Annotated in this window: 56 protein-coding genes and 10 tRNA genes (1 of these 66 running past the window's edge); 36 read left to right on the top strand and 30 right to left on the bottom strand. The window is 39.9% G+C overall.

Features of this window, described 5'->3' with window-relative positions; all coding sequences use genetic code 11:
* The 14 genes from H5088_RS14905 to H5088_RS14840 form a co-directional block, all read left to right on the top strand.
* Window positions 1-576: the 3' portion of a ribose-phosphate pyrophosphokinase gene (locus tag H5088_RS14905; RefSeq protein ID WP_002958550.1), read on the top strand. It extends 372 nt beyond the left edge of the window; 576 of the gene's 948 nt are visible here — the last part of the coding sequence; its start codon lies beyond the left edge, outside the window; its stop codon occupies window positions 574-576.
* A 149-nt stretch (window positions 577-725) separates the two neighbouring features.
* The gene (locus tag H5088_RS14900) at window positions 726-1,337 is read left to right on the top strand and encodes a 50S ribosomal protein L25/general stress protein Ctc (RefSeq protein ID WP_002958549.1); all 612 of its coding nucleotides are present in this window, start codon (window positions 726-728) and stop codon (window positions 1,335-1,337) included.
* 19 nt (window positions 1,338-1,356) lie between these two features.
* Window positions 1,357-1,941 (top strand): aminoacyl-tRNA hydrolase, encoded by a 585-nt coding sequence (gene pth / locus H5088_RS14895; RefSeq protein ID WP_002958548.1) that lies wholly within the window; start codon window positions 1,357-1,359, stop codon window positions 1,939-1,941.
* Window positions 1,942-1,994: 53 nt separating this feature from the next.
* Window positions 1,995-3,086, top strand: a complete 1,092-nt coding sequence (ychF, locus tag H5088_RS14890) for a redox-regulated ATPase YchF (protein ID WP_182753487.1) — start codon at window positions 1,995-1,997, stop codon at window positions 3,084-3,086.
* A 455-nt stretch (window positions 3,087-3,541) separates the two neighbouring features.
* Window positions 3,542-3,618, top strand: a tRNA-Met gene (locus H5088_RS14885).
* 46 nt (window positions 3,619-3,664) lie between these two features.
* Window positions 3,665-3,749 (top strand) — tRNA-Leu (locus H5088_RS14880).
* A 39-nt stretch (window positions 3,750-3,788) separates the two neighbouring features.
* Window positions 3,789-3,863: transfer RNA gene (locus tag H5088_RS14875), tRNA-Gln, on the top strand.
* Between the two features lie 5 nt (window positions 3,864-3,868).
* Window positions 3,869-3,945, top strand: a tRNA-Met gene (locus tag H5088_RS14870).
* A gap of 89 nt (window positions 3,946-4,034) precedes the next feature.
* Window positions 4,035-4,119 (top strand) — tRNA-Leu (locus tag H5088_RS14865).
* Between the two features lie 40 nt (window positions 4,120-4,159).
* Window positions 4,160-4,234 (top strand) — tRNA-Gln (locus H5088_RS14860).
* Between the two features lie 71 nt (window positions 4,235-4,305).
* Window positions 4,306-4,390: transfer RNA gene (locus tag H5088_RS14855), tRNA-Leu, on the top strand.
* Between the two features lie 39 nt (window positions 4,391-4,429).
* A tRNA-Gln gene (locus H5088_RS14850) sits at window positions 4,430-4,504 on the top strand.
* Between the two features lie 71 nt (window positions 4,505-4,575).
* Window positions 4,576-4,660: transfer RNA gene (locus H5088_RS14845), tRNA-Leu, on the top strand.
* Between the two features lie 40 nt (window positions 4,661-4,700).
* A tRNA-Gln gene (locus H5088_RS14840) sits at window positions 4,701-4,775 on the top strand.
* A gap of 41 nt (window positions 4,776-4,816) precedes the next feature.
* Here the strand turns inward: H5088_RS14840 and H5088_RS14835 are convergent.
* Both H5088_RS14835 and H5088_RS14830 read right to left on the bottom strand, forming a co-directional pair.
* Window positions 4,817-6,400, bottom strand: coding sequence for a bifunctional diguanylate cyclase/phosphodiesterase (locus tag H5088_RS14835; protein WP_182753485.1), 1,584 nt, complete (start codon window positions 6,398-6,400; stop codon window positions 4,817-4,819).
* 154 nt (window positions 6,401-6,554) lie between these two features.
* Window positions 6,555-7,724 carry an FAD-dependent monooxygenase gene (locus tag H5088_RS14830; RefSeq protein ID WP_259398122.1) on the bottom strand — a complete coding sequence of 390 codons (1,170 nt, stop codon included), beginning with the start codon at window positions 7,722-7,724 and terminating at the stop codon, window positions 6,555-6,557.
* A 256-nt stretch (window positions 7,725-7,980) separates the two neighbouring features.
* Here H5088_RS14830 and miaB point away from each other — a divergent pair, with 256 nt between their 5' ends.
* From miaB to lnt, 5 genes are read left to right on the top strand one after another with little or no spacing between them, the layout of a single operon-like run.
* A complete protein-coding gene (gene miaB / locus H5088_RS14825) occupies window positions 7,981-9,429 on the top strand; it encodes a tRNA (N6-isopentenyl adenosine(37)-C2)-methylthiotransferase MiaB (protein WP_002958544.1) in 1,449 nt (482 codons plus the stop codon).
* 50 nt (window positions 9,430-9,479) lie between these two features.
* Complete coding sequence (locus tag H5088_RS14820) at window positions 9,480-10,538, top strand: PhoH family protein (protein WP_002958543.1); 1,059 nt, start codon at window positions 9,480-9,482, stop codon at window positions 10,536-10,538.
* Window positions 10,539-10,542: 4 nt separating this feature from the next.
* Window positions 10,543-11,001: an rRNA maturation RNase YbeY gene (ybeY, locus tag H5088_RS14815; protein ID WP_182671337.1), complete on the top strand. Its 459-nt coding sequence runs from the start codon at window positions 10,543-10,545 to the stop codon at window positions 10,999-11,001.
* 22 nt (window positions 11,002-11,023) lie between these two features.
* The gene (gene corC, locus H5088_RS14810; RefSeq protein WP_002958541.1) at window positions 11,024-11,908 is read left to right on the top strand and encodes a CNNM family magnesium/cobalt transport protein CorC; all 885 of its coding nucleotides are present in this window, start codon (window positions 11,024-11,026) and stop codon (window positions 11,906-11,908) included.
* On the top strand, window positions 11,889-13,439 hold the full coding sequence (gene lnt, locus H5088_RS14805; protein WP_182753481.1) for an apolipoprotein N-acyltransferase: 1,551 nt from the start codon (window positions 11,889-11,891) through the stop codon (window positions 13,437-13,439). The genes corC and lnt overlap by 20 nt, the downstream gene beginning before the upstream one ends.
* A 480-nt stretch (window positions 13,440-13,919) precedes the next feature.
* Here the strand turns inward: lnt and H5088_RS14800 are convergent, their stop codons facing one another.
* The 5 genes from H5088_RS14800 to H5088_RS14785 all read right to left on the bottom strand — a co-directional run bounded on the left by H5088_RS14800 (window position 13,920) and on the right by H5088_RS14785 (window position 17,583).
* Window positions 13,920-14,369: an ATPase gene (locus H5088_RS14800; protein ID WP_182753479.1), complete on the bottom strand. Its 450-nt coding sequence runs from the start codon at window positions 14,367-14,369 to the stop codon at window positions 13,920-13,922.
* 89 nt (window positions 14,370-14,458) lie between these two features.
* Window positions 14,459-14,806 carry a hypothetical protein gene (locus H5088_RS20350; protein WP_259398121.1) on the bottom strand — a complete coding sequence of 116 codons (348 nt, stop codon included), beginning with the start codon at window positions 14,804-14,806 and terminating at the stop codon, window positions 14,459-14,461.
* On the bottom strand, window positions 14,752-15,306 hold the full coding sequence (locus H5088_RS14795; RefSeq protein WP_259398120.1) for an alpha/beta hydrolase: 555 nt from the start codon (window positions 15,304-15,306) through the stop codon (window positions 14,752-14,754). Before H5088_RS14795 ends, H5088_RS20350 begins: the two co-directional genes overlap by 55 nt.
* 29 nt (window positions 15,307-15,335) lie before the next feature.
* Window positions 15,336-16,346 carry an RDD family protein gene (locus tag H5088_RS14790; RefSeq protein WP_182753477.1) on the bottom strand — a complete coding sequence of 337 codons (1,011 nt, stop codon included), beginning with the start codon at window positions 16,344-16,346 and terminating at the stop codon, window positions 15,336-15,338.
* 151 nt (window positions 16,347-16,497) lie between these two features.
* The gene (locus H5088_RS14785; protein WP_182753475.1) at window positions 16,498-17,583 is read right to left on the bottom strand and encodes an alkene reductase; all 1,086 of its coding nucleotides are present in this window, start codon (window positions 17,581-17,583) and stop codon (window positions 16,498-16,500) included.
* A gap of 180 nt (window positions 17,584-17,763) precedes the next feature.
* Between H5088_RS14785 and H5088_RS14780 the strand changes: the two genes are divergently transcribed.
* Both H5088_RS14780 and H5088_RS14775 read left to right on the top strand, forming a co-directional pair.
* Entirely contained in the window at window positions 17,764-18,540 is a 777-nt protein-coding gene (locus tag H5088_RS14780) for a hypothetical protein (RefSeq protein ID WP_182753473.1), read from the top strand.
* Between the two features lie 67 nt (window positions 18,541-18,607).
* Window positions 18,608-19,132 carry a CIA30 family protein gene (locus H5088_RS14775; protein WP_182694060.1) on the top strand — a complete coding sequence of 175 codons (525 nt, stop codon included), beginning with the start codon at window positions 18,608-18,610 and terminating at the stop codon, window positions 19,130-19,132.
* A 144-nt stretch (window positions 19,133-19,276) separates the two neighbouring features.
* Here the strand turns inward: H5088_RS14775 and H5088_RS14770 are convergent, their stop codons facing one another.
* From H5088_RS14770 to H5088_RS14755, 4 genes are all read right to left on the bottom strand, one after another.
* A complete protein-coding gene (locus H5088_RS14770; protein ID WP_182753471.1) occupies window positions 19,277-19,531 on the bottom strand; it encodes a hypothetical protein in 255 nt (84 codons plus the stop codon).
* 25 nt (window positions 19,532-19,556) lie between these two features.
* Window positions 19,557-20,033 (bottom strand): FKBP-type peptidyl-prolyl cis-trans isomerase, encoded by a 477-nt coding sequence (locus tag H5088_RS14765; RefSeq protein ID WP_182753469.1) that lies wholly within the window; start codon window positions 20,031-20,033, stop codon window positions 19,557-19,559.
* 2 nt (window positions 20,034-20,035) lie between these two features.
* The gene (locus H5088_RS14760; RefSeq protein ID WP_024594702.1) at window positions 20,036-22,459 is read right to left on the bottom strand and encodes a Lon protease family protein; all 2,424 of its coding nucleotides are present in this window, start codon (window positions 22,457-22,459) and stop codon (window positions 20,036-20,038) included.
* Between the two features lie 77 nt (window positions 22,460-22,536).
* The gene (locus tag H5088_RS14755; RefSeq protein ID WP_002958528.1) at window positions 22,537-22,995 is read right to left on the bottom strand and encodes a zinc ribbon-containing protein; all 459 of its coding nucleotides are present in this window, start codon (window positions 22,993-22,995) and stop codon (window positions 22,537-22,539) included.
* 175 nt (window positions 22,996-23,170) lie between these two features.
* Between H5088_RS14755 and leuS the strand changes: the two genes are divergently transcribed.
* The 13 genes from leuS to lipA all read left to right on the top strand — a co-directional run bounded on the left by leuS (window position 23,171) and on the right by lipA (window position 35,873).
* Entirely contained in the window at window positions 23,171-25,759 is a 2,589-nt protein-coding gene (gene leuS / locus H5088_RS14750; RefSeq protein ID WP_182753467.1) for a leucine--tRNA ligase, read from the top strand.
* Window position 25,760: 1 nt separating this feature from the next.
* On the top strand, window positions 25,761-26,252 hold the full coding sequence (gene lptE, locus H5088_RS14745) for an LPS assembly lipoprotein LptE (protein ID WP_182753465.1): 492 nt from the start codon (window positions 25,761-25,763) through the stop codon (window positions 26,250-26,252).
* Complete coding sequence (holA, locus tag H5088_RS14740) at window positions 26,252-27,289, top strand: DNA polymerase III subunit delta (RefSeq protein WP_002958525.1); 1,038 nt, start codon at window positions 26,252-26,254, stop codon at window positions 27,287-27,289. The genes lptE and holA overlap by 1 nt, the downstream gene beginning before the upstream one ends.
* 17 nt (window positions 27,290-27,306) lie before the next feature.
* Window positions 27,307-27,942 (top strand): nicotinate-nucleotide adenylyltransferase, encoded by a 636-nt coding sequence (gene nadD / locus H5088_RS14735; protein ID WP_024594705.1) that lies wholly within the window; start codon window positions 27,307-27,309, stop codon window positions 27,940-27,942.
* Between the two features lie 55 nt (window positions 27,943-27,997).
* Entirely contained in the window at window positions 27,998-28,315 is a 318-nt protein-coding gene (gene rsfS / locus H5088_RS14730) for a ribosome silencing factor (protein WP_002958523.1), read from the top strand.
* 37 nt (window positions 28,316-28,352) lie between these two features.
* Window positions 28,353-28,823: a 23S rRNA (pseudouridine(1915)-N(3))-methyltransferase RlmH gene (gene rlmH / locus H5088_RS14725; RefSeq protein ID WP_002958522.1), complete on the top strand. Its 471-nt coding sequence runs from the start codon at window positions 28,353-28,355 to the stop codon at window positions 28,821-28,823.
* 9 nt (window positions 28,824-28,832) lie between these two features.
* Complete coding sequence (gene mrdA / locus H5088_RS14720; protein ID WP_182736027.1) at window positions 28,833-30,701, top strand: penicillin-binding protein 2; 1,869 nt, start codon at window positions 28,833-28,835, stop codon at window positions 30,699-30,701.
* On the top strand, window positions 30,698-31,804 hold the full coding sequence (gene rodA, locus H5088_RS14715) for a rod shape-determining protein RodA (RefSeq protein WP_002958520.1): 1,107 nt from the start codon (window positions 30,698-30,700) through the stop codon (window positions 31,802-31,804). Before mrdA ends, rodA begins: the two co-directional genes overlap by 4 nt.
* Window positions 31,804-32,568 (top strand): septal ring lytic transglycosylase RlpA family protein, encoded by a 765-nt coding sequence (locus tag H5088_RS14710; protein ID WP_165744028.1) that lies wholly within the window; start codon window positions 31,804-31,806, stop codon window positions 32,566-32,568. The genes rodA and H5088_RS14710 overlap by 1 nt, the downstream gene beginning before the upstream one ends.
* A gap of 53 nt (window positions 32,569-32,621) precedes the next feature.
* Window positions 32,622-33,785 (top strand): serine hydrolase, encoded by a 1,164-nt coding sequence (locus tag H5088_RS14705; RefSeq protein ID WP_002958518.1) that lies wholly within the window; start codon window positions 32,622-32,624, stop codon window positions 33,783-33,785.
* A gap of 174 nt (window positions 33,786-33,959) precedes the next feature.
* On the top strand, window positions 33,960-34,238 hold the full coding sequence (gene ybeD / locus H5088_RS14700; RefSeq protein WP_002958517.1) for a DUF493 family protein YbeD: 279 nt from the start codon (window positions 33,960-33,962) through the stop codon (window positions 34,236-34,238).
* 19 nt (window positions 34,239-34,257) lie between these two features.
* The gene (gene lipB / locus H5088_RS14695; RefSeq protein ID WP_010554695.1) at window positions 34,258-34,911 is read left to right on the top strand and encodes a lipoyl(octanoyl) transferase LipB; all 654 of its coding nucleotides are present in this window, start codon (window positions 34,258-34,260) and stop codon (window positions 34,909-34,911) included.
* The gene (gene lipA / locus H5088_RS14690; protein ID WP_002958515.1) at window positions 34,908-35,873 is read left to right on the top strand and encodes a lipoyl synthase; all 966 of its coding nucleotides are present in this window, start codon (window positions 34,908-34,910) and stop codon (window positions 35,871-35,873) included. Before lipB ends, lipA begins: the two co-directional genes overlap by 4 nt.
* Before the next feature lie 80 nt (window positions 35,874-35,953).
* Here lipA and H5088_RS14685 read toward each other — a convergent pair whose 3' ends face one another.
* On the bottom strand, window positions 35,954-37,240 hold the full coding sequence (locus H5088_RS14685; RefSeq protein WP_182753463.1) for a VCBS domain-containing protein: 1,287 nt from the start codon (window positions 37,238-37,240) through the stop codon (window positions 35,954-35,956).
* 255 nt (window positions 37,241-37,495) lie between these two features.
* Between H5088_RS14685 and H5088_RS14680 the strand changes: the two genes are divergently transcribed.
* Window positions 37,496-37,735, top strand: coding sequence for an RNA-binding protein (locus H5088_RS14680; RefSeq protein ID WP_182694114.1), 240 nt, complete (start codon window positions 37,496-37,498; stop codon window positions 37,733-37,735).
* 393 nt (window positions 37,736-38,128) lie between these two features.
* On the top strand, window positions 38,129-39,748 hold the full coding sequence (locus H5088_RS14675) for a M28 family metallopeptidase (protein ID WP_182753460.1): 1,620 nt from the start codon (window positions 38,129-38,131) through the stop codon (window positions 39,746-39,748).
* Between the two features lie 36 nt (window positions 39,749-39,784).
* Here H5088_RS14675 and H5088_RS14670 read toward each other — a convergent pair whose 3' ends face one another.
* The 18 genes from H5088_RS14670 to pnp form a co-directional block, all read right to left on the bottom strand.
* Window positions 39,785-40,732, bottom strand: a complete 948-nt coding sequence (locus H5088_RS14670) for a PDC sensor domain-containing protein (protein ID WP_182753458.1) — start codon at window positions 40,730-40,732, stop codon at window positions 39,785-39,787.
* A 220-nt stretch (window positions 40,733-40,952) separates the two neighbouring features.
* Complete coding sequence (locus H5088_RS14665) at window positions 40,953-41,168, bottom strand: EF-hand domain-containing protein (RefSeq protein WP_024597051.1); 216 nt, start codon at window positions 41,166-41,168, stop codon at window positions 40,953-40,955.
* Between the two features lie 80 nt (window positions 41,169-41,248).
* Window positions 41,249-41,455: a hypothetical protein gene (locus H5088_RS14660; RefSeq protein ID WP_024597050.1), complete on the bottom strand. Its 207-nt coding sequence runs from the start codon at window positions 41,453-41,455 to the stop codon at window positions 41,249-41,251.
* Window positions 41,456-41,624: 169 nt separating this feature from the next.
* Entirely contained in the window at window positions 41,625-41,837 is a 213-nt protein-coding gene (locus tag H5088_RS14655) for a calmodulin (RefSeq protein ID WP_182753456.1), read from the bottom strand.
* 597 nt (window positions 41,838-42,434) lie between these two features.
* Window positions 42,435-42,650 (bottom strand): TIGR02450 family Trp-rich protein, encoded by a 216-nt coding sequence (locus H5088_RS14650; protein WP_002958506.1) that lies wholly within the window; start codon window positions 42,648-42,650, stop codon window positions 42,435-42,437.
* 69 nt (window positions 42,651-42,719) lie between these two features.
* A complete protein-coding gene (locus tag H5088_RS14645; protein ID WP_008134637.1) occupies window positions 42,720-43,073 on the bottom strand; it encodes a cupredoxin domain-containing protein in 354 nt (117 codons plus the stop codon).
* A gap of 20 nt (window positions 43,074-43,093) precedes the next feature.
* A complete protein-coding gene (locus H5088_RS14640; protein WP_182753454.1) occupies window positions 43,094-45,340 on the bottom strand; it encodes a heavy metal translocating P-type ATPase in 2,247 nt (748 codons plus the stop codon).
* Complete coding sequence (locus H5088_RS14635) at window positions 45,330-45,773, bottom strand: MerR family transcriptional regulator (RefSeq protein ID WP_024595963.1); 444 nt, start codon at window positions 45,771-45,773, stop codon at window positions 45,330-45,332. The genes H5088_RS14640 and H5088_RS14635 overlap by 11 nt, the downstream gene beginning before the upstream one ends.
* 508 nt (window positions 45,774-46,281) lie before the next feature.
* Window positions 46,282-46,779 carry a DUF2059 domain-containing protein gene (locus tag H5088_RS14630; protein WP_024595964.1) on the bottom strand — a complete coding sequence of 166 codons (498 nt, stop codon included), beginning with the start codon at window positions 46,777-46,779 and terminating at the stop codon, window positions 46,282-46,284.
* A gap of 130 nt (window positions 46,780-46,909) precedes the next feature.
* Window positions 46,910-47,242 carry a Na+/H+ antiporter subunit G gene (locus H5088_RS14625; protein ID WP_002958501.1) on the bottom strand — a complete coding sequence of 111 codons (333 nt, stop codon included), beginning with the start codon at window positions 47,240-47,242 and terminating at the stop codon, window positions 46,910-46,912.
* Window positions 47,243-47,251: 9 nt separating this feature from the next.
* A complete protein-coding gene (locus tag H5088_RS14620) occupies window positions 47,252-47,521 on the bottom strand; it encodes a K+/H+ antiporter subunit F (RefSeq protein ID WP_007378493.1) in 270 nt (89 codons plus the stop codon).
* Entirely contained in the window at window positions 47,515-48,051 is a 537-nt protein-coding gene (locus H5088_RS14615; protein ID WP_002958499.1) for a Na+/H+ antiporter subunit E, read from the bottom strand. The genes H5088_RS14620 and H5088_RS14615 overlap by 7 nt, the downstream gene beginning before the upstream one ends.
* Window positions 48,051-49,568, bottom strand: coding sequence for a monovalent cation/H+ antiporter subunit D (locus tag H5088_RS14610; RefSeq protein ID WP_182673884.1), 1,518 nt, complete (start codon window positions 49,566-49,568; stop codon window positions 48,051-48,053). The genes H5088_RS14615 and H5088_RS14610 overlap by 1 nt, the downstream gene beginning before the upstream one ends.
* Window positions 49,565-49,918, bottom strand: a complete 354-nt coding sequence (locus H5088_RS14605; RefSeq protein WP_010554685.1) for a Na+/H+ antiporter subunit C — start codon at window positions 49,916-49,918, stop codon at window positions 49,565-49,567. The genes H5088_RS14610 and H5088_RS14605 overlap by 4 nt, the downstream gene beginning before the upstream one ends.
* Complete coding sequence (locus tag H5088_RS14600) at window positions 49,918-52,710, bottom strand: monovalent cation/H+ antiporter subunit A (protein ID WP_182753452.1); 2,793 nt, start codon at window positions 52,708-52,710, stop codon at window positions 49,918-49,920. The genes H5088_RS14605 and H5088_RS14600 overlap by 1 nt, the downstream gene beginning before the upstream one ends.
* Before the next feature lie 215 nt (window positions 52,711-52,925).
* Window positions 52,926-54,101: a hypothetical protein gene (locus tag H5088_RS14595; protein WP_182753511.1), complete on the bottom strand. Its 1,176-nt coding sequence runs from the start codon at window positions 54,099-54,101 to the stop codon at window positions 52,926-52,928.
* Window positions 54,088-54,966: a lipoprotein NlpI gene (gene nlpI, locus H5088_RS14590; protein ID WP_002958493.1), complete on the bottom strand. Its 879-nt coding sequence runs from the start codon at window positions 54,964-54,966 to the stop codon at window positions 54,088-54,090. Before nlpI ends, H5088_RS14595 begins: the two co-directional genes overlap by 14 nt.
* A 141-nt stretch (window positions 54,967-55,107) precedes the next feature.
* Complete coding sequence (gene pnp / locus H5088_RS14585; protein WP_002958491.1) at window positions 55,108-57,234, bottom strand: polyribonucleotide nucleotidyltransferase; 2,127 nt, start codon at window positions 57,232-57,234, stop codon at window positions 55,108-55,110.
* Window positions 57,235-57,671: the final 437 nt, after the last annotated feature.

Raw genomic sequence — 57,671 nt, 5'->3', positions numbered from 1 at the left:
GTTCTTACGGTTGATTTACACGCTGAACAAATCCAAGGCTTCTTTGATGTACCTGTAGATAACGTATTTGGCAGCCCTGTATTACTTGAAGATATGAAAGAACGCGACTTTGAAGACGTCGTTGTTGTATCTCCAGATATTGGTGGTGTTGTACGTGCTCGTGCAATTGCAAAACTACTAAACGATACCGATTTAGCAATCATTGATAAACGTCGCCCTCAAGCAAATGTTTCTCAAGTAATGCACATTATTGGTGACGTTGAAGGTCGTGATTGTATTATCGTAGATGATATGATTGATACCGGTGGTACATTGTGTAAAGCCGCAGAAGCACTTAAAGAACATGGCGCTAAGCGTGTATTTGCATACGCAACGCACCCTATCCTTTCAGGTAAAGCAGCCGAAAACTTACGTGACTCAATGATTGATGAAGTAATTGTAACTGACTCAATTCCGCTATCTGATGAGCTTAAAGCCCTTGATAAAGTTAAGGTACTTACGCTTGCTGACATGTTAGCAGAGACTATTCGTCGTATTAGTAACGAAGAATCTATCTCAGCGATGTTTGAACACTAAAATTAAACATTCCTGAATATAAAAGCGCCTTTTGGCGCTTTTTTTGTAAGCGATGTTTATTTTATCTGGGCGTGGTGGTATGATAGCGCGCCTTTTGGCTAGGGACCTTGGTCGCAAAGGCCCTACACATTTAAATAACTGGAGACATCATGTCTAACAAAACTTATACGTATAACGCTGAACTTCGCGTAGAAACTGGTACTGGTGCGAGCCGCCGCCTACGTCGCGAAGACAAAGTTCCTGCAATCCTTTACGGAGCTGATAAAGAAGCTTTATCTCTTACTTTTGCTCATAAAGATATGATCAAAGCTCAAGAAGACGAAGGTTTCTACACGCATATCCTTACGCTTAACGTTGATGGCGAAGCTGTTGAAGTAATCTTAAAAGATATCCAACGTCACCCATTCAAGCCTAAGCTTACTCACCTTGATTTCCAACGTGTAGATGCTACTCATAAATTTCAAACTAAAGTTCCTCTACACTTCATCGGTGAAGAGATTGTAACTAAAGCTGGCGCAACTGTTGTTCACCAGTTAACTGAAGTTGAAATTACGTGTCTTCCAAAAGCACTTCCAGAATTCATTGAAGTAGATGTTTCTAAGTTTGTTGTTGGCGATTCAGTTCATATCTCTGACCTAACTTTCCCTAAAGGCGTTAGCTCTGTAGATTTAGCTAAAGGCGAAGGCCATGATCAGTCTATCCTGACTATCAAAGCAAACAAAGCAGCTCCAGTTGAAGACGACGCTGCAGCAGCAGAATAATATTTAAGGTCTCGCAACCTTGAATTCTATTCAAATGCTTGTGGGCCTGGCTAATCCAGGCCCCGAATACGCAAACACACGCCACAATGCAGGTGCTTGGTTCATCGAGCAAATCGCTGCACGCTATAACTGCACTCTAAAACACGATCCTAAATATCACGGCCTTACAGGCAAAGTGATCATTCAAGGCCAAGAATTCAAATTATTGATCCCCACTACTTACATGAATTTAAGTGGTAAAGCGGTCAGTAGTTTAGCTAATTTTTTCAAAATCCCTGTCGAGGACATTTTAGTTGCCCATGACGAATTGGATTTAGACCCAGGCGTTGCCAAATTAAAAAAAGGTGGCGGGCATGGCGGTCATAATGGTTTAAAAGACATTATTGCAAAAATGGCAAATCAAAAAGACTTTATGCGCTTGCGCATTGGTGTAGGTCATCCGGGGCATCGTGAAATGGTAACTGGTTGGGTGCTTGGAAAAGCGGCCAAAGAAGACCAAGAAAAAATGGATGCTGCTGTTGATGAAGCAGTTCGTTGCATGGAAATACTTGCAAAAGATGGTGTGTTAAAAGCACAAAACAGACTACATTCGTTTAAACCCTAGTAACTTGGGTCCAAGTACACCGTTTAAACGAATTCTAAACAAGGTATCTTACTATGGGTTTTAAATGTGGCATCGTTGGCTTGCCTAACGTAGGTAAATCAACGCTTTTCAATGCACTAACTAAAGCGGGTATTGAAGCCGCTAACTTTCCTTTTTGTACCATTGAGCCTAATACAGGTGTGGTACCTGTGCCAGATCCTCGTCTAGACGAACTTGCTAAAATTGTTAATCCTCAACGAATTCTTACCACTAGTATGGAATTTGTAGACATTGCTGGCTTGGTAAAGGGCGCATCTAAAGGTGAAGGCCTTGGTAACCAGTTTTTAGCTAACATTCGTGAAACCGATGCAATTGGCCACGTAGTTCGCTGTTTTGAAGATGAAAACATCATTCACGTAGCAGGCACTATTGACCCTGCTGACGATATTGACGTAATCAACACTGAGTTAGTACTTGCTGATATGGATAGCGCTGAAAAAGCCCTTTTCCGTAACGCAAAAAAAGCAAAAGGTGGTGATAAAGACGCCAAAGAGCAAAATGCCGTACTTGAAAAAGTAAAAGTGCATCTTGATGAAGGCTTAACTTTACGCGCTTTAGCATTAACTAAAGAAGAAAAAGCAGCAATCAGCTCTATCAACTTCTTAACTATTAAACCAACTATGTATATTGCAAACGTTGCTGAAGATGGTTTTGAAAATAATCCATACCTTGACCGTGTACGCGCTATTGCTGCAGCAGAAGATGCGATTGTTGTTCCTGTATGTGCTGCTATCGAATCTGAGCTTTCAGAATTAGATGACGAAGACAAGCTTGAGTTTATGGCTGATCTTGGCTTAGAAGAGCCCGGCCTTAATCTTGTTATTCGTGGTGGTTATGAATTACTACAATTACAAACTTATTTCACTGCGGGTGTTAAAGAAGTGCGTGCATGGACAATCCCTGTAGGTGCAACAGCGCCACAAGCAGCGGGGAAAATCCATACCGACTTCGAGCGTGGCTTTATTCGTGCGCAAACGATTGCTTTTGACGACTTTGTTGCCTTTAAAGGTGAAAGCGGCGCAAAAGAAGCAGGTAAGATGCGTCAAGAAGGTAAAGAGTACATTGTTAAAGACGGCGATGTAATGAACTTCTTGTTCAACGTATAAGTTAAATGAAACCGAATTAGTATTGGTAATAATTTTAAAGGCTCGTTTTTACGAGCCTTTTTTGTACCTCCAACGTTATAAACTTATAAAATTGATATAGCCCCAACCTAAATGCCTACGTTTAATCTAAAAAAACACACTGCGCAGAAGATCAAACCTCAATAATAAGTACCTCTTAAACAAATTAATGTTAAGATTTAACCAGAGCGTAATAATTTGTTGAATAATCAAACAGCTTCAAACTATTGGTTTTTGCTTTTTTTATTTAGCGACAAATTTTGTATGTGAATTGCACTCAAAAAATCATCATTTTTATTAAAATTTAGCCGCTTAGCTTAATTTTCCTGCAAACAAACACAGTTAAGTGTTTTTTTGCAAAAAAGGTGTTGACGAATTTGGGTCATATCAGCATAATACGCCCCGCACTCAGCGATGAAGTGCTAACAAAAAAAGATGGCTAAGTAGCTCAGCTGGTTAGAGCACATCACTCATAATGATGGGGTCACAGGTTCAAATCCCGTCTTAGCCACCATATTTTTTTGTTGCTCAATGAAGAGTTTAAAATAACTACCTTGTGTGCGGGAGTGGCGGAATTGGTAGACGCGCTGGATTTAGGTTCCAGTATCTTAGGATGTGAGAGTTCAAGTCTCTCCTTCCGCACCATAATTCTTGATAAGAATTAAAACTATCAATTGTTATTGTTGGGATATCGCCAAGCGGTAAGGCACCAGGTTTTGATCCTGGCATTCCCAGGTTCAAATCCTGGTATCCCAGCCAACAATGGCTAAGTAGCTCAGCTGGTTAGAGCACATCACTCATAATGATGGGGTCACAGGTTCAAATCCCGTCTTAGCCACCACTTCTTTTTTTAGAAGTGGCTCTGCAAGAGTTAAATTGCACTCAATGAAGAGTCTAAAATAACTACCTGTGTTTTATAACACAAACGATGCGGGAGTGGCGGAATTGGTAGACGCGCTGGATTTAGGTTCCAGTAACTTCGGTTGTGAGAGTTCAAGTCTCTCTTTCCGCACCATGTTCTTGATACGAACTAAAAATATCAATTAATTCTTTGTTGGGATATCGCCAAGCGGTAAGGCACCAGGTTTTGATCCTGGCATTCCCAGGTTCAAATCCTGGTATCCCAGCCAACTTCTTCTACCAAGGAAAGTTGGATAAAAGAATGACTCTTGCTTAGAGTTTAAATGAGCAAATTAGTGATGCGGGAGTGGCGGAATTGGTAGACGCGCTGGATTTAGGTTCCAGTATCTTAGGATGTGAGAGTTCAAGTCTCTCCTTCCGCACCATGTTCTGATAAGAACTAAAATTATAAAAGAATTCTTTGTTGGGATATCGCCAAGCGGTAAGGCACCAGGTTTTGATCCTGGCATTCCCAGGTTCAAATCCTGGTATCCCAGCCAACTTCTTCTACCAAGGAAAGTTGAATAAAAGAATTACTCTAGCTTAGAGGTTAAATGAGCACATTAGTGATGCGGGAGTGGCGGAATTGGTAGACGCGCTGGATTTAGGTTCCAGTATCTTAGGATGTGAGAGTTCAAGTCTCTCCTTCCGCACCATGTTCTTATTAAGAACTAAAATTAATATCAAATTTATAGTTGGGATATCGCCAAGCGGTAAGGCACCAGGTTTTGATCCTGGCATTCCCAGGTTCAAATCCTGGTATCCCAGCCAATTTGACTTCCTTCTCTAAAACTTCTCAATATTCATTAAATTTAGCTTACTTTTTCTGTACTTAAATATACATTTATAAATTCGTCTATATCTATTGGTTTGCTATATAAATACCCTTGTAAATAATCACAGTTCATACTCAATAGCGCTTGCTCTACTTCTTTGGTTTCTATTCCTTCAGCTACTACATCGCAATTTAATCGGCTCGCCAAAAACAACGTAGATTCTACAATAGCGTAATCAGGCGGATTAATGAGCATATCTTTGATAAACGATTGATCTATTTTTATCTGGTTTATGGGCAACTCCCTTAATAACGATAGTGACGAAAACCCCGTACCAAAATCATCAACACTAAATTTAAATCCACGCATACTTAACTGCTGCATCATTTTTCTTGCTGCGGGTATGTTTGTCATCATTGCCCCTTCTGTAATTTCAAATATTAGTGAATCACTTAAAGTCGGGTCAGTAGTAAGTAAGCTAATTATAAATTCGTAAAACTCGCTGCTTTCAATATCTTTCGTTGATAAGTTGACATGAACAGTACCGGTAAACCCAAACAGTTTAAGTTTTCTAATATGGTTAACTGCTTCTTGTACAACCCATTTCGATAAAACAAAAATAAGCCCTGTACGCTCAGCTACACTTATAAACTTTTCAGGACTAATAAAGCTACCATCAGCTTGCGGCCATCGGATCAGCGCTTCTAGGCCATGCAATTGAATATCTTTGGAGTTCATTATTGGTTGTAAATAAAGCTCGAACTCACCTTTGTGTAACGCGGCTTTAATTTTGACTGATAAATCAAAAAAGTCCTCAGCTCGTTTACCTATTTCAGATGAGTAATTTACTAAAGGTTGAAATGTCTTTTTTGCTTCATGCAGTGCCAAGTTGGCTTTTTTTAGTAACTGGTCGGGTAATCGGCTATCATCTGGGAAACGGCTTACGCCTATACTTAATTGTATTTTAACCATTTGCTCATGTGTACAAAACGGAGCTTTAACGGCTGAGTTTATAATATTTACACAGTGAGCCATGCTTTCATCAGTATCGGTATTCAGTAAAAACGCAAACTCATCCCCCCCTATTCGATATAACTTAGCAATGCCACATAGTTCTTTGCTTAACTTATTAGCAAAAGCAGCCAGTAGTTGATCACCACATTGATGACCAAACGCATCATTAATTTGTTTAAAATTATTTAAATCAATATAAAATAATGCAAATGAAGAAGGGTAATCGACTTGTTTACTCAAGGATTTAAAAAAGTTATTGCGGTTGGGTAAGGTTGTTAAGTTATCGTGCTCAGTTTGATATTTTTGATACTGCGTTGCTTGCTCTATTTTAAGGATGCTTTTCAAACTCAGTTTGACAACTAAGAAAACAAACCCTGCACCACCAAATAATATTGTGGCAACTGCATTTCTTATTATTGGTGCCGTATCGTAATTTGAAAAGTAATAAAGTATCCACCAATACCCTAAAATAAAACAGACAATAGCACATAACAGTACACTCCACGCTCTTTGCGATGTTTTTTTACAAACTTTAAAGGTTGTTTTTAAGCTAGCAACTAGCAGTAGCGCACCTAAAATAATTATTACTGAAAAAAAATTATCCACACATAGGCTCTTTAAAATTATTAAATTGCGGTTTAGTGATATAACCCTAGTCAAATTAAAATTTTATTTAATATAACTGGGTCACTATTTGTCCACTTAAAAACAGACATAAAAAAAGGCTCATAAATGAGCCTTTTTAATCTCTACTTTAAATTTAGCCTAAATCACCGCTAATTGCGTATTTTAAAACCCAGTTTTTTATAGGGCCTGTATTATTAGCCATTTTTAAAAACTGGCTACGTGCCCATTTAAGTGGCGCAACTTGGTTAGAAAAGCCAAAGTAACAGGCATCCATCATGCTCATCATTAATAAATTAGCCTTACGGCGAGCTCGCTCATATTCTTTAAGCGTTAACGGGCGCCCTATATCCGCAGCATTATCTAAAACTTCAGCAAGTGCCACTACATCCTGAAAACCTAAATTTACACCCTGCCCTGCAAGCGGATTTATTGTATGTGCAGCGTCACCGACTAAAACTAAGCGCCCTTGTGAATAGTTGTTAGCATGTTGGCGAGTAAGCGGAAATATTGCATGAGTTTGTACTTCAAAGTCTCCAGCAAGTTCAGGAAATTTATTAAGTATGTGCATTTTTAGCTCAGCTGGGTTTAGCCCTTTAAATGCTTGCAGTGTATTTGCATCGTCGTACCAAATTAAATTAGCGTATGGTGCCTGCATTGGCAAAAATGCGAGTGGCCCACTTGGCGTAAACTGCTGCCATGTTTTAATTTGTTGCGGCGCATCGAGTTTAATTAATACCCCCATACAATGCTGCTGATACTGCCAGCCGGTAATTCCTATATTAGCTTTAGCACGCAGCTGCGATTGTCCGCCATCGGCTGCAATCACTAAATCAGCGGTATAGGTTTGAGCTCCATACACAAGCGTGATTAAATCATCCGTTTGCTCTATTTTAGTAATAGGCGTGGCTTGCTCAATAACCTCAATTTTATAATGATCAAATTGCTGCCATAAACTTGCTTGAATTAAACTATTTTCAATTAAGTGGCCTAAATGCGTGGTGTTTATATCGGCGCAGTCAAACAATAAATTATCACCACCGCGCTCAAATGCCTCTAATTGCTGATAAGGCGCTATGCGGTTTTGTCTTAAAAGCGGCATTGCTCCTAATTCATCAAGTAAATTTTCTGAAAAACGATTAATAGCCGACACTCTAATATCAACCTTATCACTACTAAGAATCTGTGATGGGTCTATTAGGTGTTTTTCGATTATGCGTACGCCAAAGCCCTGTTGAGCAAGCTTTATCGCCATAGCCGCGCCAACCATGCCACCACCAACTACTATCACATTATTTTTAGTCATGTTTTTCATCATTTTATTATTACTTGAGTCTGTTTTGATTGTATCAAAATTAATTTGTTTTATACCAGAGGATATCCCTAACCGCTGATTAAACTCGCCTCGTATTGATTTGAGATCACAAACATGAAAACTATACTTGGATCTGGACGGGTATCCAGCTAAAATACGCCTCCTTTAAGTGAGCATGCTTGCTCCTTAATCCTGTTTCAAGCACATTTTTGTGCCACTATCGAATTGAACACGAGGCTATATTTCAATGAGCAAAAAGCTGCATATTAAAACCTGGGGTTGTCAGATGAACGAATACGACTCTCAGAAAATGGCTGAACTTTTAGATGCCACCAACGGCTACCAGCTAACTGAAGATGCAACAGATGCCGACGTAATCTTACTTAACACCTGTTCAATTCGTGAAAAAGCACAAGAAAAAGTATTTCACCAATTAGGTCGCTGGAAGTTATTAAAAGACGACAAGCCAGATTTAATCATTGGTGTAGGTGGTTGTGTTGCCTCACAAGAAGGTGACTCTATTCGCCAACGTGCGCCATTTGTAGATGTTATTTTTGGTCCGCAAACGCTACACCGTTTACCAGAAATGATTAAACAAGTGCAAGGCGACAAAGGCTCATCGGTTGTTGATATTTCATTCCCAGAGATTGAAAAATTTGACCGTCTGCCAGAGCCAAAAGCAGATGGCCCATCTGCTTTCGTATCAATTATGGAAGGCTGTTCTAAGTACTGTACTTTTTGTGTTGTACCTTATACTCGCGGTGAAGAAGTTAGTCGCCCAGTAGATGACGTACTACTTGAAGTTGCACAACTTGCAGAGCAAGGCGTACGTGAAGTAAATCTTTTAGGTCAAAACGTAAATGCATACCGCGGCGATACGCACGATGGCGAAATTTGTTACTTCTCTGATTTAATTCGTCTTATTGCAGCTATTGATGGTATTGACCGTATTCGTTACACCACATCGCACCCGGTAGAATTTACCCCAGATATAATCGACGTTTACGCCGATGTACCAGAGCTTGTAGATCACTTACATTTACCAGTACAAAGTGGTTCAGACCGTATATTAAACCTAATGAAACGTGGCCATACGGCAATTGAATACAAATCGACAATTCGTAAGTTACGTAAAATTCGTCCTAACTTAAGTATGTCGTCAGATTTCATTATTGGTTTCCCAGGCGAAAGCAAAGAAGACTTTGAAGCAACCATGAAGCTTATTAGCGACATAGGTTTTGATATGAGCTTTAGCTTTATTTACAGCGCACGCCCAGGTACGCCAGCGGCAGATTTGCCGGATGACGTAACAGAGCAAGAGAAAAAAGAACGCTTATACTTACTACAAAACCGTATTACACAAATGGCGCAGCAAATTAGTCGTCAAATGTTCGATACAGAGCAACGTATACTTGTTGAAGGTCCTTCTAAGAAGAACCCTATGGAATTACGTGGCCGTACAGAAAACAACCGTGTAGTAAACTTTGTTGGCCCGCACACTGTGATCGGACAGTTTGTTGATGTACGTATTACCGAAGCACTACCTAACTCTTTACGTGGTGACTTAATTCGTACAGAATCAGAAATGAACTTACGACGTGAAGTCGCTCCTTCAGCTATTTTAACTAAAGCTGCAGCTGCAGAGCCAAAACCAGACACTGTTAACGAAATTGGCGTAGCTACTTTCGTTCCTTAGTCACACAATTAGCGCCAGTTAACGCTGGCGCAGTACTATAGGAAGCAATTTTGAGTAATCAGTTAAAAACATTAGAGATTTATTTAGAACCTGCCGATAACAAACGCCTATCTTCTTTATGTGGCCCGTTTGACGAAAACATCAAACAAATTGAACGCCACCTGGCTGTTGAAATAATTCACCGTGACAACTTTTTTAAAGTAACCGGTAAACTACACAACTGCGCCGGCGCTGTAGAAATCTTAAAAAACCTTTATGTTGATACTCAGCCAGTTCGTGGTGTTTTAGGCGAAATAGAACCCGACGCCGTTCATTTAGCTATTACCGAATCAAAAGCCTTAGAGCAAGATGCATCCAGCAGCGCTTATGGCAAAGAAATGGTTATTAAAACCCGCCGTGGTGTAATTAAACCACGTAACGACAACCAAGGTGTTTATGTGGCTAATATTTTAAACCACGACATTACCTTTGGTATTGGCCCTGCAGGTACTGGTAAAACTTACCTTGCAGTTGCAGCCGCCGTCGACGCTCTTGAGCGCCAAGAAATACGCCGTATATTACTAACGCGCCCTGCTGTAGAAGCTGGCGAAAAGCTTGGCTTTTTACCAGGTGATTTAAGTCAAAAAATAGACCCATACCTGCGCCCTCTTTACGATGCTCTTTTTGAAATGTTAGGTTTTGAAAAAGTAGAAAAACTCATCGAAAAAAATATCATCGAAGTCGCACCGCTTGCTTACATGCGCGGACGTACTTTAAACGATGCCTTTATTATTTTAGATGAAAGCCAAAATACCACCGCCGAGCAAATGAAAATGTTTTTAACCCGTATAGGGTTTAACTCAAAAGCGGTGATTACAGGCGATATTACACAGGTCGATTTACCTCGTGGCACACGCTCAGGCCTTCGCCATGCAATTGAAGTGCTTGATGGCGTAAACGAAATTAGCTTTAACTACTTCAAAGCCCACGACGTAGTACGTCACCCTGTTGTAGCACGCATAGTTGAAGCCTACGAGCGTAACGACGAAAGCGAGCGACTTAAGCGCATTGAAAAGCAAAATGCAAAAGACGCACTCGCTGCTCTTCAACAGCCTACTACTAAAGAGTAATACTTTGACAACCGAACTTGATTTACAAATAGCCTGTGAGTTTGACAACCTCCCAAGCGAGGAACAATTTGCACTATGGGCCGATAAAGCCCTTAGCCAATACCGTGACGAGTCCGAACTCAGTATCGTTATTAGCGACGAAGCGCAATCGCAACAACTTAATAACGACTATCGCGGTAAAAATAAACCGACCAACGTACTGTCGTTCGAATTTGAAGCACCACCAGGCATAGATATTCCTTTGGTTGGTGATTTAATTATTTGCCCAGCCATTGTATTAGCTGAAGCAATTGAGCAAGAGAAGTCATTTCATGACCACTTTGCTCACATGGTTATTCACGGATGCTTGCATTTGCTTGGATTTGACCATATAAAGAGTGAAGACGCTTTAGAGATGGAAAGCATCGAAAAGCAAATACTTGCAGAGCTAAACATAGCAGACCCATACCGGGACGATATTTAAATTAACGGAGCAATTAGACGCAATGAGCGACGGTAACTCGCAATCTAGCCAGGGTTCTTCTGGCAAAACGTGGTTGGGCAGAATAGCCCAAATGTTGCAAGGGGAACCCCAGAATAGAGAAGAGCTGGTCGAAGTTATTGCCGATGCGCAAGAACGAGACGTAATCGATCCAGAAACAAAAGAGATGATAGAAGGTGTGCTTGGCGTGTCTGAGCTTAAAGTGCGAGACATAATGGTTCCGCGCTCACAAATGATCACTCTTGAGATCGACAGCCCGCTTGAAGAACTAATTCCAATGATGGTTGACTCAACTCACTCACGTTTTCCAGTGGTGATTGAAGACAAAGATCATGTAGAAGGTTTTTTACTCGCTAAAGATTTATTGCCACTGATCTTAAATAAAGACGAGCATTTACCATCAATACGCGATTATTTACGCCCAGCAATGGTAGTACCTGAAAGCAAACGTGTTGATACATTGCTAAACGAATTCCGTCAGCAACGCTACCATATGGCTGTAGTTATTGACGAATACGGCGGCGTATCGGGCTTAGTAACGATTGAAGATATTCTTGAAATAATTGTTGGCGAAATCGAAGATGAGCACGACGAAGAAGAAGAACATCAAGATATTCGTCAACTTGCTAAACATGTCCACGTAGTGCAAGCACTCACTCCTGTAGATGACTTTAACGAGCATTTTAAAACAGGCTACAGCACAGACGAAGCCGATACTATTGGCGGAACTGTACTGCACGCATTTGGCCATATGCCAAGCCGTGGTGAAACGATTGACATAGAAGGTTACCAATTTAAAGTAACCAACGCCGACAATCGTCGTATTTTGCAACTGCAAGTCACCGTTCCTAAGGCTGATGATAACGACAGTGAAGAAACTGCTAACTAGACTTACCCTATTAGCAAAAGATAAAAAAGCATGGCTCGCACTCGTTGCGGGCCTTGTTTTAACTTTTGGCTATGCCCCCTTTGAAATTTGGCCCATCGTATTTGTTAGCCTTGGTGCCATAATTTTTTGCGTTAATCCCAATAATACCGGTAAAGCACACGCAAAAACCGCCGCTAAATATGGCTTTATATTTGGCCTAGGCTGGTTTGGTGCAGGTATAAGCTGGGTACATGTTTCTATTGCCACCTTTGGCGGTATGCCGCTTATAGCGTCGCTCTCGTTAATGGCTTTTTTGTGCGCCTACTTAGCATTATTTCCCGCACTTGCCTTTTGGGCAACTACACGCTTTGCCACTGGTCCTAAAAGCTTTGGCGCATTACTAATTGCCTGCTTTGCAATTAGTGAGTATTTACGTGGCACCGTACTTACCGGTTTCCCGTGGTTAAGCTTTGGCTACACACAAACCGACGGACCTTTAAGGCTGCTCGCCCCTTATATTGGCGAGTTTGGCTTAACACTAACATGTGTGGCTATTGGCTTTGCACTATATAGACTTACCCAAAAAGATTTTAAAACCCCGGCGGTTACTGCGACAGCTGTTGCGCTTATTTTTACAGGTGCAAATACCACAGGCAGCATTCATTACACAGATAAAAACATGTCAGTATTGCTCGTACAAGGGAACATACAGCAACACCTGCGCTTTGAGCCAAGTGAGTTTTGGACCACAATGAGCAAATACCAAGACATGACACGTCCACATTGGGATGCCGACTTAATAGTATGGCCAGAAGCCGCAGTGCCTGAAATAGAAATGCTTGCCGATTCCTACCTAGCCAATTTAGACAGTGCCGCCTCGTTTAATCAAACCGCCCTTGTAACCGGTATTGTTGACTACCAGCGAGACACCAAAAATATATTCAACACACTTATTGTGGTCGGTAATAAAGAACGTGGCGACGAGCATGGGCATTACCATTACCTTGATAAAAACCGCTATCAAAAACACCAGCTACTACCTATTGGCGAATTTGTACCGTTTCAAGACTTTTTGCGCCCTATTGCCCCATTATTCGATTTGCCTATGTCATCGTTTACCCGTGGCGAAAAAGTGCAAAACAACTTGCGCGCCAATGGCTATAACCTACTCCCTGCTATTTGCTACGAAATTGTTTTTGCAGATTTAGTACGCGGTAATTACAAAAGCGATTCCGACCTACTCTTTACAGTAAGTAACGATGCCTGGTTTGGTGACTCTATTGGGCCTTTGCAACACATGCAAATAGCCCGTATGCGCGCGCTCGAACTACAACGCCCTCTAGTGCGTGTTACTAACAATGGTGTAAGCGCCGTATACGACCCTATAAGCCACACACAACAAACCATGCCTCAGTTTGAAGCTACCATATTGAAAGCCAAAATAAAGCTTATAAAAGGCGACAGCGTGTACAGCCAATACGGCAATGTGTTTGTGTGGGGATTTGTGTTGTTGATGGGAGTTGTTGGGTTTGGGGTTAGGTTGAGAAAGTGAATTAAAATTAATAGCTGTCGGTGGACAGCTATTTAAAAAAGTGTTTATTGTTGGGTTTCGCTTCGCTCTACCCAACCTACGCAAATTTACTTTTTAATCTAGCCTATGCTAAAAATATAACGAGCTTTGTTCTATTTTTAATGCTTGGTGTTGCTCAATATCAGGTTTAAAAAGTTAAACTCGACTGTAATTTATAATTGGATTTTCACAGATAAACTCACCACCTTTAACGGCATACATCAATACAATATTGAGATTGAGCCTAAATGCCGACCGACTTTAACTTTATCGGTATGCGACTTTATTTCACTTACTTGCGGGAGTTTAATTAAGTATCAAATTTAAATGAGGTTAGCATACAGCATAGTAACATTTTATCGTAACCCGACTATTGGCGTCCACGCTCCCAACTAAATAACTTTTTAGTCATAACTACTCGTTATGCTTTTTGCTTTCTATGGGGGTAGTTTACAGCAACTATCAAAACCACTTAAACTTTAGCTTTGCTGTGTGTACTCTGCTCACCTGTGGCCTCAGTAGATTACAATGAATATCAATATAGCTACTTTTATTTGGTTCTATAAAAATATCATCGCTTTTACCTAAACAATTACCAACAAACTTTCCGTTTTTATCGAATGTAGATGCTATAACACCACCTGCATATATGCTTTCATTGGTGGTATTTTTTAACTCGGCAGTTATTCTTACTCGCCCATTTTCTTTAAAGATATCAGAAAGGGTAAGTTTATAATCACTATTTAAGTCGTCAGTGCCCTCCAATGCTTTATTTGATACCTGCTCTTTAAAGCCACTATCAACTTCTGCGGCTATTGTTAGCGCGTACACACTGATACCACCGAGTGTTGCTATTACAAACCCTATCCCCCAAAAAAAGCCCTTTATAGCCTCATTAAAATTATTACTCATTTAATTCCCTTTTAATTTTTCACTACTAAATTTCGTTAACAATATACCCAAAATTACTCCTTTCACTAACCTAGTATATAAATTAAGACTTATTTTTGTAATAAGCTTTTTAAACCATAGTACCAACTAAGCGCTGCCACCGTGCCATGAGTTTCTTCTTCAAAGTAACGTTGATTTATATATAAACTGTTACTCGGGTGCGCTTTTAGTTTTTTAGCAAGCTCTAAGCCCCATTTATAATTAGCCTCTCCAATTTCACCAAAAGCTGCATTATTAGCAAAAGTAAAATATACATTGCCTTTAAGCTGCTTATTTATAAGCTGTTGCTCGTCAAAATAACGATTGAGATAATTATTATCCCAAAGATAGGTTGCATCAATAATTAAGTAATCAGTAAATAAAGAGTGATTGGTAAGTAAAACATAACTTGCGAACAAGCCGCCGAAGATTCCCCAATTAATACCTGCTTATTTGATGTACGGTAATTTTTATTAATGAAGGGAATAAGTTCTTTTTCAAAAAAAGCGGTGTAGTTTGCGGCATTGCCAATGTTTTCAAATTTTTCGAGTAGCTTGCCGTTAAAAGTCCAATCGACATTGGTAGGGGTAAAGTCGCGCTCTCTTATCGCATTTTTACTATTAGGAACAGCGACAATAATTGCTTGTTGAATTTGTTTTTCTAGCCGCTCAGTACTGAGTGCTTCAACAAGCCCCGCTAAGGCTTTTAAATGGGTTGGGTCGCCATCAAGCAAGTAAATAACAGGATATACTAGTTCGAGGTTTTGCTTGTAGCTTGGCGGTAAATAAACACTATAACTGCGCTGCTCACCTAAAATAATAGACTTAAGCTGATGTTTTTTTGCTAACACAATATTTTCTGACGCATACGAAGCAGTAATAAAATACAGATAACTAAACGCCATTAATAAAGCTTTCATAACCATCCTTGTAATTAATAAGAGCAAACTTAACTTTTTACAGTCTCTTCTACCGTTTCAACATTTACAACTTGATTCAAGTTGCCTTTAATAACCACTGTTGCTGATATTTTATCTTGAATGGCTTGTCTGTTTGGGTCCCAATATATCTGTAAAAACCCTAACAAGCCTGTGGCAAAGCCTGCGCCGTAGCCGCCGTAGCGACCAAAACAATCTAATAAACCTAATGGCTCACCGCTTAAGGCAACCACACGAATATTACATACCTTTTTACCCGGTGTTTGGCCGCGCCAAAGTAACGAGAACAACGTAAAGTAAACAGCAGCCCAGCCAAAACCTAAGCCTAAGTCTTGAATAATGCCTTTGCTCCACTGCAAAATACTATTTGTGCTTGTTTGTGCAGGTTTTTCTTCTATTAACTGTGCAGGCTTTATTTCGTTATTTTCACTGAGCACTAATAATTGTAAAAGTACGGTAGCAAGTTGTGGGTTTTGTAGGTCATCCATTTCTGCTAATTTGGGAACTTGCCCAATTAAATTATCAAGCGCGTTTTGTTGGCAAGGTTGCTCACAGCTGTCATCGGCTGTTTGCGCTAAATAAGTATTTACCTGTTGTTTTTCTGTGGGAGTAAGCTGAATTTCATCTTGTATTTTTACGCCCTGAACAGCTAAACCTTGATCAGTGTTATCGTCTTCTAGGTAATCAATGCCAATTGAAAGCACAGTAAGTGCGCTTACAAATAAAATACTTGCTGCCGTTATTTTTAAGATTCTTCGCCACACATTCGACATTTTCGGAAGGTATTGCTGAGCTGTACCTTTATAAAAAGCCATTGCAGCAACAAATGCTATTAAAGCCGCGCTGAGTTTGGCTGCTAAAAATATCAGTGCAACATCAATAATAATCGCTAGTGCACGCTGAATAGGTGTAGCTAAAGGCAAGCCCAGTAAAGCACTGTCAATTTTAAAGGCGTAGGGTGTAATAACTTCTCGGGTTTCAGAATTTGATAATTCTAATTGTTCTATCTCTTTGGCTTTCATTTATTTTCTTGTTATTAAAATAGGTAACCCGGTTAACTTACGCGTTTTTTATTTTTTGCTCAAGATAAAGCTAATAGAATCAGTGCACAAAAAAGGGCTGCATAAAATGCAGCCCTTCATTTTTTACTCAATGTTTATTACTTACTAGCAATTATACCGTTGGATAATCGGTATAGCCTTGTTCTGCGCCACCAAATAAGGTGTCGGGGTTGTGGCTGTTAAGAGGCTTGCCTTGCTTTAAGCGTGCTGGTAAGTCTGGGTTTGATACAAACGGGCGACCAAAGCCAATCATGTCGGCCCAGCCTTCGCTAAGTGCTTTGTCTGCGCGCTCTTTGGTGTACTTACCTGCGTAAATTAATACACCACTGTAGGCTTTGCGAATCGATTTTTTAAATTCGACACTCATTAAAGGTGCGTCATCCCAATCGGCTTCGGCTATATGCATGTAACCTACACTGGCTTTATTTAATGCCTCAGAAACCGCTAAGTAAGTTTCTTCAGGGTTTTCGTCTACTGTGCCATTAAGAGTTGTTAACGGGGCAAATCTTACGCCTACTTTACTGCTACCAATTTCGTCGCTAACAGCATGTACCACTTCAATTAAAAAGCGTATGCGGTTTTGCACACTGCCGCCATATTCATCGGTGCGAGCATTTGACTCTGAGTCTAAAAATTGATTAATAAGGTAACCATTTGCAGCATGAAGCTCTATACCATCAAACCCTGCATTAACTGCATTTTTAGCTGCTTGGCGAAATTCACCTATGACATGCGTAATATCTTGTTTGCTCATTTCGCGTGGGAGTTGGGTGTCTACAAACCCCGGTGCGCCGTTTGTATCTACAAATACTTTTACGTTTTTTGCGGCAATGCCCGAGGCTGAAATAGGCTGCACGCCACCGGTGTTGTCACTGTGGGTAACACGGCCAACATGCCAAAGCTGAGCAAACATCACTCCACCAGCGCTATGTACTGCGCTTGTTACTTTACTCCAGCCTGCAACTTGCTCATTTGAATAAATACCCGGAGTCCAAGCGTAACCTTTACCAAGCTCACTAATTTGCGTGCCTTCGCTTACAATTAGCCCGGCACTTGCGCGCTGTGCGTAATATGTTGCCATTAAGTCGTTAGCTATATCGCCGGGCTGTGTTGAACGCGAGCGGGTCATTGGGGGCATAACAATACGGTTTTTTAATGTTTTACCTGCAAGTTCTATTGGTTCAAAAAGTAATGTCATAATGCCTCCTAAGTTTGATTGCGCTCATAATAACGTAACCAAGCACCTGCAAAAACAACAAAAACTGCAAAATAGTTTTGTGGTATCTGCAATAAAGCCACAAAGTAAAACACATTAACTTTAGGTGAACTAAATGTATTTTATTGACTCATAACAGCACTATTATGTTGAGGGTTTGATGTGAATAAAGGGAATGCATGGCCGTGGGTTATCTCGTTTTGTATACACGCTATTGTGTTGTACTTTTTGTTTTCGCAATCTATTAAAGTTGCGCCGCCAAAGGAGGAAAAAAACGCAATAATACAGGCCTATGTTACGGTTAATTTAGCAAGCCTACCTAAGCCAAGCTCAGTTGTTACAACAACCAATGCGCCTGATATAAAACCTGTAAACACTAAAACTGATGCACCAAATTCAGCAACCTCTAACACTACACCTATAAAAAAAGATTCTACAAAAGCCAAAGTAAGGGTAACTAAAAAAACGCAAGCCAAAACCATCACGTTACCAAAGGCACAAACAGAGCTTAAAAAAGACCCTGTAAAACCTGTTGAACCCCTGGTAGCGGCGCCTTCAGAGCCTACAACAAAAGCTTCTCAAACATTTAAAAAGCTAAATCCATACGCGCCGCTATTTGGCTCTCCTGTAAATAATATGACTCATAAAAAAATGGTCTCCTTTGGTGAAGATAAAAGCTCTGAAAATGAAGAGATAAACAATAAGCCCACAATTAAAACACCAGTAAAATCTGATAATTCAGAAGTTATTAACCAAAATACAACAGGCACACGACGATTAGAAAAATTTAACGGTAAATGCTATTTAATTGATACTTCCACCGTATTTGGTAGTAATGGCATGCCTCAAGGTAGCGGTAAACCCTGTCCTGAGGATAAAACTGATAAAGAAATTATGTTTGAAAAAATCATGAAAAAATGGAGCCGTAAAAATAATTAACTTTAAATAAGTGAACAAATAATATGTTTATCCGTATTGATAAGCTTAAAGTAATTAGGAGTAAGCCATGATCACCAAACAACTATCCTCACTTTTTGTATTTAATTTATTAGTTGTAAGTGCACAAGCTAATGCAAACCAGCGCTGGTACGTTGTTAACGACTCAGTAATGGGCGGTGTATCTAATAGCCAAGTAACACAAACTCAAGAAAGTTTGCTTTTTACAGGCAATGTTTCGCTTGATAATAACGGCGGTTTTGCATCAATACGTACAGAGCTAAGTACACAAAGCCAAAATACTAAAGCTATAGCGCTGCGTGTTAAAGGTGATGGACAAATCTATCAGCTTAGGCTCAGAACTACCAATTACCTTGATGGCGCAGCGTACACTCACTCATTTAAAACAGTAAAAAATGAATGGGTAGATATAAACTTTGCTCCGAGTGATTTTACTTTAACGTATCGCGGCCGCGTGCTTGAGCAACAACCGATTATTGATTTTGACGATATAAAACAGCTAGGCTTTATGATTGCAGGTAAGCAAGAAGGTAAGTTTAAACTTGAAGTGGGTAAAATTGAGTTTAAAAGCTAATCAAGCAGCAAGCTTTGGCATTGAGCGGTGTAATCATGAGCGCGAATGGTTGCGCTACTTTCGGTGTACTATTTAGCCCTACTAGCAAAAAGCCCCACTTTATTAAAGTAGGGCTTATACCAATTTATTAAACTAACTCATTGCTTACTTAGTGCTTTGGTTATCTTGTGAGAGCGCAATAAGTGCAAGCGCCGCATTTAGACGAGTATTTAAATTATTATAAATAGTCATTCCAAACACACCGATAATACAAACTATTAAACCCATTTGTAGGTTAACGCTCATCTCTAGTAAAAAAACAGCTGCAACTAGTAAGCATAGCGCTAATGCATAAATAATAGATTGAAAGGTAAAGTTATTATCACCTTTGGCTATTTTAAGTAATTCATCTTTATTCATAATTTACTTCCTTGTTATTTAATCACTAAGACTCAATTGCCAGTAGCTCTACTTCAAAAATAAGTACTGAGGCAGGAGGAATACTCCCTACACGTTTTTCGCCGTATGCTAATTGGTGCGGTACATAAAAAATGTATTTATCGCCTGGGCTCATCAGTTGTAAGCCCTCAGTCCAACCTTTAATCACTTGGTGTAAGCCAAAGCTAATCGGTGTTTTACGCTCTACTGAGCTGTCAAATACAGTGCCGTCGATTAGTATGCCGTGGTAATGCACGTTAACCATACTTGTTGGGCTTGGTGTGTTTTCACTCTCACCTTTGTGTACTATTTTGAACTGCAAGCCAGAAGCTGTTTCTACTACACCTTCTACTTTTGCGTTAGCGGCTAAGTAATCTGCCCCTATTTTTGCATTTATGCCTGCTTGCTGTTTTGCTTTTTTACTATTTTGAAATATTAAAAAACAAAAAATGGCGATAACCACCGCCAAAATTATATTGATCATTATTAACCTTTTTCGTTATCTAGTTCTTCGTCTTTTTCGTCATCGTTATCGCCATTTACTATGTCGGCAATTTCTTTAAGGCGAGCAAGCGCAATTCCGTTTACTGAGTTTTCTGGATACTGGTCATCAATAATATCGCCAGCTTCTATATCCATTAACAGGTTAAGCGCTTGGTCTACAGTTTCAACTGCGTAAATATTAAATTTACCTGCCTCAACTGCATTAAGTATTTCGTCATCAAGCACTAAGTTAACTTGGTTTGATTTAGGAATGATAACGCCTTGCGAACCTGTTAAGCCACGCATTTTACACAGTTTAAAAAAGCCTTCTATTTTTTCGTTTACGCCACCAATAGCCTGTACATCACCATGTTGGTTAATAGAGCCTGTCAGTGCAATTGATTGGCTAATAGGTAGGCTTGTAATAGACGAAATAAGCGCACACAACTCTGCCAAAGATGCACTATCGCCATCTATATAACCGTAGCTTTGCTCAATAGCGATATTAGCGCTAAGCGTTAAGCTAAAGTGCTGCGCGTATTTATTACCTAAATAACCGGTAAGTAGCATTACCCCTTTTGAGTGAATTGCTTTACCAAGCTCGGCTTCACGTTCAACATCTATTACGCCATCGGCGCCAGCATAAACCGTTGCCGTGATACGCGCAGGGGTACCAAATGAGGTATCGCCAATGTGTAATACGGTTAAACCATTTACTTTACCAATGGCTTGGCCGTCGGTTGCAATAAGTGTGTGACCTTCTTTTATATCGCTTAGCATGTTTTCACTAATTTGGCCGGTACGGTATTGCTTACCTTCAATGGCTTCATCAATATGATGCGCATCTACAACAGTTAATTTATCTTGTTTTGCGTAGTAACTTGCCTCTGCAACTAATTCAAGTACATCAGCAAAGCGCGCAGAAAGCTTATTGTGATGCTCTGCTTGGCGGTAGCTAAACTTAAGTAAACGCACCATAGCTGCTTGTGTGGTAGTGCACTTTAATGTTTGCTCGCAGTACTCGGTAACTTTAGTTATAAATTGGTACTGTAATTTATCGCTACTTGGTAAGTAGTAATCAAAGTCAGCTAATACTCTAAATAACTCTGCAAACTCTTCATCGTATTCACCTATGGTGTAATACAGTTCACGCGAGCCTAATAAAATAATTTTCACGTCAAGCGGTATAAGCTGCGGGCGAAGTGTAAAACTACTGCCTACTGAGCTATCTTGATACGGTAAGTCGTTTTTAATTTGATGCGTTTTAAGCGAAAGTTTTAAACCATCCCACACTTGAGGGTTAGCCATTACCTTTTCAGCATCCATAATTAAATAACCGCCATTAGCACGGTGCAATGCTCCCGGCTGAATAGAGCGATAACTGGTAATTAAAGACCCTTGCGATGTGGAATACTCAATTTTACCAAATATATTACCAAATGTTGGATTGGGCTCGTACACCACGGGTGCTGCATCGTCTTCTTTAAACTCAACTAAAATATTAGGTGCAAAAAAGTCGGTAAGCATGCCTTTACGATCAAAGTCTTCTTTGCTTTCTTCGCTTTCGTCTTCGTCATCGAGCCACTCAAGTACCGCGTCTATAATTTCAACGCGTATATCTTTTAAATAACGCAGTACACCAATATGAGTTGCATATTTATGTTCTAAGTCTTTTAAAAGCGGTTTTGTGGCCTGCTCTGCAGTCGACTTTTTAAGATTACGCTGTTTTTCTTTTGATTCGCGCTTCCAGCGTGGCAGCTCAATTAACGCTTCTATTAATGCATCTTCTAGCTTTTCAATTTTTTCAAAAAACTCTTCGCGTAACGTTTCTTCAAGTTCGCCAAATTCGCTATCGCTTAATTGTTTACCATCTACAAGCGGTGCAAACCCAACTGAATTTTTTTCTTCGACTAATGCAACACTTTGCTCAAATGCCGCAATTTCTACTGCGGTAATAGCACTGTCGTAGGCATCGTTAAATTCACGGTCGATTGATTTTTTTTTGCGTTGATATCCTGGGTTATCAAATGCAGCAGGAAATGTGTCGAGTACTTCATCTAAAAATGAATCTATGTCGTCACTAAGTTGCTTACTTTGCCCTGCATGCATAAACAGCGCGATAGGCTCTCTGTGGTCATCGTAATTATTTACGTATAGCCATTCGTTTGGGGTTGGGCGGTCTTTTGCGTGTTGCTTAAGTTTATCTTTAACAAGCGTAAAACGCCCATGGGCAGCCTCGCCCATTACATAAACGTTGTAACCAGGTAGTTCCATCCCTAAAGAGAAATCTAAGGCACTTTGGGCGCGTTGTTGGCCTATAAATGTTAGTTGCTCGGGGTATGGATTGCTCATACACGTATGTACGTGATTAGTAGAAATACTCGGTGCGAGCTTTGAAACAGATAGTGGCAGCAATTTTTTCGTCATTCTAACTTCTTTTTTTACCAACATATTCGCTGGCCTTTGGGCGTATTAAGTGGCCCGCAGCCACTTAATAATTATATTTAAGGGTGCAGCGCCTTACGACTAAAATAGATTCCATCACATTCAATACACGGTGTAATTTGTGTCGCGTGATAAACATCGTAACTATGGGTGCAATTCTTACATACTAATGTGCCCATGGCTATCCATTCGCCTGCGTGATACACACCATTGTGCTTAAAATCTTGACTAAGAGATTGCCACTCAAGCTGAGTTTTATCTTCTATGTGCGAAAGCTCAAACCATAAGGACTCTTTAAGCTCTTGCCATGCAAGCGAATTATAGTGCGATTCGTTTTCTTGGACATGTTCTATATCGCGCTGTAAATAACTTTTATATAAAGCGTATCTTTCTTGCCCTAAATCTTTAAGTGCCTGCTCAGATTCAACAAATCGAGTAACTGCGTCTTTTACTTCATGATCTTTTACATCTTTTAGCCATTTGGTTAAATCGCCAAGCCATGCTTTATAATCTGCCATTTTTTACTCCTTCAAAATTGCTGTTAAATCACCCTATAACTTAGATAAGTATAGGTTAACCTGAACTGAAGGTTAGAATTTATCAAAACCGCGTTTTTGACGCTGTGAATAGCACTTTATTTGGGGTATCCTAATGTCAATTTTTTATTAGTTTGCAAGAAGTCTGGAACCATAGATGCAAGAGCAATATAACCCGCAAGATATAGAGTCAAAAGTACAAAGCTACTGGGAAGAAAACCAGGTATTTAAAGTCACTGAAGATGAGAGCAAAGAAAAGTATTATTGCCTTTCTATGTTTCCTTATCCGAGTGGTCGACTGCATATGGGTCATGTACGTAACTACACCATTGGTGATGTTGTTTCTCGTTTCCAGCGCCTGCAAGGCAAAAACGTAATGCAACCTATGGGTTGGGATGCGTTTGGTTTACCTGCAGAAAACGCTGCTATTAAAAACAAAACAGCACCTGCTAAGTGGACATACGAAAATATTGACTACATGCGTACACAGCTTAAGCAATTAGGTTTTGGTTATGACTGGGATCGCGAAATTGCGACGTGTCATCCAGAATACTACAAGTGGGAGCAGTGGTTTTTCACTAAGCTTTACGAAAAAGGCTTAGTGTATAAAAAAATGTCGACGGTTAACTGGGATCCAGTGGATCAAACAGTATTAGCTAACGAGCAAGTTATTGACGGTCGCGGTTGGCGTTCAGGCGCTGTGGTTGAGCAAAAAGAGATTCCACAGTGGTTTATTAAAATTACCGACTACGCACAAGAACTACTTGACGATTTAGACAAGTTGGAAGATTGGCCAGAGCAAGTTAAAACAATGCAGCGTAACTGGATTGGCCGCTCTGAAGGGTGTGATATTGAATTTAAACGCACCGATAACGACGAAACTTTTAGTGTATACACAACTCGTCCAGACACCTTTATGGGTGTTACGTATGTTGCTGTTGCTGGTGGTCACCCTATTGCACAAGAAGCCGCTAAAAATAGCGATGCTGTTGCAATGTTTGTTGAAGAATGCAAAAACACCAAAATTGCCGAAGCAGACATGGCAACAATGGAGAAAAAAGGCATAGCAACAGGCTTTTACGCAACTCACCCATTAACGGGCGAGCAAGTACCAATTTGGGTCGCTAACTTTGTATTAATGCATTACGGCTCAGGCGCTGTTATGGCGGTACCTGCACACGACCAACGCGATTTTGAATTTGCAACGGCTTACGGCCTAGATATTAAACAAGTAATTGCACCGGTTGAAGGCTCAGGTCTTGAAGTAAACCTTGAGCAAGAAGCATTTACCGATAAAGGCGTACTTGTAAATTCAGGTGAATTTGATGGTCTTGATTTTGACGCCGCGTTTAAAGCCATTGCCGACAAGCTTGAAGCACTCGGTGTTGGGGAGCGTAAAGTAAACTTCCGTCTACGTGACTGGGGTGTGAGCCGTCAGCGTTATTGGGGCTCTCCAATCCCAATGCTTAGCGACGAAGAAGGCAAAGAACTTGCAGCAACAGAAGATATGCTACCAGTTCGCTTACCAGAAGATGTGGTAATGAATGGTGTAACGTCACCTCTTAAAGCAGACCCTGAATGGGCTAAAACAACAGTAAATGGCGCACCTGCGTTTCACGAAACTGACACGTTTGACACCTTTATGGAATCATCTTGGTACTACGCACGCTACTGTAGCCCACGCTACGACGAAGGCATGCTAGATCCAGCGGCTGCTAACTATTGGTTACCAGTAAACCAATACATTGGTGGTATTGAGCACGCTATTTTGCACTTATTATACTCGCGCTTTTTCCATAAATTATTACGTGACTTTGGTTTAGTAAATTCAGATGAGCCGTTTGACCGCTTACTTTGTCAAGGTATGGTGCTTGCTGAAACATTTTATCGAAAAGATGAAAAAGGCGGCGATGTATGGATTTCGCCAAGCGATGTAAATACCGAAACCGACGACAAGGGCCGCGTAACTAAAGCATGGCATAAAGAAGACGGTGAGGCGGTATTCTCATCAGGCATGAGTAAAATGTCGAAGTCTAAAAACAACGGTATAGACCCACAACAAGTAATTGCCCAATACGGTGCAGATACAGTGCGTTTATTTATGATGTTTACAGCACCACCAGAGCAAACGCTTGAATGGTCAGACTCAGGTGTTGAAGGCGCACATCGCTTCTTAAAACGTGTATGGAAATACGCAGTAGATGTTAAAACAGTAGGTTACCAAGCACTTGATAAATCAGCGCTCACTAACCCGCAAAAAGTACTACGTCGCGACTTACACAAAGCAATTGCTAAAGTGACTGATGATGTTGAACGTCGTCAAACCTTTAACACCGCTATTGCAGCCATTATGGAGCTTTCTAATAAGTTATTAAAAGCACCACTGAGCGACAAACAAGATGTAGCGATTGCTAACGAAGCACTTGAAGCGTTAGTTATTATGCTTGCACCTATTACTCCGCATTTATCACATGAGCTTTGGAAAGAGCTTGGTAAAGAGGGCGAGATTTTAGATGCGCAGTGGCCAAAAGTTGACGAGTCGGCTCTTGTTGAAGATGAAAAATTAATCATCGTTCAAGTAAACGGCAAGCTTCGCGCTAAGTTAACAGTGGCAGCTGATGCCACTCAAGAGCAAGTAGAAGCCCTTGCGTTTGCAGAATCTAACGTAACTAAATTTACGGATGGCGCAACTATTCGTAAAATCATTTACGTACCAGGTAAACTACTTAACGTGGTAGCTAACTAATATGGCTGCATTTAACGCCATTAAAAATGGACTAGCCTTAGTGCTAGTCTGTTTTTTGTTATCAAGCTGTGGCTTTCATTTAAAAAAAGCCTCTAGCTTGCCTGATAACTTAAAACAGCTAACACTTGTAGGCGATGATGAAAAATCGACTTTATTCGCAAATCTTAAAAGCGAATTAAAAGCGAGTAATGTTGAACTTAAGCCATCAGCTAAAAATATCGCACAATTGTACCTGCACAAAGAAACAATTGAACGCCAAACGCTTTCTTTATTTCAAAATGGTCAGGTTGCTGAATACGAGCTCGCTTATGGCGTGTCTTACGTAGTAAAGCGCCCTGGTGAAAAAGCAATAGAAAAGCGCTTTGAGCTTTACCGTAATTACCAAGACGACCCAGATCATGCATTAGCAAAAGCAAAAGAGCTTGAGCTACTCATTAGCGAGATTCGTGAGCAAGCCAGTCGTCGTATTGTTAGAGAGCTGTCGCAACTATAATGCGCTGCTATGCTAATCAACTACCGAGTGAATTAAATAAAGGGCTAAAGCCCTTTTATTTAGTATTTGGTGAAGAGCCTTTTCAAGAAGCGCAGTGCGTACAACAAATTCGCGACTGTGCTAAGCAACAAGGTTTTGATGAAGTAATTAAGTTTACTTTAATGCAAGGATTCGATTGGCAAGAAATCATAGCCCAGTATCAGAGCATGTCGCTGTTTAGCGCCCGCACTATTATTGAGCTTGATTTAAACCAACAAAAGCCTGGCGTTATTGGCAGCAATACCTTTAAAAAAGTAGTTGAGCTGGTTAATCCCGATACTATTTTAATTGTTAAAGGCGCTAAAGCCAGTCAAGAAGTACAACGTGGTGCATGGTTTAAAGCCCTTGATAAACTAGGCGTGTTCGTACCTTGCTACCCACTTACGGGCTCTCATGTAAAACGATGGCTTGATGAGCAATGCCAACGTTTATCACTTAATATGCAAAGCGACGCCAAAGTAAGCTTAATAAATGCCACTGAAGGCAACTTATTAGCCTGTTTTCAGGAGCTTGAAAAGCTCTCGCTACTACACGGCAATGCATTAATTACTCAGCAACTAGTTATGCAAGGGCTGTTAAATCAAGCCAAGTTTGATATTTTTGATTTAAGCGATGCACTATTAAATGGCCACGCTAAACAAGCTATAAAAGTACTAAACAAACTTGCCAGCGATAACACCGAAGTGGTGAGTATTTTGTGGGCTATAACCAAAGAGCTTAATACACTTATAAGTGTGCAACTTGGTTTATTAAATGGCGAACCCATAGCAAATTTATTTAAACAAAAAGCAATTTGGAAAAACCAACAAGGTCCAGTTCAAAACGCAATTAACCGTTTAAATATGCACACACTGGAACAAATAAACAGTGATGTTGCGTTGTTTGATGCCAGTTACAAGCAAGGTAATTTAATTGCACCTTACCAAGCGCTTGCTCATATTTGTATTAAATTTTGCCAGCCGCTCAACATTCCTATGCCGTGCCACGCGGTTAATTAATAAATAATGGGTGTTAAATGATCGCAATTTTTGGTGGCACTTTCGACCCCGTCCATTTAGGCCATCTAAATATGGCGCAGCAATGCGTTAATGCGTTTAATTTAGATACGCTTTATTTTATGCCCTGTGCACTCCCTGCACATAAAGCAGCTCCGGGAATTAGTACGCAGCACCGTATTAATATGCTAAACGCAGCTATTGCACCTTATCCTCATTTTGAACTCGATTTAAGAGAGCTTAACCGAGCTGGTCCATCGTATTCGCTACTTAGTTTGCAAGAACTTCGTAAAGAGCACCCCACTACACCTATTTTATTTTTAATTGGTATGGACTCGTTTAACAATCTCGATAAGTGGTTTGAGTGGAAGGCAATAACACAGCTTTGCCATATTGTGGTGTACCAGCGCCCAGCTCAACATTGCACTGTAAAAGGTGAGCTCAAAAGCTATATGCAACACGCAAATGCTGGCGAAGTAGCGGCACTTAAACACTCACTTGCAGGTAAACTTTATTTTTTACCGGGCGAAATGCTCGATGCGGCCTCAAGTACAATTCGCAAGCAGCTAAAAAAAAGTAATAAAAAGAATGAACTATTGCCCGATGCAGTGAGTCATTACATAGAAGTGCATCAGCTCTATCAAATTGATGCTTAAAAACTCCTAGCGTGTTAAAATGCGCGCCATTAAATTTTTAAATTGAGACAAAACCTTGGATTCAAAACAACTACTCGCCTTTGCTATGGACAAAATTGACGATATGAAAGCGCGTGACATCGTTCATATTGACGTAACTGAAACATCAGATATTACAGATTACATGGTAATTTGTTCTGGTACTTCTAAACGCCACGTACAGTCAATTGCCGATCACTTAGCAAAAGAAGCGCGTCATGCAGATTCAGAGCCACTAGGTTATGAAGGTGAAGGCGACGGCGAATGGGCACTGGTTGATTTAGGTGATGTGGTTGTACACGTGATGCAAAACGAAGCACGTAGCTATTACGATCTAGAAAAACTGTGGGGCTAAACGCTCACTCATTTTAGACAATGCTTGGAAGTAATACGTGAAAATACAAATGATTGCTGTTGGTACTAAAATGCCAGCATGGGTAGAAACGGGATTTGCAGAATATCAGCGCCGTTTCCCTAAAGATATGGCGCTAGAGTTAATCGAAATTCCAGCCGGTAAACGTGGTAAAAATGCAGATATAAAGCGTATTTTACACATTGAAGGTGAAAAAACATTAGCGGCTATTCCAAAAGGCAATCGTATTGTAACGTTAGAGGTAACAGGGAAAGCACTCGATACTCACCAACTTGCTAAAAATATGGAAAAATGGCAACTCGATGGCCGCGATGTAAGTTTACTTATTGGCGGACCTGAAGGACTTGCTCCAGAGTGTATTGCTGCGTCTGAGCAAAAATGGTCGTTATCTAATTTAACATTGCCGCATCCTTTGGTGCGTATAATTGTTGCAGAGAGCCTTTACCGAGGCTGGAGCTTAAATAACAACCATCCTTATCATCGCGAGTAACCCCTTGCCATGCTAAAACATAGACCCACTATTCGTGACCACTCCGCAGAAGCAAACTTATTTGCTAGGCGAGCATTCGTGGGTTTTGTTTTTGTATTAGGATTAGTCGCAGTATTGCTTTCTAATCTTTATACTATTCAGGTCGAAGATCACCAAGACTACCAAACCCGCTCCAACGATAACCGCATTAAAGTTATTCCTATTGCACCCAACCGTGGTTTAATTTACGACCGTAACGGTGTGCTACTTGCAGAAAACAAACCTGTTTACAATCTTGAGGTCATCCCCGAAGAGGTAGACGACCTTGACGAATCGCTTGATCAAATAAGTAAAATAATTGCGATTACAGAGCAAGACAAACAAGACTTTTTAAAAGATATAAGACACACCCGTCGTTTTAAATCACAAGTATTAAAAGCCCGCTTAGACGAAACCGAAGTGGCGAAGTTTTCGGTTAATCAACATAAATTCCCTGGTTTTAGCATTGAGGCACGCCTTGCACGCTACTACCCATTTGGTGACACACTAACGCATGCGCTCGGTTATGTTGCCAAGCTTAATAGAAAAGAGCTAAACCAATTAGAACAAGAAGACCGTGCAACCAATTACCGCGCCACACATGATATTGGCAAACTCGGCATAGAAAAATATTACGAAGAAACACTGCACGGTAAAGTAGGCTCACAACGGGTAGAAGTTAATAACCGTGGCCGTGTAATACGCACCCTGAGCATGACCCAACCGCAACCTGGTAGCGACCTAGTACTTACTTTAGACGTGGGCTTGCAACAAATAGCACAACATGCGCTTAAAGATATGCGTGGCGCTGTTGTAGTTATGGACGCCAAAGATGGCGGCGTGCTGGCACTTTATTCAAACCCAAGTTACGATCCAAACTTATTTGTACACGGCATTAGCAGCAAAAATTATAAAGCGCTGCTTAACCAAGACCGACCATTAATAAACCGTACTACGCAAGGTCGTTATGCGCCGGCCTCTACTGTAAAGCCTTTAATGGCAGTATTAGCGCTTGAAGAAAATATAGTAAATGAGTCAACATCAATGTGGGATCCTGGCTTTTTTCAAATTCCAAATGTTGAACATAAATGGCGAGATTGGAAACGTTGGGGCCATGGTCATGTAGATGTATATAAAGCGATTGAAGAGTCGTGTGATACCTATTTTTACGATGCGGCTTATCGATTAGGCATTACTAAAATAAGCGATTTTATGGCCCGTTTTGGCTACGGTGATTTGTCAGGTATTGATATTCACGAAGAAACTACTGCTATTCTACCTTCAAAAGAATGGAAAGAAGGACGCTTTAAAGAGTCTTGGTGGCGCGGTGATACTATTTCGGTAGGCATTGGCCAAGGTTACTGGACTGCCACACCTATTCAAATTGCAAATGCAACTAACATATTAGTTAATCGTGGTATTAATCATCCCCCTCATTTGGTGCAAGTAATAAAAAAAGATAACGACATAACGCAAATTAACAACGAAGAAAAACCTCCTGTTATTTTAAAAGATCCGCGCCATTGGCAAGTATCGTTAGATGCAATGCATAATACAGTACAAAAAATATCAGGCACAGCCCACAAAGCATTTAAAGGGACTAACTACGACTCGGCTGGTAAAACCGGTACCGCGCAAGTAGTTAGTATTGCCCAAGGTGAGCGTTACGATGCAGAATCTCTTAAAGAGCGCCAACGCGATAATACAATTTATGTAGGCTTTGCACCTTATAGCGATCCTAAAATTGTGGTTTCTGTTGTGTTAGAAAACAACCACGGCGGTATTCAAATAGCTCGCCAACTTATGGATTACTACTTTGCAGCCAACCCTGTTAATCTTGCAAGGAACGAGACACCATGACCGCTTTGCACGATAAACGCTCTATTTGGATGCGTATGCACCTAGACCTACCGCTGCTTATTGCACTACTTATAATGATGGCTGGCAGCATAATGGTTGTTTACAGCGCAAGCGGGCAAGAGTCTTCTATGATGATTAGGCATATGACCCGCATGGGCGGTGCGATTGTTGCTATGATTGTTTTAGCCCAGTTTTCGCCTGCCACGTTAAAGCGGTTAGTGATCCCACTTTATTGTGTTGGGTTATTAATGCTAGTCGGTGTACTTTTATTTGGAGTAAGCTCAAAAGGCGCGCAGCGTTGGCTCAATTTAGGGGTGACACGGTTTCAACCTGCAGAATTAATGAAGTTGGCAGTCCCGATGATGGTAGCTTGGTATATAGGTAGAAATCACTTACCACCTCGCCCGCTACATTTAATTATTGGTTTTATGATTGTAATGCTCCCTACATTATTAATTAAAGAACAACCCGATTTAGGTACCGCTATACTTATTGCAAGCTCAGGTATATTTGTATTATTTTTGTCTGGGTTGAGTTGGCGTTTAATAGGGTTTTTAAGCTCGATTGTAGCGCTTGCTGCATGGCCATTTTGGCACTACGGTATGCACGATTATCAAAAACAACGTGTACTCACCTTTTTAGATCCTGAGAGCGATCCGCTTGGTTCGGGTTATCATATTATTCAATCGAAAATTGCTATTGGATCAGGCGGCATAGAAGGTAAAGGCTGGTTGCTTGGTACACAATCGCAATTAGAGTTTTTGCCAGAGCGCCACACCGACTTTATATTTTCGGTTTTAAGCGAAGAATTTGGCTTATTCGGCGTATGTGTTTTACTTAGCCTGTACTTATTTATTATTGGTCGTGGTTTATACATTGCTGTTAATGCACAAGATGCATTTGGTAAATTGCTCGCAGGCGCACTCACCCTCACCTTTTTTGTATATGTATTCGTAAACATAGGCATGGTATCGGGTTTATTACCTGTTGTAGGCGTACCTTTACCACTGATTAGTTATGGTGGTACATCGATGGTGACGTTAATGGCAGGATTTGGCATTATTATGTCAATCGCGACAGATAAAAGGATGCTTTTAAAATAATGCGACACACGAATCAGTTTATATTTACTACATTATTAATTTTACTTTTAAGTGCTTGTAGTAGTGGGCCAAGTAGCCGTTATAGTATGCGTCATGATGCAGCGCCATTAAGAGCTCCAACTACACTTGAGATGCAAGACGCTATAGTTACCGAAACCACTAAAAGTGCTAGCGCTAGCCGCCCATACACAGTGCTTGGTAAAAGCTATTCGCCCATGCTTGATGAGACGGGTTATAGTGAGGAAGGCATTGCCTCTTGGTATGGTCGTAAATTTCATGGTTATCACACCTCAAATGGTGAAACGTATGATATGTTTGCCATGACCGCAGCGCATAAAACGCTGCCACTACCTAGCTTTGTTAGAGTAACCAATACAGCAAATGGTAAATCGGTAATCGTACGCGTGAACGACCGTGGCCCATTTCATGACGATAGAATAATTGATCTTTCGTACGCAGCCGCTTATAAGCTTGGCTACTACACCCATGGTACAGCAAAGGTTAAGCTAGAGGCAGTTACGCTTGCGGGCGCAACTGCGCGTCAAACCTATATTCAGGTAGCTGCAGGTAGTACACTTGCTAATATTGAAGCACTTGCCAGCACATTGCGAGAGCAATACAAATTACCAACAAATATTGTGCAAAAAGACGATATTTACAGACTGCATTTAGGGCCAATAAAAGATACCCCTCATGCAAACGAAGTATTAAAAAAATTAAAAGAAAATCAATTTCAAAACGCGTTCTTGCTTTACACTCAGTAAGGCCTTTAGAATGGCGTAACGCGAATCTTTAACTTTAACCATTAATGAGTATGATGAAATCTATTAAACATAAAATCCTCAAAGGTGTATGCGGCCTAGTTTGTACAGCCGCCGTATTCTCAGCCAGCGCCCAAATTATTCCGGCACCACCTCAAGTTAATGCGAAAGGTTATTTTTTAGTCGACTTTACAACTGGTAAAGTTATTGCTGAAGGTGAAGCCGATACACAGCTAGCACCTGCAAGTTTAACTAAAATGATGACCAGTTATGTAATTGGTACTGAAATTAAAGCAGGTAATATTGCCACTACCGATATGGTAACGGTAAGCGAAAAAGCATGGGCTAAAAACTTTCCAGAATCTTCAAAGATGTTTATTGAAGTAGGTAAACAAATTAGTGTTGATGAGCTTAACCACGGTATTATTATTCAATCAGGTAATGATGCATGTGTAGCAATGGCTGAGCATATTGCTGGAAGCGAAAGCGCATTTGCTGATTTAATGAATGCCCATGCTGCTAAATTAGGTATGAGCAACAGTCACTTTATCAACAGCCACGGCCTTGATACTGACGAGCACTTCACAACTCCACGCGATATGGCGACACTTGGTGCTGCTCTTATTCGTGATGTGCCAGATGAATATGCACTTTATAAGCAAAAGTCATTTACTTATAACGGCATTAAGCAATATAACCGTAACTCATTATTATGGGATGAAAGCTTAGATGTTGACGGCATTAAAACAGGGCATACATCAGAAGCTGGTTACAGCCTAGTTACCTCAGCTACTAAAAACGATATGCGTTTAATTGCTGTTGTTATGGGTACCTCAAGCGAACGAGCTCGTAAAGTAGAAAGTAAAAAGCTACTTAACTATGGTTTTCGTTTTTATGAAACAATTACTCCGTACAAAGCAGGCGATAGCTTTGCAGAACAACGTATTTGGATGGGTAACAAAGAGAACGTATCTTTAGGTATTTTAGAAGATACACCAATTACTATCCCACGTGGTCAGCATAAAAACCTTAAAGCTAACTTTGAGCTAGATAATACGCTTGAAGCACCACTTGCTAAAGGTACTAAAGTAGGTACGTTATTCTTACAACTAGAGGGCGAAGATATTGCTCAATACCCACTAGTTACACTTGAAGAAGTGGAAGAAGGCAGCTTCTTTAGCAAAATTTATGATTACTTACGCTTACAGATCATGCAGTAATTTATATCTCCCCTATTAACTAGGTAACTAATTTAAACGTCTCCACTGTGAGGCGTTTTTTTTTGCTTGAAAAATGTTAGAATGCGCCCCATATAAGCAAGACTGCTAATTGCCTATCTGTATTAAGCTTCAAGCTTGCATAGAGTCCACACTTTTGTATGAGGAGTCACCGTCGTGGTTCAACCTGTTAAAGATACTAAATTTGATGAGTACCTAGAGTACCCTTGCCCATTTACATTCAGAATAATGGGTTTAGCTAACGTAAACTTAACTGATCAAATTTTAGCTAAGTTACAACCAATAGCACCTGGCGATTACGCCCCTAAAGTAAAACCAAGCAGCAAAGGTAATTACGAGTCAGTAAGCCTTGTAGCAACAGTTACTAGTGGCAAACACATTGAAGAAATTTACAACGTGATCAGCAATATTGATGACGTACGCCACATGCTTTAATCCATAGTTGAGATTTGTTGTGAACGAAAACACTTTGATCGTACGCCAACTGGGTCGTCAGCGTTATATGCCAATTTGGCAAAAAATGCAGGACTTTACCGACACCCGTGATGAAAATACGCCAGATGAAATTTGGCTTGTAGAGCACGAGAGTGTATTCACCCAAGGTCAGGCTGGTAAGGACGAACACTTACTAGCTCCTGGCGACATTGAGGTGATTAAAGTTGACCGTGGCGGGCAAGTAACTTACCACGGCCCAGGTCAGCAAATGATGTATGTATTATTTAATCTACGTCGTTTAAAGATTGGTGTACGTGAACTGGTTACTTGGCTTGAAGAGTGCATTATTGAATCACTCGCCGAGTATGGTATTGAAGCTTATGCTAAAGCTGATGCACCAGGTGTATACGTTAATGACAGTAAAATTGCATCCCTTGGTTTAAGGGTTCGTCGTGGTTGCTCGTTTCATGGCTTAGCATTAAATGTTAACATGGACCTAAGTCCATTTTTACGCATTAACCCATGTGGTTATGCGGGCATGAATATGGTGCAAACTAAAGAATTAGATGGTCCTCAAAACCTAGAAAGTGCGGGTGAAGGATTGGTGAAACACATGATCAAGAAGCTTAATGCAACACAGGTTAAGCATACTGAAGGGTTTGAAAACGAATGAATAAACCAGTCAAAATGGAACCAGGTGTAAAACTACGCGACGCAGAAAAAATGGCGTTGATCCCAGTAAAAGTTTTACCTACAGAAAAAACTGAAATGTTGCGTAAGCCAGAATGGTTAAAAATTCGCTTACCTAAATCAACCGATCGTATTGACGGTATTAAAAAAGCGCTACGTAAGCATGGCTTACACTCGGTATGTGAAGAAGCTTCGTGCCCTAACCTATCTGAATGTTTTAACCACGGTACAGCTACCTTTATGATTTTAGGTGCTATTTGTACTCGTCGTTGCCCATTTTGTGATGTTGCTCACGGTCGCCCATTAAAACCTGATGCCACTGAACCTGAAAAGCTAGCACTTACTATTAAAGATATGAAGCTAAGCTACGTTGTAATCACTTCAGTTGACCGTGATGATTTACGTGATGGTGGTGCACAGCATTTTGCCGATTGTATTCGCGAGATTCGTAAACATAATCCAACTATTACTATCGAAATTTTAGTACCTGATTTTCGTGGCCGAATGGACCGCGCACTAGAGATACTAATCGAGACGCCACCAGATGTGTTTAACCACAATCTTGAAACTGCGCCACGTTTATACAAACTAGCTCGTCCAGGTGCTGACTATAAATGGTCTTTAGAATTACTTCGTCGCTTTAAAGAAGCTCACCCAGAAGTAAAAACTAAATCAGGCTTAATGGTTGGTTTAGGTGAAGAAATTAGTGAAATTGAAGAAGTACTTCGCGATTTACGTGCTCACAACGTTGACATGCTAACTGTAGGCCAATACCTACAACCTTCTAAGCATCACTTACCGGTTAAGCGCTACGTGCCACCAGTAGAGTTTGACGGCTTAAAAGCGTATGCAGATGAAATTGGCTTTACTCACGCGGCTTCTGGCCCGTTTGTACGTTCAAGCTACCATGCTGATCAACAAGCAGCGGGTAAAGAAGTGAAATAATCACTTTTATCAAAAAATTAAAAAAGCCGTTAATGATGCATAATTATTAACGGCTTTTTCATGCTAATTGATAAAATAGCTTACTGAGCTATCTTACCTTTTGTAATAGAAAAATCAGCAAACCTAACACGTTCTTCATCAGCGCGAAGGCTGTCGGTTTCAACAATCGAGCGGTAAATTCCCCACTTAGGACGAGCAAAATCAGCATCACTAAAGCCGCGCCACATATCTATGTTTTGCTCGCTTATATTAAATATCTCTGCATTATCGCTTAAGCGCGTTAACGTCATATCAAACTTACCGTTTTCACTAAATGTAGCTTGTACAAATACCTTGACCCATTCATCTGTAATGAGTGACCAGTCGGTTTCAATGAGGTTTTTATCAAGCCCTGTGCTGTTACCGTTTTCATCAAAGCCTGCACTATATCGCACTTGCAGCTGATTGCCTGTACTGTTTTTTTGTGCTCCTGAGAGTGTGATAATAGGCTGGTCGTCATTACCATTAGTATTATCGTTGCTGTCATTTCGAGCTTTTATTTGAAAAAAATGGCTAAACTTACTCGTAAGCTCAAGCTCGCTGCTTACTTTAAATTTCCAGCTATATTGAAATGTCTCACCCTCAAACGCCAGTGTTTCTTGTGGTGATTTATCGTAGGTTTTTATTTCGTTACGTTGTCTATCACTTACGCCTTTGCCTTTATCTTGGTCATCATCTCGGTGAGCTAAAAAGACAAAATGGTTACCAATTATCGTATCGGTATCTTCAATAATATGGACAACACTTTGATGATTGCCAGCATATAAGTCTGGAGATTCAATTGACCCTTCGCCGAAGGCATTTTCAATAAGCGTGTATGCGTCAAGCCCCGAATTAACGCCATCTGATCGCAATAAAACGTGTGATATTTTCTCAAAGCCATCAGCTTGAGCTATTGGTGCACCTACAATTGTTATGATAATTTGTGCGCTGGTACCATCTACAGAGTTTACTGTTATTGTATCTTGTAGTGTTTCACCTTCACTTAAAGATGTTATTGAAGCGTTTAAATCGTCAAGTGTGTATGACCAATCTCCATCAGCATTTAAGCTAAAAAAACCATAGCTTGTAGCGCTATTTTCTTGTGCTACAAAAGCAGCTTCACCTGATTGTTGATCCGTAATAGTTAACGAGCCTGTTATTGCATCATTACTATCGCTAATAACTTCACCTAGAGTGTTACCACCAATTGTTGCAGGAGTTTGTGAAGAAATCGCTTCATTATTTTGCACCGTAGGATCAGAGCCTGAGCTGCCACAACCAGTAACTAAACAAGATAGAAGTATAGCTGTAACTGTATTACAGGGTTTAAGGGTATATTTAGACATGAGTAGTTCTGCGGTTAATAGTAAGTTAATTAAATATGAATTTACTAATTTATTGTACAAATAACCACAATTCAATTACCAATTAACATTACCAATTTACTGATATTTTAAATTTAATTATAAAATCTATTATTTTCATAGTGATACAAAAAATTATTTCTATAGAGTGTTTATTTATATTTGTTTTAAAATAAAATTAGGTTAAACCTGAGTTACTTGAGATAATTAATACTGACATAATTATTTAGGTTCATTATGAAACTATTAGTTCGTAACTTGTCTCGTGCTACCACTGAGCATGAGCTTCGTACTTTATTTGCAGAGCACGGTAAAGTGACTACTTGTAACTTGGTACTTGATAAAGAAACTGGCCAATCTAAAGGTTTTGCCTTTGTAGAAATGCCAAACGACATAGAAAGTAAAAGCGCAATTACTGCACTTAACCAATCTAATGTTGATAAAAGTAAGATCCGCGTAAAACTTGCAGACGCATAAAGCTAACTGCAACCTATGCGAAAAAACCAGCTAATGCTGGTTTTTTGCTTTTAGTGCCAAGTATTGTATTTAAGCTTTATATTTAGCTAAAAAAACTAAGCGGTTATTAAATCGCTTTTTTTATACTTATAGTGCCCAGTATTATAAAAGAAGCAGACAGCACAAAAAATGTCTCCTGCTCAGCTAATATTGCAGCAGTAAAAAATGCAATGCCACTAGCTATAAATACCCACTTTTTTACATTGGCCCATTATGTGCTCCTTTAGATTGTTCGTTATTTATACGCCTTATAAAATCAATCTGCAATTGAATGAAAAGTTCTCTATAAAAATTCGACATCGCTGCGGTGCTTCCTTTATATTGAAAGCCTAATTAAATAACAATATGAAGACTATGGCATCTACTCTTTTAAAAAGCGCTAGCCTGAGCTTGCTAGTTGCACTCTTTGGCTGCTCAGAGCCTGCAAGCGAACAAACTCCATTAGAAAATACAGCAGGTGTAAGCCTTAGCAATATTAAACAGCATATTAAAACGCTAGCCTCTGATGACTTTGAAGGCCGAGGCCCGCTTACTCATGGTGAAGTAAAAACCGTAGGCTACCTAAGCGAGCAATATAAAGCGCTGGGTTTAACCGGTGCTTATAAAGGTAAATACTTACAGCCTGTAAAAATGGCAATGGTGACAGCTAATCAGGATATGCAGTTAAAGGTAGGTGATTTAAGCTTTGAATCAGGTAAAGACTTTACCGCACGTACCGAGCAACTTCAGCCATTAATTGATGTACGCAATTCTGACGTTGTATTTGTTGGCTATGGTATTAATGCACCAGAATATAACTGGAATGACTATAAAAATATTGATGTAACTGGTAAAACTGTGGTTGTGCTAGTTAACGATCCAGGCTTTGCTACTCAAAACGACGCCCTTTTTACTGGTAATGCAATGACCTACTACGGTCGTTGGACTTATAAATATGAAGAAGCCGCTCGCCAAGGTGCAAAGGCTGTATTTATTGTTCATGAAACAGCACCTGCGGCATATCCTTGGGGCGTAGTTGAAAGTTCAAACACCGGCACTAAATACACGTTAATGGATAACAATTTAAACGCGTCTAAATTACCGGTTATGGGCTGGCTAACACTTGATGCGACTGAGAAAATGTTTAACGCCGCAAAGCTTAACTACCAAGATTTAAAACAAGCAGCATTAAATGATGACTTTAAAGCGACGCCACTTAACTTAAAAGCAAATCTTGCCTTTAAAAACGAAGTATCACATGCAAAATCACATAACGTCGTTGCACAAATTACAGGTAGCGAATCACCTGACGAATACGTTGTTATTAGCGCTCACTGGGACCACTTTGGTACTAAACAAACCGATACAGGCCCTAAAATTTATAATGGCGCAGTAGATAACGCTTCAGGCACTGCAGCCACGCTTGAAATAGCACGTATAATGAGCAAAATGCACAAGCAAAAACCATTTAAACGCTCAATTATTTTTGCAAACTTTACAGCAGAAGAAACAGGGTTAATTGGTTCTGAAGAATTTGCATCGGGTGCGGTTGTACCTACAAAACAAATGGTCGGTTTATTAAATATTGATGGCATGAACGTGCTTGATGGCACTGACTACATTTTACAATACGGTAAAGATTTATCGACAATGGAAAACTATTTAGCAAAGGCTGCAAAATCACAAGGCCGCGTTGTTAAAATGGACCCTCGCCCGCAGAATGGCTTGTTTTTTAGATCAGATCATTTCTCGCTTTCTAAGCAAGGCGTGCCTAGTTTATTATTTATGAGCCTGGGCGATACCGATCCTGAGTACATAGCGCATAAATACCATAAAGAAGCAGACGACTACTCAGCTGATTGGTCGTTAGGTGGTGTTAAGCAAGATATAGATCTTATTGTTGATATAGCCACACAGCTTGCAAATAATGGCGATTGGCCAAAGTGGACGAGCGAGTCTGACTTTAAAGCAAAACGCGCGCAAGATAAGCAATAAATAGCTATTAAATAGTTATGTAATATAAAAATCCTCCTACTTGGAGGATTTTTGTTTTAAACGAGCGCGCATTAATAGCGTTTCGGCCTTTGCCCCTAAATAAACATAAATAGCCAGTGCAATTAAAAGCCCTACCACTGCCAGCATCATCGCTATGGCAGGCATTAAATATTCCGATTGCCCCAACGCCGCTTTAAACATAGTTAACAGCGCCTCAATTGATATAGCAATCAACACAGTAGAGATAAACCGTGTAATAGTGCGCCGCGTAGACGAGTGCCTAAAAATATCCTTATGCATCAGGATTTCTTCTTCGAGTATTGTTTTACCTAAATCGAATACTGCTAATGCTAGGGTGATGTAAATAATGATGCTAAAGGGTTCAAGTGGGTCTGATGAGGTATCTACATGAGTTAATAGAGCGTATATATCACTAAAAACGATATTTAGTAAAAATAATACTAAGCAAAATAAGCACGCCACAATAATACCGTAACCCGCCTTGAAGTAAGGCGACATATTAGCGCGCGCAGTATCACCCATTACAAACTCAATAAGCTGCGTTAAGCTCACATCAACAACCAAGTAATGTTGATTATTAATTGGTTTTTTTAGCTCTTTAATCGCCGATATACATAAATGGTTAGTCGCTATAGAAATATAGGGATCAGTAAAGCACACTTTATCACTTGCTTTAGCGTTCAAAAAATAGGGTCGCTCACTTAAATCTTGTTGATTACCACTTTCACCTAATTTTTTGCTGTATGCGCGTTTAAAGCAGACGTTATTACCCTGCTGCAAACCTTCTGCATTTAAACAATATAGTAATTCTAAAAATGGGTACTGCTTAATCAGATAGCGGGTATCACGCTCTTTAGTTAATCCGTCCTCAATACTCATTAAAATAGATTCAAGTAAACTGTGTATTACATGCTCATATTCGTGGTAGCGCTCAACACTACTGATATAACTCATTCGCGCCATTTTAAATACTCATTAACCTAAGTTATAAATAGATTTGCAAGTTTAAAACCAACAATAAAATAACTTAACAATCAGTAACTTGACACTATTCAAACTCAAGCTTTGCACTACTTTGGTGACTAAATAGTAATATATTAAATTAAATGCACAAAAAAGCAGCTAAGTATTAATTACTTAGCTGCTTTGTGAGTATGACTGGTAAGGTTCTACATAGAGCTTATTACTGAACCTTCGAAAACTCTTCTTTAGATAACTCGCCATTTCCATCTGTATCTAATTGATCAAAAAGCTGTACTAGTTGCGAATTTACTTGGGCTTCTGTTTTGCTAATTACGCCGTCGCCATCTGTATCAAAAGAATCAAAATCTACCGCAGCAAACGCCGCTGAAGAAGAAGCTAGGGCTACAAGAGCTAGAGTTTTATGTAATGTTTTCATAATCGTTTCCTTAGGCTTTGGGCCTGATTAGGGGTAAGAAGTCCTTTTCAAAGATCCTTTAGGAGTAAAGTGTCTATAAATTAATATTCAAAAAAATCATTTTCTGTCGGACCACCGCTACTTTGAACATTCAGCTCGTCAAATTGCTCTATCACTTGCGCCGATTCTTCAGAGCGACTAATTGAAGCGTTGTCGTCTGCATCGCGTGTTTCAAAGTCTGTGCTTGCAAATACTACTGACGAAGAAACAATAGCCATAAGTACAAATGTTGATTGTAGCTTTTTCATAATTTAATCCTTCAAAAGTATGCGGTGTCCTAAATAAATTTGCTCTATAGTGCTCTCTAGTCACTTCCTGGTTATTCTTTTTAGTAGGCTCCCTTGCCTACTTAGGTTGTCTTTGGCAACTCAGAATTTAGATAACATCACAGAGCATTAACTGCTTAAGGCTTTAATTTTAGGCCTTAGAAAACTCATCTTCAGATAGCTCACCATCTTGGTTAGTATCGAGTTCTTCAAACTTGCTTAAAAGCTCAGCATCTACTGAGGCTTCGGCTTGGCTGATTGCGCCATTACCATCTACGTCTAGCGTATCAAAATCTGTTGCTGCAAAAGCCGCTGATGAAGAAGCTAGCGCCATTAGTACTAATGTTGATTGAAATTTTTTCATAATAGTATTCCTTCATTGGGTTGTTGCGATTAAGGCCTTTGGCTTTCATCACGTTTTGCTTAATACACTCTAGGTATTACAACTTCGGTGCCACTTTTTATTTATTATTTAAAAACAATGAGTTAAATGATATAAAGCGAGAAAAGCTTAATTTGGGGAGGTGTTATTGTTGCTATTTAGCAACAGCCATTTAACTAAAAACAATAAACCACTATAAATCAATTGGTTAAGTTTAATTAAAAAGACACACTTTTGCTAAAAAGCCAATAAGGGGGCGTTTAGGTTAGCCTTCAAAATAAACTGAATATGAACATGGAAATTACATAGGATTTATTTGCGGCTATTAAATAATTAATTTATTTATAATCAGTAAGTTATATTGTTTTTGAAATTTATTATAAAAATTTTGGAAAGATATTTTGAAATTAACTGTTTTGTTGCCAAATGGCGAATTTATCTAGGAAGGTTTCAATGCTAAAGCTAAGTTGTAGCATTCAACTCATAGTTTAATGCGCTGTAAAATGTAGGTTTGCTTAAATTAAGCAAACCTACATCGCGTGCCAGCTATTGGAGTGAGGTAAATTATGTAGATTTCAACTACTTCCACCCTTGCAGCCACTTTTGGTTATCTTTTAAATCTCGCCAACTAATTGGATATTGATTTTTTGACATAACAGCCTCAGTAATACATTCAATTACATTGCCGTCTTCATCAAATTCCACCTCAACAATAATGAAGTGTTTTTCTTTATTTATAGCAGGTGTTGCGGTCCATTTACTATTCAATAATTTTTTAGGGTTTAGTTTATTCATTTAATGTAACCACTCCTACTCATAGCTTATATAGGCAACTATACGACCCCAACACCTACTTAGTTCAGACTACTCTGCAACTAGCTTGCCTTTGTACATTTGCATTTGGCAATGAAAGTCGTATTCACCGGCTTCAAGCGCAGGTAGTTTAACCGTATTGCCATCACCCATTGCCAGCGTTTTACTTATATCAAGCTGTGGAAATACCACTGTTTCGGCGCACGGCGCGCTGTCTTTTCTATCAAAGGTAAGTACAACCTCTTTGTTGGCTGCCACTTTAATGTGTCCTGGCTTATAAACACCGTTATCAACGACTATCGTTTCTTTGTTGTCATCACTTTGTGTTTGCTCTGGTTTGTATAGCCAAAACCAATAAATAATTGCAGCTATTAACAGTGCACCACCTATATTAATCATCAACATAATGTACTCCTTAGCTTAAATTACGATTTATTTGGTTTGAAAAAACGTAAGCGATTAGCGTTACTTACCACTGTAAGCGATGAAAGTGCCATAGCTGCACCTGCAACAACAGGGTTAAGTAGGATGCCAAAAAATGGATACAACACGCCGGCTGCAATCGGAATACCCGCCACGTTATAAATAAAGGCACCAAATAGGTTTTGTTTAATATTTGAAATAGTTGCATTACTCACTGCAATTGCATCAGCAAGGCCATGTAATGAACCACGCATTAAGGTAATGTCTGCACTTTCTATTGCAACATCGGTACCTGTACCAATTGCAAATCCTACGTCGGCTTGTGCAAGTGCGGGAGCATCGTTAATACCATCACCTGTCATACCCACTATTTCACCATTTGCTTGGCGTTTTGTTACTTCGTTTACTTTATCATCGGGCATTACTTCTGCAATAAAGTCATCAATACCAACTTGTTTAGCAACGGCTTGTGCAGTGGCTTTGTTGTCACCTGTTAGCATAACTAGGTGGATACCTTTATCTTGCAGGCGTTTAATAGCTTCAACTGAGTCCTCTTTAATTGGATCGGCTACTGCAATAATAGCGTGGAGCTTATTATTACTTGCAAAATACATGGGCGTTTTAGCATCACTGGCAAGTGTTTGAGCTTGCTCGATTGCATCATCAACGGCCACGTTGTATTTATCCATTAGCGCTTTATTGCCAAACAACAATGTTTGCCCGTCAACACTGCCAGTGACACCTTTACCTGTAATTGCATTAAAGTCGGCTACTTTACTTAAAGCTAAGCCCTGCTTTTTAGCGTGTGCCGTAATTGCTTGGGCTAGTGGATGCTCTGAGCTACTTTCAAGGCTTGCAACAAGTTGCATTACTGTATTTTCATCACTGTTATTAAAGGTAACTACATCGGTAACTTGCGGTGTGCCTTGAGTAATAGTGCCTGTTTTATCTAAAATCATGGTGGTGATTTTAGATGTTGTTTGCAGCGACTCACCATTTCGAATTAATATTCCTGACTCTGCAGCTTTACCAATACCCACCATAACCGACATAGGGGTTGCGAGTCCTAGCGCACAAGGACAAGCAATAATAAGTACAGTGGTAACCGCAACAACGGCATAAGCAATTGATGGCTCAGGTCCAAAGTTTAACCATGCAAGGCCTGCAAGCACCGCAATAATCATGACTGTTGGTACAAATATTCCTGATATAACATCAGCTAAGCGCCCTATTGATGGCTTTGAGTTTTGTGCACGCTTTACCATATTGATAATATTGGCAAGTGTGGTTTCGCTACCAATGTGCGTGGCTTTAAATAATAAAGTGCCACTTTTATTAATACTTCCGGCAACGACTTTGTCGCCCGTTTTTTTGCTTACAGCCATTGGCTCACCAGTAAGCATTGACTCATCAACCGTACTGCTGCCTTCAATAACATCGCCATCCACAGGGATTTTTTCACCCGGGCGTACGCGTACTTCATCATTTTTTACAACATCACTAATGTCGATGTCTTGATCTTGACCATCGCGAATAACGCGTGCAGTTTTTGGTTGCAGGCCAATTAAGCGTTTAATTGCTTGTGAGGTGCGCCCACGTGCTTTTACTTCAAAAGCGAGCCCTAAACTAATTAAACCGATGATCATCGATGATGCTTCAAAATATACGTGCCTTGCGACTTGTGGTAATAAGTTTGGTGCTATTACCACAAACATTGAATACAACCACGCAGTACCTGTACCAAGCGCTATTAATGTATCCATATTGGCAGCATGGTTTTTGAATGCCTGCCATGCACCGTTGTAAAATTGTTTACCTGATATAGCCATAACCACAAGCGTGACTATACCCACTAAAAACCAGGCTATTCGTTGTGTGTCGGTGGTCACACTCATATCAAAAATAAGCCCGTATATCATTAACGGTGCACCGACCCCTAACGCTAATATCATATTACGCATTAGCTTTTTGTAATGTGCCTCGTCCGATTTTGCTTTTTCATCAAGTGCATCTTGATCAGACTCGTTACTCATTGGCTTAGCTGAATAACCAATGTTTTCGACTGCTTTAATAAGCGTGCTTTCGCTGGCTTTACCTTCTACACGTACTGTACGCTGTGCAAAGTTCATTTCTACATTTTGCGCACCTTGCACGCTATTAAGGGCTTTTTCAATTTTAGCCACACAACTGCCGCAATTAGCGCCTTCAATAATAAAGTTTTGCGCGGTGTCTTTTGTATTAGTCGTCATTACGCTGCTCCTTATTTGCAGAATCGTTTATTGGATCAACAAAAGATTCTATTAAACTACACACGTCACTGGCATTTGCACCATCGGCTGATGTATCCCATTGCGCCAGAGCTGCATGCATTCTATTTCGTAATTTTAATGTTTCTTGAAATAGTGCTTCGGTTTCTTCTAGGCGTTTAGTAATGAGTTTACGCGTTAACGGACAAGGACAATTCCCCTGCTCAGACTCGCCTATAATGTGTTGAATATCTTTGAGAGAAAAACCAAGTTGACGAGAGCTAATAATAAACTTTAAACGCTGCTGGTCTTGCTTTGTATATTCTTGATAACCATTTTCTTCACTGCGTATTGGATGAAGTAACCCAATTCGTGTGTAATGACGAACAGTATCTGCAGTCACGCCCATTAACTTGGCGAGTTGTTTAACATACATAATTTAACTCCGTCGTGTTTCAATAGCTTCATAATAAACCTAGGTGCAACACATAGGTCAATGGCTATTTTAAAACTAACAAAATAATACTAATTGGCTTAATTAAGTGCTCTATTTAAGACAATAAATCGAGTGGATAACAAGGCAAAGGTTTCGTTATTTAGTTGTTATTATTAATTGCCCCTGCATTCATGCAGTCGTATATAAAAAATGTTTTATGCAGTTAGCGCCGTACTTAATCCCTCAAATTGATTAAGTATTGTTGCTCATTGGCATAATGACACAAACATAATTAACTTAAGCTGATATTGGCCGTGTATTATCTGAAGGGGATGTAATTTAGCAGAGAAGCGCCTAAGTAAGGCGCGTATTAATCTAAGAGCGTGTTGATCATTGGTGATTTAATTTATGCAGACTGTTTGGTCTTTAGGCAAGGCAGAGCCTATGTTGTGTGGTTATCCCCCATAAACAGGCGATAACGCAGCATAAATACCAAACATGCGCTGCCCTAGTTTGATTCGCTACGGCTTTGCTCTAATTCGTCGCTTAGTTGCTGCGCCAAAGTTTGTATTTTAGGCATAGCATCTTTCATTAAGCTTTGTGACATTTGCATAGACTCTTGCATTACAACAGGCATTTTTTCGAGTATTTTTTGCCCTGTATCTGTTTTATAAAATGCTAACATATCGGCAATTTCTTGCTCACTAAAATGCTTGTCGTATACATTGACCATCATTGGCTGCATTTTAGCCCAACTCATCTCAGTTTTTAATACCGTCGTCATGTCGCCGTAGTACTTATCAAAAATTGCTTGCTCAGAAGGCTTAACACCCATTTGGTCTGACATGCCTTTCATCATACCTTCAACCTGGCCGTACATAGAATCAACCATTGAATCTAAATTCATTACACTAATGAGTTCATCTATTTTTTGCTGCTTAGTATTTTGTTCAGCATATAAACTACTAGAAAAAATTAGCAATGATAAAAGTAGTACCTTACCCATAATAATATCCTTTCATATAAATAATGAATTTATAGTCACATGAATAGTTTGTATTGTAAAGGGTACAAGCAATCATTAAAAAGGCCGAATAAAATGAATTTATTAGGCCTTTTATAAATTACTTTTTGCGTTAGTCGTCTTCTACATTATCTAGGCCTTTAGTGCCTTCTTTGGCTTTTAGCTTATGATGAATAGCTGACTTTATTAGCATGTAACCACTAATCGGTGCTGTAATTAGTAAAAATATAGTAATGAGTATTTCTTTAACACTTAGGCCATGCTCTGAACTTGCAAAATAAACCATAGCCGCAATTAACATACTCGCCATGCCCAAGGTAGTTGCTTTAGTTGGTCCATGTAAACGCATAAAAAAGTCAGGTAGTTTAATTAAACCTATTGAGCCAATTAAAATAAACGTACCACCAAATAACAATAATATTGATACAACCCATTCGCTGATCATGTTTTCACCTTATTCAATTATATCGCCACGTAGTAAATACTTACACACTGCAACCGTACTTATAAAACCTAGCATGGCAATAAGCAGTGCAGCTTCAAAATAAAGCCCTGTATCCATACTAATGCTGTATAAAATAATCAGTGCGATGACGTTAATGTACATAGTATCGAGCGCTAAAACACGGTCAGGCACTGACGGACCGATGATCAATCGCCATAAATTAAGCAATAATGATAAGCCAATCATCGAAAAAACAATGAGTAATACAGTATCTAACATTGAAATATCTCCTTTAGTGGAGCTTCGTAGCGTTGTTTTATTTGTTTGATAAGTGCTTCTTCATCTTTAAGGTCAAGCACATGTATTAATAAGTAGCGTTGCGTTGGCTCTTCACCTTCAGGTAACGACTCAGCAATTGGATAAACCTCTGCACTCACAGTACCAGGTGTAAGCGATACACAACTAGCCAATATAGTAATTGGCATGTCGTGTGTTAAATCTATAGGAACTTTTATAAAGGCCGGACGCAATTTTTTTGATGGTCCAAGTATAAGTAAAGCCACTTGTAAATTTGCAACAACAATATCGTACAGCACTATAAGTAACTGTTTAAGCGCCAAGCCTGGCTTTAAAATCAGTGGCTGAGGGTCTCGAAACGAAAAACTTAATATAGGGATAAGTATCGCAAAAATAGTCGCTAATACTAAGTGCCCTACCGATACGCTATTGTTTAACAATAACCAAACCATAAACAAAAATAAGCTACGAAATGGCGTTGGTAACCAACGAAAACGGGCTTGTAATCTCATCACATGCCTCCTTTAAGTACAGCATTAATACCGCCGCTTAGATCATGTAACTGAGTAGCAGCATTTAGCATATATTCACTTATTGGCCCGCCCAAAATAACGAGCAATGGCGAACATGCAAGTAAAGCTATAATTACAGTTACCTGCAACGGGTGTGCACTTGCACAATCGGCATTTTCGCTATTTTTGCTTCTATGCTCCCAGAACAAAGTTGTGCCAGCGCGCGAAAGCGCTACTAACAACGCAAAACTTGTTACTAAATATACTGGCCAAAATAGTAAAGCTTGCTCACTGTTTAATGTCGCTTTAAGTATCCAAATTTTACCTACAAAGCCTGACAGTGGTGGCATACCAACTACCGTTAAAGACGCAATAATAAAGCACACACCTAATAAAAATGGCTGTTTTACAGAGCGACCTGCTACTAGTCTATCGCCAACTTTACCGCGCTGGATTGAAACTAAGTCTGCTAGTAAAAATAGTGCGGCACTAACAAGTGTTGAATGCACTAAATAATATAAAAGTGCAGCAGTGGCATTTACATTTTGCAATGCTATTAGCGCAACCAGCGTACCTACCGATACTAATACTAAGTTAGAGGTGAGTTTACGTAAGTCTTGCGCTGCCATCACACCAATTGCACCTACTATAATGGTCGCAATTGCTAAGCCCCAAAGCCAAGGCTGCGCCATGTGTTCAAGCGCTCCGGCTTGTTCACCAAATATCACCGTATAAACACGAAGCATAGCGTAAACGCCTACTTTAGTCATAATCGCAAACAATGCAGCAACCACAGGTTTAGCACTTGCGTAAGTATTTGGAAGCCATAAATGCAGAGGTAATAGTGCGCCTTTTAAAGCAAATACTATTAATAGTAGTAAGCCGCCTGCTTTTGCTAGATATACATCATCACCTGTAAGTAGTGATACCTTTTGCGTCATATCTGCAATATTAAGCGTACCAAGCACACCGTACAAAATCCCCAAACCGATTAAAAATACACTTGAGCCAACTAAATTCAATATTACATATTGCAATGCCGCGCGAGTATTTTGTTTATCACCTGCGTGCATTAACAGTGCATATGATGCAATCAGTAGCACTTCAAAAAATACAAATAGGTTAAATAAATCGCCAGTTAAAAACGCGCCATTTACACCTAATATCAAAAAGTGAACAAGTGGGTGATAAAAGCTGCCTTTTTCATCATCGCCAGCACTACCATATAAAATAGCGCCCAAACCTAAAAATGAAGTTAACGTAACCAGTAAGGTAGACAACATATCGGCTACTAAGACTATTCCAAATGGTGCAGACCAATTACCAATAGCGTAAACGTTAATACCCGTATTATTAACATGTACAAGTAAAAGCACACTAATGGCAAAAGTAGCTATTGCCATTACAATTGAAACTAAGCGGCGAATTTTAACGCTTTTACCACATGGTGGCAGTAATAAAATAACGGCCGTCAGCATAGGTAATAAAATAGGGAGCGAAGCTAAATGTTGGATCATTTTTGCTCCTTATTATCTGCAGAGGTGTTGGGCACATAACCATCAACATGGTCGCTACCTAAATCGGCGCGTCCACGTATTGCCAAAATAACCACGAATGCAGTCATCGCAAAACCAATAACAATAGCTGTAAGCACTAAAGCTTGAGGTAGAGGATCGGCGTATTCTGTACCAGTACCAAGCACTACCGCTTTATTAATAGTAAGACGACCTGCTGAAAACAAAAATAAGTTAACAGCATATGAAATCATAGTAAGCCCAAGTACTACAGGGAACGTACGAGCTCTTAGCAGTAAAAACACACCGCAACTGACCAATACTCCAACGCAAGATGCGTACAATAATTCCATTAAATATTTACCTCTTTTTTCTGGGTATCTGCCGTCATATTACCTAGGCTTGCCAAAATCATTAGCGTAGCGCCTACAACCGTTAAGTAAACACCTAGGTCAAATGCAATCGCGCTGGCAAGCTCTGTTTTACCGACAAACGGAATATCAAAGTAGTCAAACCAAGTTGTTAAAAATGGCTTATCAAAGAACCAGCTACCCACACCAGTGAACAGTGAAATACCAATGCCTGAAGCTATGATTTTACGATAATTAACATCAAAACGTCCGTTTATCCATGCTGTACCATGCGCCATGTATTGCAAAATAAACGCGATTGACGTTACCAGTCCAGCAATAAAGCCACCGCCAGGTAAGTTATGTCCGCGTAAGAAAATATATGCAGAAACCAATAACGCAAGCGGTAATAAACTTTGTGAAATACTCGCCAGTAAGATTGGATGGCGCTCTCGTGCCCATGGGCGCCCTTCGCTGTCACTTGCTGGCATAAATAATGGGATTCGAGAAAGTACTTTAAATATACCTAATGCGGCAATGCCTAATACGGTAATTTCACCAAGCGTATCAAAGCCCCTAAAGTCGACTAAAATAACGTTAACTACATTAGTACCACCGCCACCAATTTTAGCGTTAGCAATAAAGAAGTCTGAGATTGAATCTAATGGACGTGTAAGTAATGCATAACAGATACTCGCTATAACTACACCTAACGTAGAGGCAATTCCTAAATCTCGAAGTACGCGTAATGAACTTGATTCTTTTGGCGTATGCTGGGGCAAGAAAAACAATGCCAGCATAAGTAAAATAATAGTAACAACCTCAACAGTTAACTGTGTAAGTGCTAAATCAGGAGCAGAAAAGCGTGTGAATACAACCGATACCATTAACCCTACGATTGAGAGCATTAACAACGATACCATTCGAGAGCGATGCCAAATAACGGTAGCAAGAGCACCAATAATCAATAAGCCCGCACCAATTGCATTGTGCACATCAACAGGGGTAAGTGGCATGCTGCCAGCAAGTTGTTGCATTTCAAATAATGGCCAACCGGCACACAGTAAGACTATCGCTAACATAATTACTAGGTAGCGCTGCAGCGATCCATTTTCGATACTGCTTACCTTTGACTGACACCAAGCAACAACACTTAAAATTACACGTTCAAAGGTTTTTTTAGCATTTAAAGGTGGTAATGACGCTTGAAACTGAAATAGATATTTACGATTAATATAAATAAATAAACCGCCAGCAATCGCCATTGCACTCATTAATAGAGGCAAGTTAAACCCGTGCCAAATAGCCAATTCGTAAACTGGCATTTCTTTTCCAAGTACAGCTAAAGACGCCGCAGATAAAATGCCATCAATTGTAAAGTGTGGGAACATACCCACTAGTAAACAAATCACAACTAATATTTCTATTGGTACACGCATATAACGTGGCGGTTCGTGCGGCGTGCGAGGTAAATCAATTGGTTCACCATTAAAGAACACGTCATGAATAAAGCGAGCGGAGTACGCAACAGCTAATGCACCTGCAACCGTTGCCAGTACTGGAATTAACCACGACATAGAACCAAGCACTTGCTGATGCAGCGTTTCTGCAAAAAACATCTCTTTAGACAAGAAACCATTAAGCAATGGAACCCCTGCCATTGCAGCCGCCGCGACCATTGCAAGCGTTGCAGTGTATGGTAAGTATCGCCACATACCATTTAATTTACGCATATCGCGCGTGCCTGTTTCATGATCGATAATACCAACGGCCATAAATAACGACGCTTTAAACGTTGCATGGTTAATTATATGAAATATAGCAGCAACAGTCGCAAGCTCAGTATCAAGCCCGAGTAATAGCGTTATTAAACCCAGATGGCTTATTGTTGAGTAGGCTAACAATCCTTTTAAATCGTGTTTGAATAATGCTATATAAGCACCAAACAACAGCGTAGCTAAACCTGTTAACCCAACAAGCAGGAACCACGTATCGGTGCCAGCTAAAGCCGGATGAAAACGTGCTAACAAAAATATACCGGCTTTTACCATGGTTGCAGAATGTAAATACGCGCTCACTGGCGTAGGCGCTGCCATTGCATGAGGAAGCCAAAAATGAAATGGAAATTGTGCCGATTTAGTAAACGCACCCAATAGCACCAATACTAATGCTACTTCGTATAAATCGTGAGATTGAATTATTGCTTTACTCGCTAGGATAACATCTAGGTTATAACTACCAACAATATCACCTAATAGCATTAAGCCTGCAAGTAACGCTAAGCCGCCCGCACCTGTTACAGCAAGTGCCATACGAGCACCCTTTCGCGCTTCAGACTTATGCCACCAAAAACTAATTAATAAAAATGAGCTGATGCTCGTTAATTCCCAAAACAACCACAGTTGAATGACGTTGTTAGACATAACAATACCAAGCATTGCAGTCATAAATAGCATTAAGTAACTATATAGCTTAGCCATTGAGTCATTAGCGCTTAGGTAGTAACGCGTGTAGAGGATAACGAGCAAGCCTATGCCTAAAATCATAAACATAAACAATAAACTGAGGCCGTCTAACCGCAGAGATAGGTCGAGCCCTATTGACGGGATCCAAGCGAAAGAGTAACGAATGGTTTCGCCCGCTAAAACTGCAGGTGCATGGTATAAAGTTATTCCCAAAGCCGTTAGAGGCGCAAGAGCCGTTAAACTAGTGCTTAAATTGCGGGATAACTTACCTGTGCATGCAGAAATAACACTGCCAATTAAGGATAACAAGGGTATCCAGAGCAAAGTCATAATGTAGGGCCTTTTATAATCATAAGTTTATCAGGGCATCTCTTTTTAATACGAAGGGATGCTTTTACTGCCTGTTTTTAAACGACATTAATGACTATAGTTATACTGAAAAACACTGATTTTGTCTATAAAAAGCGGTTCTGTATGGGTGTTTTTTAAACATGTACTAACAATTTATTAAGCCTACAAAAACAATTAATTAATACTGATAATTGTTAATTTAATATGGCCTTATTTGCAAATGTAAGCGCGCTGGAGTGGCGATAAGAATTACCATTGGTCATATCTAAATGCTTAAACCAAATCTCTCTATACTGCGCCGAGAGCCCTAACTGCTGATATTGCATAATAGACCAATTTTCACTAGGTTTATATGCAACACCACCTATCTGGCAACTCTTTGCTTTATGCCAGCCTATTGGGGGCGACTCATCATGAGAAATAAATAAATTAGGTGCCACAAAACCCGTTTTTGCACACAACCATGCTTGTTTAGTTTTAGGCAAAGCATATTCATCTTCAAAACCGTTAAAATGCATCAACTCATGCAAAAACACACTGTATTTTGCTTTTGAGTTTATTAGCATTGTTCCTTTAGTAACATTAGCCGTTCCATCTTTTGGCATCATTACTATAAAATCAAAATTGTTAGGAAGCTGGTTATTGAGTTTAGCTGATTGCCAGTCACACTTTGCTATTTGATTAGTGCTACTTTTACACTCAAGCATACCTGCAACGTAAACTGGTTTTGAAAAGCAAAAAATATTTTCACGGGGCTCTGGCTGTTTATTATAAGCATTAATAAACTCGGTAAGTTTATATAAGCCACTACGATGATCGCTCATAGTCAGCACGTTAAACATACATTGCTTATTAGGTTTACTTATATTTATTAAAGATGAAAAACCGAGAGCGTGGATAAACTCACTAGATACTTTACTCTGTGGTGTTTTTAACTGAAGCTTTAGATGATTTAGCACATCCCCTGCTGGTAATTTGTTTTTACTAGCGAGTAACTTTAAATCGCTCCAACGTGAGTGCTCAAGTAACTTTGTTGCTAATATTTTACGCTCTGGGATTGTTAAGTCATTTATAGCGGAGAGCCAAAATTGTTTTGCAGTATCGCTCTGACTGTTTTTAATAAGCTTAAGAGAATACATATATTGGGCTGAAGAAATTTTACTGCGGGCGAGTATAGCTAAAGAAGTATTTGGTAACTGCTCTAAGTGATCAGAAAAATAACCAGGTGATTTCCAATAACTTTGTAGCACATTAGCTTTTGCGTTTAAAACATGCCAAAAGCCAATAGCGCCTAGGTGATTACTCGAGCCTGTAATTAACAAACAACATAGTAATACACCTATTAATTTAAAACGCTTAACTTGCGTCAACACCTTGCATCAACTCAAGCTCTAAACGCGCATATTTGTACTCAATAAACTCGTGTACATTAGTTGCTAGCGCAAGCCTAAAGTAGTCTGATGCTAAATACAGCTCACCTGCTGCTTGATGCATTTTAGCTAAATAAAAATAAGCTTCGCATAAACGCTGCGCATATTCTTGCTCAGTTCTAACACCATCACTAATGCCAGATAAAAATGCATGTTCACTCATATCCCCCGTATAAAGAGAAATTAACTGGTACGCCCATTGTGATTCATCAAGCGCAGTGGCATTTTGTTTAAGTGCATCAAGCGCAACGGCTTTATCCTCTTGTGCTTGTGCTAAATAAACCCATAAAACTCGGTACGGATCTTTTGGAGAGCGAGCTAAAAATTCATTAAAATCATTTTTAGCAAGGCCTGCTCTGTCGCCGTAATACAGTGCGATACCACGATTTAAATAGGCGTATTCATGCTCTTCATCAAGTTCTAGGGCAGAATCGAAAAACTCATAGGCTTTTTCATACTGCTGCATAAGCGTATGTTGAATACCTAAAAAATTATACACTTCAGCTAAATCAGGCTTAAGCTTTACTGCGCGATTAAAATCAATACGCGAAAGAGTTGTCATACCTAGACTATCAAAAAGTACACCACGGTCGTAATAAAGCTTAGCTTGTTGTTCTTCGCTTAAGTCGGCTCTATTTAATAGCTCTGAGTAGCGTGCAATAGCAATTTCACTTCTAAAGTCAGAAGCTAAAGGTGCAGTAAATGGCACATTAACAATCGGGGTTGGTTCTGATTCTGTTGTAGTTTGGCAAGCGCTTAAAGACAAAATAGCAAAAGATGCCAAAGCTAAATGTTTGAGTATCATTAAAATCCTTAATACCAAGATATATCGCGATTAATATAAGACAGACCTTGTCCAATAAGGTTTCATTAAAGCATAAAAAAAGGGGCTAAACAGCCCCTTTTTTACTATCTAGCTAATATAACTAGATTAATAAGTTAGCAATTACGCGTCAGTTGGCGCGTCAGCTGCAGGTGCTGCTGATTCCATTGCTTCTTTAATACTTAGACGTACACGGCCTTGGCGATCTACTTCTAGTACTTTAACTTTAACTTCTTGACCTTCAGAAAGGTGATCAGCCACGTTATTAACGCGCTCAGTACTAATTTGAGAAATGTGTACTAGACCATCTTTACCAGGAAGAATGTTTACAAACGCACCGAAGTCTACGATACGTACAACTTTACCTTCGTAGATAGTACCTACTTCAAGTTCAGCTGTTAATTGCTCAATACGGCTAATTGCATTAGCTGCACTTTCGCCATCTGTAGCGGCAATTTTAATTGTACCGTCGTCACCGATTTCAATCGTGGTACCAGTTTCTTCAGTAAGCTGACGAATAGTTGCGCCACCTTTACCAATAACTTCAGCGATTTTCTTCTGTGGGATTTTCATTGTGTATATGCGAGGAGCAAACATTGATAGCTCTTCAGAAGGAGCAGAAATCGCTTCATCCATCACTTCTAAGATATGTAAACGTGCAGCTTTTGCTTGTTTAAGCGCAATTTGCATGATTTCTTGAGTGATACCTTCGATTTTAATATCCATTTGAAGTGCAGTAATACCCGCAGCAGTACCGGCAACTTTAAAGTCCATGTCACCTAAGTGATCTTCATCACCTAAAATGTCAGAAAGAACAACGAATTTATCGTCTTCTTTAACTAGACCCATCGCAATACCGGCAACAGATGCTTTAATTGGTACACCCGCGTTCATAAGTGCTAGAGAAGTACCACAAACAGACGCCATTGAAGAAGAACCGTTTGATTCAGTAATTTCAGATACTACACGGATTGAGTAAGGGAACTCAGTAAGTGTAGGCATTACAGCTGAAATACCACGCTTAGCAAGGTTACCATGGCCGATTTCACGACGCTTAGGAGAACCAACAAAACCAGTTTCACCTACACAGAATGGAGGGAAGTTGTAGTTAAGCATAAAGTGGTTTTTATGAGTACCAGTTAAATCGTCGATTAACTGTGAATCACGTTCTGTACCAAGTGTCGCTGTTACTAACGCTTGAGTTTCACCACGTGTAAAGATAGCAGAACCGTGAGTACGCGGTAATACGCCAGTCATTACGTCTAGTGCACGAATCATATCTGGTTCACGACCATCGATACGTTTTTCGCCAGCAGCGATACGGCCACGAACGATTTTCTTCTCAAGTGAACCGAAGATTTTGCCAATTTCTTGCTTGTCTAAAGACTCGCCTTCAGCAAGTTCAGCTGTTAATACTGCAACAACTTCATCTTTAGCTTCACCAAGAGCTTCTTTACGCGCTACTTTATCAGTGATTAAGTAAGCTGCGCCTACTTTTTCAGCAGCAATAGTTGCTACTTTATCTTCTAGTGCAACATTTTTCTCAGGTGCAGTCCAATCCCAAGTAGGCTTGCCTGCTTGCGCTTTAAATTCTTCGATTGCAGTAATGATCGCTTGAGATTGCTCATGACCATATACAACAGCGCCAAGCATTACGTCTTCTGCAAGTACGTTAGCTTCTGATTCAACCATAAGTACCGCTTTATCAGTACCGGCTACCACTAAATCAAGTTGGCTTTCTTCAAGCTCTTTTAATGTAGGGTTAAGTACGTATTCGCCGTTGATGTAACCAACACGAGATGCACCAATTGGACCACTGAATGGAATACCAGAGATAGCAAGTGCTGCTGAAGTACCAATCATCGCAACCATATCAGGTTGGATTTCAGGGTTAACAGAAACAACAGTAGCAATAACTTGTACTTCGTTTACAAAGCCGCTTGGGAAAAGTGGACGAATTGGACGGTCAATAAGACGTGCAATAAGAGTTTCGCCATCGTTAGGACGACCTTCACGCTTTAAGAAACCACCAGGGATACGACCAGCAGCGTACATACGCTCTTGGTAGTTAACTGTTAGTGGGAAAAAGTCTTGACCAGGTTGTGCTTCACGCTTACCAACAACAGTTACTAAAACTGAAGTGTCGCCAATGCTTGCAAGTACAGCGCCGTCTGCTTGACGAGCGATTGCACCAGTTTCTAGAGTCACTGTATGTTGACCTAGTTTGAATTCTTTAATAATTGCTTGCACTTAAAATATTCCTTAAATGTATTCTAATAAGTTGTCATCAAAGTACCAATTACAGTACATAATTGTATTCAGTTGGAAATCAATTAAGTACTACAATTGGCAATGATGTGAATAATTGCAGATAAACCTTTTTACCTACGCGCATAGTATATACCAAAGCTACTTCAAAATGCGAGTCTAGGGTGTGTTGATCTTTGTGGATTGAAATTTGTTCAATCTAGGGGCGATTTAATCACGGCGCGAGATTTGTAACCTAGTGGGCTAAGTAAAAATCGAGTAACAAAGAGTTAATCGCCCCTAGGATGAACCCGCAGGGCTGACGAATCCCCAAAACGTGACAGGCACAGCAATTTATGATCTTATGTAAATCACCACAACCCACATAAGTCACAACTGCTATGCCTGAGACATCAGTTTGCCATAAGTACTTTAAACAT

It is taken from the genome of Pseudoalteromonas sp. SR43-3, from assembly GCF_014163875.1.
Taxonomy (GTDB): domain Bacteria; phylum Pseudomonadota; class Gammaproteobacteria; order Enterobacterales; family Alteromonadaceae; genus Pseudoalteromonas; species Pseudoalteromonas distincta.
Note: the sequence above shows the minus strand (reverse complement) of the source record. Positions and strands in the feature narration are given on the sequence as shown.

Bases quoted from the DNA above. Each gene is read 5' to 3' on its own strand.
- H5088_RS14900 (WP_002958549.1), top strand. From the start codon at position 726: ATGTCTAACAAAACTTATACGTATAACGCTGAACTTCGCGTAGAAACT.
- ychF (WP_182753487.1), top strand. From the start codon at position 1,995: ATGGGTTTTAAATGTGGCATCGTTGGCTTGCCTAACGTAGGTAAATCA.
- H5088_RS14830 (WP_259398122.1), bottom strand. From the start codon at position 7,724: ATGACTAAAAATAATGTGATAGTAGTTGGTGGTGGCATGGTTGGCGCG.
- miaB (WP_002958544.1), top strand. From the start codon at position 7,981: ATGAGCAAAAAGCTGCATATTAAAACCTGGGGTTGTCAGATGAACGAA.
- corC (WP_002958541.1), top strand. From the start codon at position 11,024: ATGAGCGACGGTAACTCGCAATCTAGCCAGGGTTCTTCTGGCAAAACG.
- H5088_RS14800 (WP_182753479.1), bottom strand. From the start codon at position 14,369: ATGAGTAATAATTTTAATGAGGCTATAAAGGGCTTTTTTTGGGGGATA.
- H5088_RS14795 (WP_259398120.1), bottom strand. From the start codon at position 15,306: ATGAAAGCTTTATTAATGGCGTTTAGTTATCTGTATTTTATTACTGCT.
- H5088_RS14790 (WP_182753477.1), bottom strand. From the start codon at position 16,346: ATGAAAGCCAAAGAGATAGAACAATTAGAATTATCAAATTCTGAAACC.
- H5088_RS14785 (WP_182753475.1), bottom strand. From the start codon at position 17,583: ATGACATTACTTTTTGAACCAATAGAACTTGCAGGTAAAACATTAAAA.
- H5088_RS14775 (WP_182694060.1), top strand. From the start codon at position 18,608: ATGATCACCAAACAACTATCCTCACTTTTTGTATTTAATTTATTAGTT.
- H5088_RS14770 (WP_182753471.1), bottom strand. From the start codon at position 19,531: ATGAATAAAGATGAATTACTTAAAATAGCCAAAGGTGATAATAACTTT.
- H5088_RS14765 (WP_182753469.1), bottom strand. From the start codon at position 20,033: ATGATCAATATAATTTTGGCGGTGGTTATCGCCATTTTTTGTTTTTTA.
- H5088_RS14760 (WP_024594702.1), bottom strand. From the start codon at position 22,459: ATGACGAAAAAATTGCTGCCACTATCTGTTTCAAAGCTCGCACCGAGT.
- H5088_RS14755 (WP_002958528.1), bottom strand. From the start codon at position 22,995: ATGGCAGATTATAAAGCATGGCTTGGCGATTTAACCAAATGGCTAAAA.
- leuS (WP_182753467.1), top strand. From the start codon at position 23,171: ATGCAAGAGCAATATAACCCGCAAGATATAGAGTCAAAAGTACAAAGC.
- lptE (WP_182753465.1), top strand. From the start codon at position 25,761: ATGGCTGCATTTAACGCCATTAAAAATGGACTAGCCTTAGTGCTAGTC.
- holA (WP_002958525.1), top strand. From the start codon at position 26,252: ATGCGCTGCTATGCTAATCAACTACCGAGTGAATTAAATAAAGGGCTA.
- nadD (WP_024594705.1), top strand. From the start codon at position 27,307: ATGATCGCAATTTTTGGTGGCACTTTCGACCCCGTCCATTTAGGCCAT.
- mrdA (WP_182736027.1), top strand. From the start codon at position 28,833: ATGCTAAAACATAGACCCACTATTCGTGACCACTCCGCAGAAGCAAAC.
- rodA (WP_002958520.1), top strand. From the start codon at position 30,698: ATGACCGCTTTGCACGATAAACGCTCTATTTGGATGCGTATGCACCTA.
- H5088_RS14710 (WP_165744028.1), top strand. From the start codon at position 31,804: ATGCGACACACGAATCAGTTTATATTTACTACATTATTAATTTTACTT.
- H5088_RS14705 (WP_002958518.1), top strand. From the start codon at position 32,622: ATGAAATCTATTAAACATAAAATCCTCAAAGGTGTATGCGGCCTAGTT.
- lipA (WP_002958515.1), top strand. From the start codon at position 34,908: ATGAATAAACCAGTCAAAATGGAACCAGGTGTAAAACTACGCGACGCA.
- H5088_RS14685 (WP_182753463.1), bottom strand. From the start codon at position 37,240: ATGTCTAAATATACCCTTAAACCCTGTAATACAGTTACAGCTATACTT.
- H5088_RS14680 (WP_182694114.1), top strand. From the start codon at position 37,496: ATGAAACTATTAGTTCGTAACTTGTCTCGTGCTACCACTGAGCATGAG.
- H5088_RS14675 (WP_182753460.1), top strand. From the start codon at position 38,129: ATGGCATCTACTCTTTTAAAAAGCGCTAGCCTGAGCTTGCTAGTTGCA.
- H5088_RS14670 (WP_182753458.1), bottom strand. From the start codon at position 40,732: ATGGCGCGAATGAGTTATATCAGTAGTGTTGAGCGCTACCACGAATAT.
- H5088_RS14665 (WP_024597051.1), bottom strand. From the start codon at position 41,168: ATGAAAACATTACATAAAACTCTAGCTCTTGTAGCCCTAGCTTCTTCT.
- H5088_RS14660 (WP_024597050.1), bottom strand. From the start codon at position 41,455: ATGAAAAAGCTACAATCAACATTTGTACTTATGGCTATTGTTTCTTCG.
- H5088_RS14655 (WP_182753456.1), bottom strand. From the start codon at position 41,837: ATGAAAAAATTTCAATCAACATTAGTACTAATGGCGCTAGCTTCTTCA.
- H5088_RS14650 (WP_002958506.1), bottom strand. From the start codon at position 42,650: ATGAATAAACTAAACCCTAAAAAATTATTGAATAGTAAATGGACCGCA.
- H5088_RS14645 (WP_008134637.1), bottom strand. From the start codon at position 43,073: ATGTTGATGATTAATATAGGTGGTGCACTGTTAATAGCTGCAATTATT.
- H5088_RS14640 (WP_182753454.1), bottom strand. From the start codon at position 45,340: ATGACGACTAATACAAAAGACACCGCGCAAAACTTTATTATTGAAGGC.
- H5088_RS14635 (WP_024595963.1), bottom strand. From the start codon at position 45,773: ATGTATGTTAAACAACTCGCCAAGTTAATGGGCGTGACTGCAGATACT.
- H5088_RS14630 (WP_024595964.1), bottom strand. From the start codon at position 46,779: ATGGGTAAGGTACTACTTTTATCATTGCTAATTTTTTCTAGTAGTTTA.
- H5088_RS14625 (WP_002958501.1), bottom strand. From the start codon at position 47,242: ATGATCAGCGAATGGGTTGTATCAATATTATTGTTATTTGGTGGTACG.
- H5088_RS14620 (WP_007378493.1), bottom strand. From the start codon at position 47,521: ATGTTAGATACTGTATTACTCATTGTTTTTTCGATGATTGGCTTATCA.
- H5088_RS14615 (WP_002958499.1), bottom strand. From the start codon at position 48,051: ATGAGATTACAAGCCCGTTTTCGTTGGTTACCAACGCCATTTCGTAGC.
- H5088_RS14610 (WP_182673884.1), bottom strand. From the start codon at position 49,568: ATGATCCAACATTTAGCTTCGCTCCCTATTTTATTACCTATGCTGACG.
- H5088_RS14605 (WP_010554685.1), bottom strand. From the start codon at position 49,918: ATGGAATTATTGTACGCATCTTGCGTTGGAGTATTGGTCAGTTGCGGT.
- H5088_RS14600 (WP_182753452.1), bottom strand. From the start codon at position 52,710: ATGACTTTGCTCTGGATACCCTTGTTATCCTTAATTGGCAGTGTTATT.
- nlpI (WP_002958493.1), bottom strand. From the start codon at position 54,966: ATGATACTCAAACATTTAGCTTTGGCATCTTTTGCTATTTTGTCTTTA.